Here is a 55,089-nt window from a genome sequence, read left to right on the forward strand (position 1 = left end):
GATCGCTTGACCCATCACTGCCACATCATCGAGACCGGCAACGAGTCCTACCGCTTCCGCCACAGCACGCACGAAGCTAAAGGGCGCATCAAGACCCGTGAGCAGACCAGGAAGGCAGCAGCCGCCCACGTTAGCGAGACCGCGGAGGAAAGGGCCTCGCCTGATGGCTCGGCCATACCGACCACGAGTTCAAAAAAGGGAGGACCTACCGAAGCATCCACCTTATAGTTATCCACAGCTGGCTTCTAATGAAACCAGCTTCAGCCCCTGGTCAATGTTCGACTGGCACTGCTGCTCACGTTTGCATTGGCACTAACACTCAGGGGCATCATCTACCTCGATGCGGAGATATCTCACGGTCAACTCTAGCTTGGAGCGATCCAGTAGCAATTGGACGGTACGCAAATTGCTAGTGTGCCGATCGATCAGCAACGCCTTGGTTCTACGCATCGAGTACGTCCCGTAGTCGGCGCGCTCCGGCCCGAGTTCACCGACTCAGGGGCCGAGGATCCGTGTGTAGTGCCGCGTACTGATGTGGTGACATACCCGGTCGCCTCACGCCGGACCGGCCATTTAAGTTCAGATCGCGGGCACCACCTATCGATAGGCAGGTTTCGGAGGTGGTTTTGCAATACGCGCCACTGACCCTCGATTGGCCGGTGGTGACCGAAGGAGTCGTCCAGGCTGCTCGCGGCGAACGACTGGAACCAGCCTAGACCTGACGGTCGCGCACCATTAACTTGAACGCCGGGGGAGGCTTCCTCCTGACGAACACATAGTTCGTTAGCGATGGAAAGAGCGACCGACGATGCACCATCCGAAGATACATGGAAGGGGCCTAATCCTCTCAAGCTGTCAGCCGTTGATCAGGCACCAAAAGTCAGCGAGCACTTACACCAACCAACTTGTCCTAAGCCGGTGTGCCATGCCTCTAAGCCTTCGGCATCCGAAACCTTGCCCGGAAGGGCGGGGCCACGTTATCGGAGTTTTTGCCCAAAAAAGTAGACATGGGCAGTACGGGTCGCTTTGGGGGAAACTGAAATTTCTCTTAAAAATCAAATAGTTGCGTGAACTTTAGGGTATCTGAATAATACAAAACTCAATGAGAAAAATACAAAACTCGAGTGGAATCGACACGAGTGGAATCGACACTGGCGATGGTGGACAGGCCACTTTGTTCACCCGCAGGGGAACTATGGGTTTAGCACTCAATCACATGGAGTGCTAATATCTTGGCTTAGAGGAAAGGATTCCTGGAATGAACATTCAGTCTGGAACCGCGACGATGACCCTGGCTCCCGCCAACCCCTGGGCGTTGGTGCCTGCGCTGGGCAACCTCGACGCCTACATTTCGGCCGTCAATCGCCTGCCCCTGCTCACACACGAAGAAGAGCAGACCTATGCGCGGCAGCTCAAGGACAACAACGATGTGGATGCCGCTGGCCGGCTGGTGATGTCGCACCTGCGCCTGGTGGTCTCGATTTCGCGCCAGTACCTGGGCTACGGCCTGCCCCATGGCGACCTGATCCAGGAAGGCAATGTGGGCCTGATGAAGGCCGTCAAGCGCTTTGACCCGGACCAGGGCGTGCGCCTGGTGAGCTACGCGATGCACTGGATCAAGGCCGAGATCCACGAATACATCCTGAAGAACTGGCGCATGGTGAAGGTGGCCACCACCAAGGCCCAGCGCAAGCTGTTCTTCAACCTGCGCTCGATGAAGCAGGGCTTCAAGGCCGATGCCGCCGCAGAAGACGCCGCCACGCACCGCGACACGCTGTCGGACCGCGAGATCGACTCGGTGGCCGCGCAACTCAATGTGAAGCGCGAGGAAGTGATCGAGATGGAAACCCGCATGTCGGGAGGTGATGTGCTGCTGGATCCGGCCCCATCGGACGACGGTGAGCAGGCGTTTGGCCCCATTGCCTACCTGGCCGACGGTTCGCACGAGCCCACGGCCATGATCGAGTCGCGCCAGCGTGATGCGCTGGCCACTGATGGCATTGCCACGGCCCTGGCCAGCCTGGACGATCGTAGCCGCCGCATCGTGGAAGAGCGCTGGCTCAAGGTCAACGACGACGGCACGGGCGGCATGACCCTGCATGAGCTGGCTGCAGTGTACGGAGTGAGCGCCGAGCGCATCCGCCAGATCGAGGTGGCGGCGATGAAGAAGATGAAAAAGGCACTGGCCGAGTACGCCTGAGCCTGCGGGTGGCGGGGTTAATATCCCCGGCTGCAGAAGTTGCCTCACGGGGCCCCAGTTCTGGGGCCCCGTGTCGTTTTGGCCCCTGAATATTCTTGTTGAGGAGACCCCTTCCCATGTTGTCGTCACGCCCTGTTGTGTCCCGCCGTGCTTCTACGCTGCTGATTGCGCTGGCAGCCGCCTCCCCCTGGGCCATGGCCCAGAACGCCGCCAAGCCCGGCGCCGCCGCAGCCGCCGCCCCCCTGGCCTGGCCCACCAAGCCGCTCAAGATCATCGTGGGCTTCCCCGCCGGGTCTTCGCCCGACCTCACGGCGCGCACCTTCACCGAGCCGCTGTCCAAGGCCCTGGGCCAGCCCGTGATTGTGGAAAACAAGGTGGGCGCAGGCGGCAACATTGCTGCCGATGCCGTGGCCAAGGCGCGCGACGACCACACCATCGGCCTGATGATCAACGGCAACATGACCATTGCCAAGCTGTTGAATCCAGCCGTGCCCTATGACCCGATCAAGGATCTGGCGCCACTGAGCCTGATCGGCACCTCGCCCTTGATCCTGACCGCGCCCGTGAGCCAGCCCGGGGTGCCCGCCAACAGCAATGCCCGCGACTTCTTCGTGGCGGCCCGCAATGGCGGCGACAAGTGGAGCTATGGCACGCCGGGTGTGGGCACGGTGGGCCACATTGGCACCGAGCTGCTCAAGTCGCGCAGCAACATCAACCCGGTGCATGTGCCCTACCCGGGCTACCCGCAGGTGGCCACCGCCATGCTGGGCGGGCAGTTGCAGATGGCGCTGCTGCCCCCGGCCCTGGCGCAGGCCCAGGTGCGTGCGGGCAAGCTGCGCGCGATTGGTGTGACGTCTTCCGGACGCAGCCCGCTGGCGCCCGATGTGCCCAGCCTGGCCGAAGCAGGCATCAGCAACTTCAACCTGGAAATCTGGAATGCCTTTGCAGCGCCTTCGACCCTGCCCAAGCCCATCCAGGCCAAGCTGGCGGTGCTGATCAGCGAGATTGCCCGCAGCGAAGAGGTGCGCGGCAAGCTGTTCCAGCAAGGCTGGCAGACGGTGGGCTCGTCGCCCGAGGGGCTGGCCAACCGCGTGAAGGCCGACACCAACCTGCTGGGCGGTGTGATCGCGATGCGCGGCATCAAGGCGGAGTGAATCTGCGCGGCGGAGACGTCGCACGCCTTTGCCACCAGCAAACTTCAACCCGGGTCTGGCCAACGTGCCTGCCCGGGTTTTTTACTGCCAGTACTGTCAAACCAGCATGCATGCGGGCTGGCGCACCCGCAGAAATCTCAGCCCCCTTCGGCAAGCAGGGTCTTGACGTCGGCGGCCAGGGCCTGGGCACCGCTGCCGTAGCGGTTGTACACGCGCAGGCGCCCGGCAGGGTCGTACACGTAGCTGCCCGCCGAGTGGTCCATGGTGTAGCTGGTGGGCGTCTTGCCATCGACCTTCTTGTAGTAGATCTTGAAGTCCTTGGCGATGGCCGCAAGCTGCTCGGGCGAGCCACGCAGCGCCAGAAAACTCGGGTCGAAGTTGGCCATGTAGGCCTTGAGCACTTCGGGCGTGTCGCGCTCCGGGTCCACCGTCACAAAGATGCCTTGCAGGCGGTCGCCGTCCTTGCCCAGGATCTGCTTGACCTCGGCCAGCTCCTGCATCGATGTCGGGCACACGTCGGGACACTGCGTGAAGCCGAAGAACACCACCACCACCTTGCCCGCAAAGTCCTGGATGTGGCGTGCCTGACCGTTGTGGTCGGTCAGCGGGAGATCCCGGGCGTAGTCGGCGCCGGTGATGTCCACACCACGAAATTCGGCCTTTTTCTTCTCAGAACAAGCACCAAAAAGGCCCGCCGCGCCTATGGATAAAGCACTGACAGCTATCGTTTTGAGAGCATTTCGTTTCAGCATGGGGTTCACAGCACGTAGTGGTCCACAAGCAGGGCGGCAAACAGCACGCTCAGGTGGATCAGGGAAAAACGGAAGGTCTTGCGCGCCAGCGCGTCGGAGTAGTTGCGCCACAGCGCAAAGCCGTAGCCACAAAAACCCGCAGACAGCAGCACGGCCGCTGCGAGGTAGATCCACGAACTCATGCCGTACACAAACGGCATCAGGCAGCCCGCAAACAGGATCAGGGTGTAGAGGAACACCTGCAGCCGGGTGAACTCGTTGCCATGGGTAACCGGCAGCATGGGCAGGCCGGACTTGCGGTAGTCCTCCACGCGGTACAGCGCCAGCGCCCAGAAATGCGGCGGCGTCCACAGGAAGATGATGAGGAACAGGATCAGCGCCTCGGGGCCTACGTCCCCCGTCATGGCGGCCCAGCCCAGCACCGGGGGCATGGCACCGGATGCGCCGCCGATCACGATGTTCTGCGGTGTGAGGGGCTTCAGGATCACGGTGTAGACCACCGCATAGCCCACGAACGTGGCAAAAGTGAGCCACATGGTCAGCGGGTTGATCCAGAAGTACAGCAGTGCCGACCCTGCGGCGCACAGCACGGCGGAGAACAGCAGCGTCTGCGCATTGGACAGCTCGCCCTTGGCCGTGGGGCGCCAGGCGGTGCGCTTCATCTTGGCGTCAATGCCCTGCTCCACGATGCAGTTGAAGGCTGCGGCAGCGCCAGCCACCAGCCACACCCCGGCGCTGGCCAGCGCCATGTGACCCAGCTGCGCGGCAGACGGCAGGCCGGGCACGGCCAGCACCATGCCGATCAGGGCGCAAAAAACGATGAGCTGCACCACTCGGGGCTTGGTCAGCGCATAGAACTGCTGCATGCGCGAGGGCAAGGCAACAGCATGGGGGGAGGCAACACTCATGCGGACACTCTCGATGCGCCAGGCGGCGCGGAAAACTCTCGGGAAACAGGCACGGCTGCACGGCTGGACACCAGGGCCCAGGTCAGCACCACAACCAGGGCCGCCGCGCCGCCGGTGTGCAGCACGGCGGCCACCAGCGGCCAGTCCAGGATCACGTTGGACAGGCCGGTGGCCAGTTGCAGCACCGACAAGCCCGCCAGCCAGCGCGTTTGCGCGCGCAGCGCGCCACTGCGGTGCAGGCGCCAGGCCAGCCATGCAAGCGCCGCCAGCACCACATAGGCCATGAGGCGGTGCACGTAATGGATGGCGGTAAGGCCCGCAAAACTGATGTGGCTGCCGTCCTGCAGCATGCCCAGCTTGCGCCAGACCTGGAAGCCCTGGGCAAAGTCCATCGCGGGCCACCAGCTGCCCTGGCAGGTGGGGAAGGTGGTGCATGCCAGCACGGCATAGTTGGTGCTGACCCAGCCGCCCAGCACCACCTGCAGCGCCAGCAACAACCCCGTCCAGGCCAGGCCCCGGCGCAGTGCGGGCGAGATCACGGTGGGCAGGCGGCCTTGTGCCGCGTGGGTGTGGCGCACCGCCTGCACACACAGCAGCGCCAGCAACACCAGTCCACCGATGAGGTGCAGCGTGACGATGGCGGGGAAGAGCTTCATCGTCACCGTGAGCGCGCCAAAGGCCCCTTGCAGGCACACCCACACCAGCGTGACCGTGGGCCACCAGGGGCTGAGCGGAGGCGCCTCGGCCACGCCGCGCTGGGCCCGGCGGTGCTGCACCCAGGACGACACCGTGAGCACAATGATGAGCACGCCCACGCCGGTGGCCAGGTAGCGGTGGATCATCTCCACCCAGGCCTTGCCATGCGTGACGGGGCCTGTGGGCATGGCCTCTTGCGCGGCCGCAATTTCTGCACGCGCGCCCATAGGGCTGGCGTTGCCGTAGCAGCCGGGCCAGTCGGGGCAGCCCAGGCCCGAATCGGTGAGACGGGTGAAGGCGCCAAACAGCACCAGGTCAAAGGTCAGAAACAAGGTCAGCACCGTGAGCGCCTGCAGGCGCCGCATGGGAGAGCTGCGACGGTTGCGCACCCACACCCAGGCCAGCGGCCCCAATGCAATCAGCAGGCCCAGGAGCATCAGCTCCAGCACCGGCGCCAGGTCGTACAGAGGCTGGATATCGCTCATGGCTGGCCCGGCCGCCCGGCGTCGTCCCAGGACGAGGAGGCGCGCAGCAGGCGCTCCAGGTCCCGCTTGGCCTTGGCGGCGCCGCTGGCATCCATGGCAGCAGGGAAGCGCATCATCCAGTTGCCCATGGGGTCCACCACATACAGGTGATCCGCCTGCTGCTGGCCCGCCGCCGGTGCGAGCCAGGCGTTGAGTGCAGCAGCATCCACGCGCAGCACCGTGGCTTTTTGCAGGGCGGGTGCCAGCGCGTCGGGGATGGCGGCGTTGTCGTTGACGAGCCAGACCCAGTCCAGGCGGTCTTTTTCCTTGCCCAGGCTTTCGCGCAGTTGCCGCTGCAGATACAGGTGGTTCTGGCAGACCGCATCACAGGCGCCACCGGCCACGCTCACCAGCAGCCACTGTCCCTTGAGCGAGGCCAGGGGCACCGGGGCACCATCCGGCGTAGCAACGGTGAGCGCAGGCAGGGTGCGCTGGGGATCGATCAGCTCTCCATAGTTGCGGCGGCCTTCAGGGCGGATCACGTAGTAGGTGAAGTACGAGGCGATCACCGGTGCCGCGCAGATCGCCAACACGCCCAGCATCTTCCAGCGACCATGGCGGGTGCGCTGCGCGCTGGCCACGGCATCTCCGGCCTCGGGCAAGGTGTGCACGGTCAGTCCGAGCGGGTGCTCGGCGTGGACTTCAGGGGGCAGGCTGGCTGCGCGGGCGAATGAACCGTCGGACGATTTGGAACCAGACATAAAGAAGTGCCATCAGGCCGCAGAGCCCGAACCATTGAAATGCGTAACCGTAGTGTTTATCGACGCCTGCGCCCACCACGGGCCAGTCGCGTTGCAGGCCGTCGCCCGCACCCACCGCCTCGCCCGTCTGCACCACGGTGAGCGGGGCGAGCGCCAGGCCGGTTTCGGTGCGAAACGCGGCCAGGTCGAGATTTTGCCGGATGCGGGAAGACCCCTCGGCGCCATGGCCGCCAGCACTGCTTTCGCCGCCGCCAAACTCATACAGCCGCGAGGGCGCGGCGGCCACGCGTCCCACCACGCGCACCACCACATCCTGCGGGGTTTGCACCTGGGGCAGCTGGGTGCGATCCTGAAAATTGCGCGGCACCCAGCCCCGCTGCACCAGCACCCCCCCCGAAGGTGTGCCCACCAACTGCAGCGGCGTCAGCACAAAAAACCCGGGGCGGCCATTCATCTGGCGGTTGTCGAGGTACACGGTGTGCTCGGGCAACCAGCGCCCCTCCAGCATCACCGCGCGGTGCACAAGGGTTTCGGCCTCTGCAGCTGCCATGGCGGGTTTCGACAGCAGCACACGGCCATCCATCGCCGGCATGCGGCCACGCGCGTCCAGCATGGCCTGCAGGGCCTCTTTCTGCGCTGCACGCGACAGCTGCCAGCGCCCCAGCGACGCGGTAACCAGCATGCCCGCCACTGCGGCCAGCGTGATGAGCCAGAAGCGCAGACCCAGGGGGCGGCGAACAGTGGTCACGGGATAATGTGCTCCATGAAATACCTCGTAGTGCTGGCGTTCATCGCCATTTTGGCCAGCCTCGCCTCGGCCTTGTTCTTCATGATGCGCAGAGGCCGGGGCAGCCAGGACGACAAGCGCAGAGGCAACCACATGGCCAAGGCACTGGCAGTGCGGGTGGGGTTGTCCATTGTGCTGTTTGTGTGCATTCTGATTGCCTGGCAGCTGGGCTACATACAGCCCACCGGCCTGCCCGCAACCCGCTGACAGAGCCTGTTCCAGCAAGGGTCCTCGCCAGCCACAGGGGCAAAGATCCAGCCTTCTTGCTGCCCTCCCCTCCAACAAAAAAAGCGCCGCGAGGCGCTTTTTTGTGGGTGCCGTGGGATGCTTACATCCAGTACACCAGGACGTACAGGCCGAGCCACACCACGTCCACAAAGTGCCAGTACCAGGCTGCACCTTCAAAGCCGAAATGCTTGTCGGCGGTGAAGTGGCCCTTTTGCAGGCGCAGCGTGATCACCAGCAGCATCAGCATGCCCAGGAACACGTGGAAGCCGTGGAAACCGGTCAGCATGAAGAAGGTGGAGCCGAACACACCCGAATTGAGCTTGAGGTTCAAGTCGGTGTACAGGTGGTAGTACTCGTAGCCTTGCACCAGCAAGAAGACAAAACCCAGCAGCACCGTGGCCCACATGAAAGCAATCGTCTTGCCGCGATGGTTTTCACGCAGTGCGTGGTGGGCAATGGTCAGTGTCACGCCCGAGGTCAGCAGCAGCGCGGTGTTGATGGTGGGCAGCCAGAAGGGGCCGACCGTCTGGAAGGGCTCGACGATGCCAGCTGGCGAGGCCGTCATACCGGCCGCCACGCTGGGCCACACCGCCTTGAAATCAGGCCAAAGCAGTGCGTTGTCGAGGCTGCCCAGTGCAGGCACCGAGTGTGCGCGCGCCCACCACAGAGCCGTGAAGAACGCGCCGAAGAACATCACTTCCGAGAAGATGAACCAGCTCATGCTCCAGCGGTACGAGAGGTCGATCTTGTGGCCGTACAGGCCCCCTTCGCTTTCGCGCACCGCGTCACCGAACCACTGGTACAGCGTGAACAGCCACCACACCAGGCCCAGGGCCAGGGAATACTTGCCCCAGTCATGGCCGTTGATCCACTGGCCTGCGCCGAGGATGACAAAGAACAGGCCTGCAGCCGCCATCACCGGGTGGCGCGACTCGGCAGGCACATAGTAGTACGGGGTTCCGCCGTGGGTTGATGCACTCATTTCAGCTCCTGAATCTCAGATCTTTGTTTTCAGTCTTGTTGTCGATACGGGTCCAACAACCCGTTCACACTACCCAATTCACCAAGGCCATCAGCCCCATCACCAGCAAAAAAACCGCGACCAGTCCCACCACAATGATGTGCAACGGGTTGAGTTTTTCGACATCCTGCTGGTACTCGCTGCCCTTGCGCAGGCCAACGAGCGACCAGGCCACCGCGCGCACCGTGCGCAGCAGCGAGCCCTTGCGCCCGAGCGGCTTCACGGCGGATGGATCGAGGGGCGCATTCATGAGCCCACCCCCGTCACCAACACGCTGGGGGTGGACAGGGCGCCACCCACTGCCGCAGTGGACTCTGGTGCGGCTGGCGTCTTGCCACCCACTTCGAAGAACGTGTAGGACAGCGTGATGGTGGTCACATCCTTGGACAGGCGCGGATCGATCACGAAGGCCACGGGCCACTCCTTCTTTTCACCGGGCTCCAGCACATACTGGTTGAAGCAGAAACACTCCAGCTTGTTGAAGTGGGCTGCCGCCTGGCGCGGGGCATAGCTCGGAATGGCCTGTGCGGCCATGCGGCGGTTCTGCACGTTCTGGAATTCGTACATCACCGTAGTCAGCTCGCCAGGGTGCACCTGCACCGAACGCTGGGCGGGCTTGAAGTCCCAGGGGCCGCGCGCGTTGGCGTCGAACTCCACGGTGATGGTGCGGCTCTTGTCTACCTGCGTATTCGCTGGCAGCTTCACGTCCTTGCCTGCCACGCCGTTGCCCGGCACCTGGCGCTCGGACAGCGACAGGATGTTGATGCCCGTCATCTCGCAGATGTGCTTGTAGATCGGGATCAGCACGTAGCCGAAGGCGAACATACCAGCCGCAATCACGACCAGCTTGCCGACCATCTTGGCGTTTTCGCGGCGCAGGCTCATGGCAGGTGGGGCCTCAGCTCAACGGGAGAGGAAGAACACCTTGGCCATGAACCCGACGAAGAACACCACCGCAATGGACGCCAGGATCAGCGCCATCCGCAGGTTGCTCTTTTTCTGCTCGGGTGTCATGGGCATGGTCCTCAACCGATCACACGGGTGGCCGTGGCGTCCAGCTTGGGTGGGTTCTCAAAGGTGTGGAAAGGCGCAGGGGATGGGACTTCCCATTCCAGGCCCTCGGCACCATCCCAAGGCTTGGCAGCGGCCTTTTCACCCTTGCCACGCATGGCGGGCACGATGACGGCCAGGAAGAAGTACACCTGCATCAGACCGAAGCCGAATGCGCCCACGGAAGCAATCGCATTGAAATCAGCGAACTGCATGGGGTAGTCGGCATAGCGGCGGGGCATGCCAGCCAGGCCCAGGAAGTGCATGGGGAAGAACGTGATGTTGAAGGTGATCAGCGAACCCCAGAAGTGGATCTGGCCACGGGCTTCGGAGTACATCACGCCCGTCCACTTGGGCAGCCAGTAGTACACGCCAGCGAACATGGAGAACAGCGAACCAGCCACCAGCACGTAGTGGAAGTGGGCCACCACGTAGTACGTGTCCTGCAGTTGGATGTCGATAGGGGCCATGGCCAGAATCAGGCCGGTGAAACCACCCATGGTGAACACGAAGATGAAGCCCACGGCAAACAGCATGGGTGTCTCAAACGTCATGGAGCCACGCCACATGGTGGCGATCCAGTTGAAGATCTTCACGGCCGTGGGCACGGAGATCAGCATGGTGGCGTACATGAAGAACAGCTGGCCGGTCACGGGCATGCCGGTCGTGAACATGTGGTGGGCCCACACGATGAACGACAGGATGGCGATGGACGAGGTGGCGTACACCATGGAGGCGTAGCCGAACAGCTTCTTGCGGGCGAACGCGGGCACGATCTGGCTGATGATGCCGAAGGCCGGCAAAATCATGATGTACACCTCGGGGTGGCCGAAGAACCAGAAGATGTGCTGGTACATCACGGGGTCGCCGCCGCCAGCGGGGTTGAAGAAGCTGGTGCCGAAGTGGCGATCCGTCAGCGTCATGGTGATCGCGCCAGCCAGCACGGGCATCACGGCAATCAGCAGGTAGGCAGTGATGAGCCAAGTCCAGGCGAACATGGGCATCTTCATCAGCGTCATGCCGGGGGCACGCATGTTGAGGATGGTCACGATGATGTTGATCGAGCCCATGATGGACGAGGCCCCCAGGATGTGCATCGCGAAGATGCCAGCGTCCATGGAGGGGCCCATCTGCAGCGTCAGCGGCGCATACAGCGTCCAGCCGGCGGCGGGGGCGCCACCGGGCATGAAGAACGATGCCACGAGCATGATGGCCGCAGGAATCATCAGCCAGAAGCTGAAGTTGTTCATGCGGGCAAAGGCCATGTCAGATGCGCCGATCTGCAGCGGGATCATCCAGTTCGCAAAGCCCACGAAGGCCGGCATGATGGCGCCGAACACCATGATCAGGCCATGCATGGTGGTGAGCTGGTTGAACAGCTCGGGGTTCACCAGTTGCAGACCGGGCTGGAACAGCTCGGCGCGGATCAGCAGCGCCAGAACGCCGCCCACCATGAGCATGGTGAAGGCGAACAGCAGGTACAGCGTGCCGATGTCTTTGTGGTTGGTGGCGTACACCCAGCGGCGCCAGCCGGTGGGGCCATGATGGCCATGGTCGTCGTGTGCATGGTCGCCCGCGTGACCGTGGTTGTCGAGAACTGCGCTCATGTTGGATTCCTCAATACGTTGGGCGATGATTACTTGCCGCGCTGGGCCACGATTTCAGCAGGCTGCACCAGCTGCCCGGTCTTGTTGGACCAGGAGTTTTTCGTGTAGGTCACCACAGAGGCAATATCGGTATCGCTGAGCTGTGCCCAGGCAGGCATGGCCCCATTGGCAGCGCCCTTGAGCAGGATCTGGATCTGCTTGGCGTGGTCGGCGTCCAGCACCACGGCCGAGGCGTCCAGGGCCTTGATGGGGCCTGCGCCCTTGCCATTGGCCTGGTGGCAGGCGGCGCAGTTCGCGGCATACACCTTCTCGCCACGCTTCATGATGTCGTCCATCGTCCAGACCTTGGTCGGGTCGTCCAGCTTGGCGGCGGCCTTCTTCTTCTGGTCGGCCACCCAGGCGGTGTAGTCTTCGGCAGACACGACCTTCACGTGGATAGGCATGTAGGCGTGTTCCTTGCCGCACAGCTCGGCGCACTGGCCGTAGTAGTCACCGATCTTCTCGGCGCGGAACCAGGTGTCACGCACAAAGCCGGGGATCGCATCCTGCTTGATACCGAAGGCAGGCACCATGAAAGCGTGGATCACGTCATTGGCGGTGGTGATGATGCGGATCTTCTTGCCCACAGGCACCACCATCGGGTTGTCCACCTTGAGCAGGTAGTCGGCGGGCGCGTCTGCCACCTTGCCGCTGTCAGACATCACGCGGTGGCTGCTGTCCAGCGTGGAGATGAACGCCAGGCCTTCGCCTTCGCCGGTGATGTAGTCATAGCCCCACTTCCACTGGTAACCCGTGGTTTTGATGGTGAGGTCGGCGTTGGTGGTGTCCTTCTGCGCCACCAGCACCTTGGTGGCGGGCAGGGCCATCAGGATCACGATGATGAAGGGGATGATGGTCCAGACCACTTCGACGGTGACGGACTCATGGAAGTTGGCCGACTTGGCGCCCTTGGAGCGGCGGTGCTTCCAGATCGAGTAGAACATCACGGAGAACACTGCAACAAAGATCACCGTGCAGATGATCAGCATCATCCAGTGCAGAAAATGCTGCTCTTCAGCAATTTTGGTCACTGGGGGATGCAGGTTCAGCTGGTTGACTGCAGGGCCACCAGGCAGGTCCTGGACGGCATGGGCTGCGGAGCCCACCCATGCACCGGCAATCAGCAGCAGAGAAGCCAGCTTGTTGGAAATGCTCTTCATAGTTCTCACTTACTTCTAAGCCTCAATTTAACCAATCCCTTGCACAAGCCTGCGTGGGGTCAGGCGGCGCGCAAGGCCATGCGGATCTCCGATGCCAGGGCCGGTCGAAGTTCGGGGCGCACGAAGCGCCCCACCTCAACGGATCGACCCTGCGCAGACAGCATGATGAGCGAGTGATCTCCGGTCTTGGGCTCTACACGAACCCGGCTCCGGTCAAACTCTGCGCGCTCCAGCCGGCCTGCCGTCTCCCGTTCCACCACAAGGCGCGAGCCTTGCAGCGAAATCCTCTCGCCATCCGCCGCATGGCGACCGTACATGGCGAATGCAATTCCTACAGCCAAGATTTCGAGCCACGCAAAGGGCATCACCAGGTAGGCGCCGAGCATCCAGAAGCACGTTGCGATCCCCAGGGACACCAGGCACAAGGACAGATACATCCACCCCAACTGTGCCGGCGTGACCGAGCAATTCCGGGCCAAGCGCCAGTCAATGCGCTGACCCGACACCGTGGCAAAACGTAAAACCAAGCCCGTCACAGGTCGTGCCCACAAGGCTGCTGGCGCACCGTTTGTGGAGCCTCAGGCACCACAGGCGCAGCCCGCAAATTTGCGCGGGAAGATGCCCGAAATCTCAATAACCCTGAATTGTAGCGTGCCTTGTTCCAAGTCATTGACACGGAGTTACAGGTTAGTTTTCTTTGCCGCCCTTGCGCAACATCAAGCGCATGTCCTGCAGCGAAACCGTGCTGCTGGAGTCCATGCGCACCCTTGGTGCGGGCTTGAAAGCGTGGCCATAAATGATTTCAAAAGTCAGTGCCAACTGACCTCCCTGCTGCGGATCAGCAAGCCGCTCGGCCAGCACGGCATAGAGCTTGTCGCGCCAGCGCCGTCCGCGCAATGAGGGAAAGCGATCAGGGTGCAGATTGCAGCCCAGCTCACGCAGCTCCTGCACCAGCCGCTCGGGCGTGGCAAAGGTGAGCGTGATGCGCTCCATGTCCATCACCGGCTCGGCAAAACCGGCGTGCACCAGCATGTCGCCCCAATCGTGCATGTCGGTAAACGCATGGCCCGCCGGAGGCCAGCCCAGGGCCGCATACACCCCGTGCAGCTCCCGCAAGGTGTCGGGCCCCAGGCACGAGAACATCAGGTAGCCATCCACCGCCAGCGCGCGGTGCCACTGCGCGATCAGGGCCTGCGGGTCTGCGGCCGTGTGCAATGCCATGTTGGCCCAGAGCATCTGCACACTGGCATCGCCGGGCCGGCCCCACTGCGGGCTGGCGGCGCTCCAGCGCGAAAGGCTCCACCAGGGCTTGGCCAACGCCTGCCGCACCACCGGCTCGCAGTGCGCGGCAGACTCAAACACTTGGCAACGGGCCTCGGGATACCGGGCACTCACCAGCGCATGGGCCTGCAGGCCGCCGCGCAAGGCATCCCAATGGCACCAGGACGCAGGCGCCTGGCGAATCCATTGCAGGCGGTCCTCCATGCGGCAGGCCACCTCTTCATGGAGCCACGGGGACAAGGCAGGTGCAGCGGCCTGCCAGCGGGCAGCAGCAATGGGATCGATGGTGGGGGGGCGCTCGGAGGACATGGCAGTTCACAGGGACGCGCGAGTATATTGATTCATGCTTTTTCAAGGACTGTCAGGGCTTTCACGCCACTTGCGGGGCCTGGCCGACCGCGTGCCCAGTCAGTGCGCCGCTTGCCATGCCTGGCCGTCGCAGCGCATCTGCAACGCCTGCGTGGCCCGGTTCGCCCAACCCGCCAGCCGCTGCCAGCGCTGCGCATTGCGGGTGCCCACAGGGGTGGCCGTGTGCGGCACCTGCCTGCAGCACCCGCCAGCCTTTGATGCCTGCCTGGCCGCCGTGGACTATGCCTACCCCTGGTCTGCCGCGCTGGCGGACTTCAAGTTCCGGGCGGACCCCGGCTGGGCCCGCACGCTGGCCACCCTGCTGCGCAGCGCGCCGTGGGTGGAGCCCGCAGTCGATGCGGCAGATTGGGTGCTGCCCGTACCGCTGTCTACCGAACGCCTGCGCGAACGCGGTTTCAACCAGTCGGCCCTGCTAGCGCAGCACCTGGCGGGCGCCAAGGCCGATGTGCACAGCCTGCTGCGCCTGCATGCCACCGAGGCCCAAAGTGGCCTGCCACGCGCCCAGCGGCTGCGCAACCTGAAAGGTGCATTTGCCGTGGAACCCGCACGTGCCGCCGCCCTGCGAGGGCAGCGCGTGGTGCTGCTGGACGACGTGATGACCACGGGCGCCACCGTGCATGCCGCCACGCTGGCCCTGCGCGAGGCCGGGGTGGCGCATGTGGCGGCGGTGGTATTGGCACGCACCGCACTGGAATAGACAGGCCGCCGCACGCGCTGCGCGTTGCCCCAGCGCCTGCCAGGCGGGATACTTTTGATTACGAGCGGTTGCTCAACTCACATCCGGGGCGAAGACAATAGCGGGCATGTTCCACATCGTCCTCGTCGAGCCCGAAATCCCGCCCAACACCGGCAACATCATTCGCCTGGCGGCCAACACGGGTTGCACGCTGCACCTGATCGAGCCCCTGGGGTTCTCGATGGAGGACCGGCTGATGCGCCGCGCGGGGCTGGACTACCACGAATACACCCGGGTGCTGCGCCACAGCGGCTGGACGGCCTTTTTGCGCGACGCGCAACCCGACCCCACGCGCATGTTCGCCATGACCACACACGCCTCGCAGCCGGTGTTTTCCACCTGCTTCCTGCCGGGCGACTGGTTGGTGTTTGGTGCCGAAACCCGGGGGCTGCCCGCCGAATTGCGTGAGAGCTTTCCCCCCGCCCAGCGCCTGCGCCTGCCCATGGTGGCAGGCCAGCGCAGCCTCAACCTGTCGAACGCCGTGGCGGTGACGGTGTTCGAGGCCTGGCGCCAGAACAGTTTTGCCATGCCCGACGGCCAGATCACCGTCGAGCCCGAGGGCACGATCATCAGCGGGTTCGCGCAGCTCAACTGAGCGAGCCGCGCTTTTCCGCCATCGCCAGCGGCACCTGTTCAGTCAAGAAGTCCAGAAACACCCGCGTGCGCGCTGGCAGCATGCGGCCCGAAGGCAGCGCTGCATAAATGGTGTAGCGCGAAAAAATCCAGTCCGGCAGGATATGCACCAGCTCACCCCGGGCCAGGTGCTCCTCGGCCAGCAAGCGCGAGGTGACAGCCACACCCGCCCCGTCCACGGCGGCGCGCATCAGCAGCTCGGTGCTCACCGACTGCAGCACGGCAGGCGCTTCCACCTCCTCGTCGGGCACATCGGCCCGCAGCGACTGCAGGCGCAGCTTGCGGCCCGGGCCCATCTGCGCACGCACGGGCGCGCTGGAGTCCCGCAGATAGTCGTGGTTCACCAGGTCCTGCGGCTCACGCGGAATGCCCCGGCGCTTCAAGTAGTCGGGCGACGCCACCACGATGGCCTCGCCCTGCACCAGCGAGCGCGCGACGATGTTGGCGTCAAAGTCCTCGCCCGCCACCATGATGGTCACATCGAACTCGTCCACGCGGCTGGAGGCATAGGCGTCCATGCTGATGTCCAGCATGAGCTTGGGGTGGCGGGCATGCCACAGCGCCACCATGGGCGCGAGGAAGTTGGTGGCCAGCACAGGCGCCGCCACGATGCGGATGGTGCCGCGCAGGTCGCGCGTGCTCGCGGCAGCCGCCGCCTCGGCGTCGTCGATCTCGTGCAGGATGGCGCGCACCCGCTGCAGGTACGACTCCCCCGCATCGGTGAGCGCCAGCTTGCGGGTGGTGCGCTGCAGCAGCCGCGTGCCCAGGTGCTGCTCCAGCTCGGCCACCATGCGGGTGACCACTGGGGGCGACATGTCCATGGCACGGGCGGCGGCGGCAAAGCCGCCCTCTTCCACCACGCGCTCGAAAATTTTCATGGCTTGCAGGCGGTCCATGGCTCAGACCTCCTGCCCAAAAACACGAGCATCTAACGAGAACACAGTCCGTGGAACACGCGGGATCCAGGCCAGCGACCGCCGCGCAAGGGCCGCCCACGCTGCGCAGCGGCGCTTCACTTGCGTGCGCTGGCGGTGTCTCCCCTCCCGAATGGCGCAGCCATCCGAGAGAAGGGGGAAGCGGCGCAGCCGCTCAGGGGGTTGTCCTGCTACGCCGGGGCGCCGAAGTTGCGCGCCAAAGACTCGGCCACGCACACCGGCTTGTCGCTGCCCTCGCGCTCCACGGTCACCAGCCAGGTCATCTGCATGCCATCGGGTGCCACGGGCTCTGCAGCCTGCAAGGTGAGGCGTGCGCGCAGGCGGCCGCCCACCGGCACCGGTGCCGTGAAGCGCACCTTGTTCAGCCCGTAGTTCACGCCCATGCGCGCCCCCTCGATGGTCAGGCCCGCCTCGAAGAACTGCGGAATCAGCGACAGCGTGAGAAACCCGTGCGCAATCGGCGCGCCAAACGGCCCGGCCTTGGCCCGCTCGGGGTCCACATGGATCCACTGGTGGTCGCCCGTGGCCTGGGCAAACAGGTTGACCTGTTCCTGCGTAATGGTGATCCAGTCGGTCACGGCGACCTCCTGGCCCACGCAGGCGCTGACTTCGGAATAAGAGCGGAAGATTTTCATCGTCGCAATGTAGCCCCGCGCCTAGGCGCGCCTTGTCTGCCGGGTGACAGGTGTTTTCCCGGGGGGCTGGTGGTGGGTTGCGCTTCACGCTGTCCTTCAAGAATTGAGCCATGCACAGATGCCCTGCCATTGCTCCAGATCACGCGCCACGCGGCCAGGGGCCACATCAAACAGCGTGAGGCCGTGGGCCGCCAGGTGCACATAGTTCTGCGTGTCGCGCAGGTAGCCCAGCACGGGAAATCCGAGGCTGTCCACAAAGTGGTGCAACTGCTCGGCCGCCTTGGTGCGCGCATCCACGCGCATGCCCACGATGCCTATCTGCACGCCCTCGGCGCGGCGGTGCTCGGCCAGTTGATCCAGAAAACTGCGTGTGGCGAAGATGTCGAACACGCTGGGCTGCAGCGGCACGATGATCTTGTCGGCCAGCTTGAGCACATCGTTCAGGCGCCAGCCGTGCAGCCCGGCGGGCGTGTCGAGCACCGCATGCGTCGTGCCCTTGGGCGGGCGGCTGATCACGTCCGAGCTGGTCTCCCAGCTGCCAATCGCGCGCGCGGCCGGAGGGCGCAGGCCCAGCCAGAGCCGGGCGGATTCCTGCCGGTCGGTGTCGCCCAGGATCACGGGATGCCCCTGGCTGGCAAAGTAGCCCGCGATGTTGGTGGACAGCGTGGACTTGCCCACGCCGCCCTTCGGGTTGGCGACAACAACTACTGGCATGACAAGCTCCTTGGAATCTGCAGGTCCATGAAAAATACAAGCCAAATCAGCCCTCTGCGCCTGATAGGCAAGCGCCTAAAGCTATCAAATCAAGAGCATAAAGACATCGCCGCACGCTAGCAACACGCCCTCAGGCGTGCTGGCCACCGCGCTTGACGAAGAACAGCCCCGCCCCCACCGCCATCAGCAAGCCGCCAAACACGCGGTTCTGCGCCCGCACGGCGCGGGCGCTGCGCATCAGGCGGCGCAGCGCGCTCGCCCCAAAAGCGTAGCCGTGCATCACCACCACGTCCACCGTCACCGTGGTGGCGGCCATCACCAGCAGCTGCGTCCACAACGGGCGCGTGTCGGTCATGAACTGGGGCAACACAGCCACCATGAAGATGATGCCCTTGGGGTTGGTGGCGTTGGTCAGGAAGCCGGTGAGGCAGCGCTTTTGCCAGGTGCCAGCGGCCTCGTGCGCATCGCCCTGCGCGATGGGCGCATCGCCCGCGCGCCATTGGTTGAAACCCACGTAGATCAGATAGCAGGCACCCAGCACCTTGACCACGCTGAACGCCACCTCGGACGCCAGCAGCAGCGAGCCCACGCCCGCCCCGGCAATCAGCAGGATCAGCAACAGGCCCAGTTGCAGGCCCAGAATGGTGGCGCCGGTCTTGCGCACGCCAAACGACAGGCCATGGCTCATCGACAACACGGCCCCCGAACCCGGCGACACCGCTATCAGGCACGATGCCGCAAAAAAAGCCAGCCAAGTCTGCAAGTCCATGAGTCAACAAGCCCGTGTGCGAAGAAGGGCCCGCATCTTAACAACGCCACCACAGGTCAACCATGGTTTTTTGCATAAAAATGGCCTCTTCTGCGCGACCCTATTGCCTCACAAGCTATCAAAAGTGAAGCGCAAGAATCCCATCCCCCTCGCACCCGCCCCAAGGGATCCTCTACACGAATCGAGCGGCAAGTGGGCGCTGCGGATCGGGATGGGCTGCAAGGCGCAAAACGCAGCAATAGCCGTAGCTATTGCGAGTATTTGCAACGCCGCAGACCGCCCGAGACCGCAGATGCACACGGCGCGGTGATTTGTGCAGAGGATCCCAACCGCTGCGGCAATGCCAGAATCCTGACAACCCCACGCCCGCCCGCACCCTGCGGCGCCTGCCCCACGCCACCGCCTGCATTGCCCTCTGCCTATCTATGGAACACGCCCCCACCTGGCTCACCTACGGTTTCCTGTACCTCACCGCCGCCGTGCTGGCCGTGCCCATTGCCAAGGCGATGGGCCTCGGCGCCATCATTGGCTACCTGGCAGCGGGCATCGCCATCGGGCCCTGGGGCCTGGGGCTGGTGAGCAACGTGCAGGACATCCTGCACTTTGCCGAATTCGGCGTGGTGCTGATGCTCTTTCTGGTCGGGCTGGAGCTGCAACCCAGCCGCCTGTGGGCCCTGCGCCGCCCCATTTTTGGCACCGGCACCGCCCAGGTGCTGGGCTGCGCCGCCGTGCTGTTTGCGCTGGGCGCGCTGGCCGGCCTGCCCTGGCGCGTGAGTCTGGTGGGTGCGCTGGGACTGGCGCTGTCGTCCACCGCCATTGCGTTGCAGTCGCTGGCCGAACGCAATCTCATGCGCACCCAGAGCGGGCAGGCGGGCTTCTCCATCCTGCTGTTCCAGGATGTGGCGGCCATCCCCATTCTGGCCCTGCTGCCCGTGCTGGGCGCAGCCGCGGGTGAAGGTGCTGGCCACACACCGGGCGAGATGGTGCTGGAGGTGCTCAAAATCGTCGGCGTGATCGCGGCCATCATCCTGGGCGGGCGCCTGCTGCTGCGCCCCGTGCTGCGCTGGATCGCCAAGAGCAAAACCCCCGAAATCTTCACCGCCGCCGCGCTGCTGCTGGTGGTGGGCATTGCCTACCTGATGGTGCTGGTGGGCCTGTCAATGGCGCTGGGCGCCTTCCTCGCCGGCGTGCTGCTGGCCGACAGCGAATACCGGCGCGAGCTGGAGGCCGACATCGAGCCCTTCAAGGGCCTGCTGCTCGGGCTGTTCTTCATCGCCGTGGGCATGAGCATTGACTTCGGTGTCATCTTGCGCTCGCCCGGCCTCATGGCCGCCATCCTGGTCGGCTTTCTGGCGGCCAAGGCGGTGGTCATCTACGCACTGGCCAAGGTGGTCGAGATTCCCTACCAGGAGCGCCCCGTCTTCACCCTGCTGCTGGCGCAGGGCGGCGAGTTCGCGTTTGTGGTGTTCCAGGCCGCCGCCGGCGCCAACGTGTTCCCGGCCGAGACTGCCTCGCTGCTCATCGGTGCCGTGGCGCTGTCGATGCTCATCAGCCCCCTTCTGCTGGTGGTGCTGGACCGCGTGCTGCTGCGCCGCTATGCCCAGCTCAAGACCGCCAAGCCCCAGGCCGAGGAAATCTCCGAGCCGCAGGAGGCGCCCATCATCATCGCGGGCTTCGGCCGCTACGGGCAGATCGTCTCGCGCGTGCTGCTGGCCCAGGGCATCCCCACCACCGTGCTCGACCACAGTGTGGACATGCTGGAAGTGGCCCGCACCTTTGGCTACCGCGTGTTCTACGGCGACGCCACACGGCTCGACCTGCTGCGCATCGCCGGAGCCGAACACGCGCGCATCCTGGTGGTGGCCGTGGACGATGCCGAGCAGTCCCTGCAGATCGCCAAGCTGGCGCGTGAGCACTTCCCGCACCTGCAAATCGTGGCCCGCGCCCGCGATGTGACGCATTGGAACAAGCTGCGCGACCTGGGCGTGACCCTGGTGCAGCGCGAACTGTTCGAGTCCAGCCTGCAAAGCGCCCACACCGTGCTGGAGCTGATGGGCCTGCCCCCCGCGCAAGCCACCGCCATCACCCAGCGCTTTCGCACCCACAACATCGCACTGGCCGACCGCATGTACCCGCACCACAAGGACCGCGCCAAGTTCATCGCCGTGGCGCGAGAAGGCCGCGACCAGTTTGCGGAGCAGATGGCGCGGGAGCGGCAGGAGAGTGCGGCGCTGAACGCCACGGGGGCGGAGTACCCGGGGTATGGCGGGGTGGGGGGTGCCGAAGACGGGGATGGGGCTGCCCCTATCCAAAAATTGGATAAAAAATAGGCTTTCCCCGCTCGACCACTATGCCTTTTTAGCTATTCATTTGATAGCAAAATGATTTCATGCGGTGTGGAGGACTTCAGACAGCGCATCTGCAGGGGTGGCCAGTTCTACAAAGTGGCGCGCAAACCGCTTTCGCGCCAGTGACAAATGGCTTTTGCGCCACTTATGTGGCGCGATTTCTTCTCGCAACATACAAACTAACGCATCGGTACTGGCCGACGGGCATCCAGCACACCACGCCTACGCCACCATCAGCGAGGCACACAACCAGCACAGCGCAAACCACACCAAGGCAACAGGCAGGGCGCACACGATGCGCAGCCACGAAAACCCTTTGTCCATATCCGCCCGCCGCTGTGCCATAGCCTGGAGCCAGGCCGATCCCGCTTCACCCAGCAGATACAGCGGCGGCCCCACGGTAAGCAGAAGTGCCCATCGCGCTCGGGAGCGCGGTAAGTCCGGCCACATTTGCACCAGCAGCAAACCGCACACCACCAGCCAGGCCAGCGCAATCGGCACGAGCCAGCGGGCCCAGGCGGCCGGAGGCGTTCGCTCGCCGCTCATCGGGGCAAGCTCCTGGCTCGCTGGGCGGTCCATGCCCTACCCAGCTCACCCAGGGCTATCGGGCAGTGTGTTTTTGAAAGTGTTTCCACGGTTTTCCATTCAAAAGGATCTCCGCCACCAGCCAGGCAGCCAGCGATGCGCTCACCAGACTGCCCATGCTGGCGTTGAAGCCCACCGCTACAGCCGCCCACCACCCCAGCAAAGCGCACAGTGCCACCAGCAACACACACCAGGCGCACAACGACGCTGCAGACCGTGGCGGATGGTCCGCCAACCAGCCCGCCACATACGGAGCCGCCAGCAGGACCAGGGCAACAGCCATACACAGCACCAAGAGGGCGTACGGGTGTGCAATTTTCATTGGGTGGGCTCCTATCAGGCGTTGAGCGGACCGGCTGGCAAGGCCGCGCTCCGGCTTTCCAAGCGGCATGACGCCACGGTGGGTTGGTGCGCCATCAGCGCAATGAAATTTAAGCCGATTGCACCGCATGCGGCCCGTTGTTGGCAACTTCCCTATCGATGCCTGTCCCGCAACGCCGTGCTGGCCGTCCGGTCGCAGCACTAGGCACTGCGGCTCCTCACACGCCAGTCACACCATTGCAAATTTCAAACGATAACCATTCGCATTACAATTCACAACATCCCGCCAGCCAACGTCCCCTGTCACGTGAGCCAGCGCCCCCAGCGTTTGTTGTCCGCTCAATTTCATCGGGACCCCCATGCCTTCTCAGCCCCTGCGCTCCGCGCACGCCGCGCGCTTGCCATCCGTCCGCGCGGCCCGCCTCTTCACCCTGACCCCGCTGGCTCTGTGCCTCGCCCAAGCTGCCATCGCACAACAGGCCAGCACACCGGCAGCAGACGCAGCAACGGCCGCCCCCCAGCTCCAGGAAGTCCGCATCAACGCCAGCACCGAAAAAGACATGGGCTTTGCGCCCGTGGAGGCACAGACCGCCAGCAAGGCGCCCATGCGGCGGTTGGAAACCCCACAGTCCGTCAGCGTGGTCACGCGCGAGCAGATGGAATCCCGGCAGATCACCAACGTGCAGCAAGCGCTGCAGACCGTGGCGGGCGTGAGCCCGGTCAACTTTGGGCGCCGGGGGTTTGACGATCTGAACATCCGAGGCTTTCGCTCCACCGAATCGATCCTGGTCGATGGCCTGGTGCAGAGCCCGGGCATGTGGGCCAAGCTGCAGCCCTATGGCTACGAGCGGTTTGAGGTGCTCAAGGGCTCGGCCTCGGTGCTCTATGGCCAGGTGCAGCCAGGCGGCATCGTCAATGCGGTGAGCAAGCGGCCCAAGAAGGAGGCGATCAACGAGGTGGGCGTGGAGGTGGGCAGTTTTGACCAGCGCACGCTGCAGGCCGACATCAACCGGCCGCTGTCCGAATCGGGCAAGACGGCGCTACGCATCAATGCGCATGTTTCCAACGTGGACGACCCCTCGCAGTTCGTTTACCGCAAGGACCGCTGGTTTGCGCCGTCGCTCTCCATCGACCTGGGCCCGCAGACCGACCTGGTGCTGTTTGCCACCTACAGCCAGAGCCAGTGGATGCGCCAGCAGGGCATCACGCCCTACGGCACGCTGCTGCCCAACCGCAACGGCACGCTGCCCGTCACGATGTTCACGGGCGACCCAAGTTTTGGCGGGTATGACGTAGAGAGCAAAACCGTGGGCTACACGCTGGAGCACAAGATGTCGGAGGCCATGACCTTCCGCCAGAACGTGCGCTACGAGACCGAGAAGGGCACGGGCAACTTTGTCTCCAACCAGGCGCTGCAGGCCAACCAGCGCCTGCAGAACCGCCAGGCCTCGCGCCAGTACATGGACTACGACCTGCTGGCCACCGACACCTCGCTGCTGTCGCGCTTTGAAGCGCTCGGCGTGAAGCACCAGTTGGTAACCGGCCTCGATGCGCGCAGTGGCACCAGCCTGCTCGCCAGCCGCACCTGCCGCATTGGCGCGCTGGACCTGTTTGCACCCGTGTATGGCATGCAGGCCACCTGCCCCGAGGCGCTGACGCAGGATGCGCCCGCCAAACTCACCGTGGCCGGGCTGTATGCGCAGGACCAGATCAAGTTTGGCCAGGGCTGGACGGCGTTGGTAGGCCTGCGCCGCGACTGGTCCACCACCGATACGAACAACCGCGTGGCCAACACGCAGACGCGCCAGAAGGACAACGCCACCACACTGTCGGCCGGGCTGGTGTACGAGTTCAAGCCCGGCTGGGCCGCGTATGGCAGCTATGGCGAGTCGTTCCTGCCCCAGTCGGGCCTGACGTTTGCAGGATCGAACTTTGTGCCCGAAACCGGCAAGCAGTGGGAGGCGGGCGTGAAGTACGAGTCCCCCAACGGCCAGATCACCGGCGCGCTCGCGGTCTTCGACTTGGTGCGCCAGAACGTAACCACGGCCGACCCGGTGAACACGGGCTTCAGCGTGCAGACCGGCGAGCAGCGCGCACGCGGGCTGGAGCTGGAGCTGGGAGCGGACCTGAAGAACGGCTGGAAGCTGACCAGCGCCTACACCTACACACAGACCAAGGTCACGCGCGACAACAACGCCGCCATCGTGGGCCTGCCACTCAACCTCACGCCGCGCCACACGCTCACGGCCTGGGCCACCTACAAGCTGCCACAGTACCCGCGCGTGACGCTGGGCGTGGGCGGGCGCTATGTGAGCGAGCAGATCGGCTCATACCCGTTCACGCTGCCGTCGTACTTTGTGGCCGATGCGTCCATCAGCTACGTGGGTGAGAACTACCGCGTGACCGCGGGCGTGAAGAACGTGTTCAACAAGGCGTACTACGACGGCGCGATCAACGCCAACGTGGTGTCGCCCTCGCTGCCACGCAACTTCAGCCTGGGCGTGACGTACTTCTTCTGACGCAGCGCTCCACCCCCGCCGCCCGCAAGCCATGACCAGCCAGCGCACGCTCAACCGCCTGTTCACCCTGCACTCCTGGGCGGGCATCGTCACGGGGCTGCTGATGTTCATCGTGTGCTTCTCGGGCGCGGTGGTGGTTTTCAAGAACGAGATCGACCTCTGGGCCAACCCTTCACTGGCAAAGCTGCCACGCTCTGAAAAGCCGGCCTCGCTCGACGCGGTGCTCACGCAGCTGCAGACCCGCTACCCTGGCGCGACGGTGGAGACCATCGCGCTGCCGGATGCCGTCAACCCGAGCTACTTCGCGTTTGTGCGCGAGCGCGGCGCGCCTGCCAACACGCGCACCAAGGTGGCCTTGCGCTCCGACACCGGCACGGTGGTGGGCCCGGTGGACAGCCAGCTCGGCCAGTACCTGCGCATGCTGCATGTGTTCCTGTTCTTTGGGCCGCGCTGGATCGTGGGGTTCCTCGGCGTGGCGATGCTGGTACTGATCGCCACCGGCATCGTCATCCACCGCAAGATCCTGGCCGAGCTGTTCACGCAACGCTGGGGTCGCAGCTTCCGCGTGGTGATGTCAGACCTGCACAAGTCTGCGGGCATCTGGGGGCTGGGCTTTCACATCCTGATCGCCACCACCGGCGCGTGGATGGGCCTGGCGCCGCTGTTCGAGCAGGGCTACAAGTTCGCCACCACCCCCGCCACGTTGACAGCCGACAAGCCCGCGCGCAAGGCCGAGGCCAGCGAGCCCGTGCCCATGCAGTCGCTGGATGCGATGCATGCCACTGCCCAGAAGGCCGTGCCGGGGCTGGAGGCGCGCTACGTATCGCTGCGCCGCTGGGGCACCAGCACAGCGGAAGCCAGCTTCACCGGCAACCTGCAGGGCCACCTGGCCAGCACCCCGCGGGTGGACATCCATGCTGCCACGGGCGTGCCGAAGAAGGTGCACGACCCGCGCACGGCGGGCTTCTGGTCGCTGGTCAACAGCCTGATGGAGCCGCTGCACTTTGGCGACTTTGGCGGGCTGGCGCTCAAGTGGCTGTATTTCTTTCTGGGCATGACGCCCGCGTTCCTGTCCATCTCGGGCACGCTGATCTGGCTGGATGCGCGCCAGCAGCGCAGGCGTGAGGCCGAGGCTGCGCAGGGTGCTGCGGGCGGCATCGCGGCTGCGGGCTGACACCAATGCCAAGCGTCCCCCTTTATAGCTTTCCAGCTTCGCTCCCCATGCAACGTTTATTTCTGGCCCTGCATGCCACCACGCCCGCCGCGCTGATCGTGGCGGTGTTTGTGCACTTGTGGGGGCCTTCGGGCCTGCCCTCGCTGGCGCAGCGGCCCGTGTGGGCGGTGTGGGCCCTCATCGGCGTGTGGCTGCTGCTGTCGGCCCTGGCTGCATGGGCGCTGCGCACGCTGGCGCTGTGGCGCGTGGCGCTGGGCGGCGCGGGCGGGTTGCTGACCCTGGCGGGCACCACGGGCCTCGTGCTGGGCAGCGCGCTGGCGCCTGCCATGTTCGCCAGCCTGGTTGCTGTGGGCCTGGCCTGCGCAGGCATCGCGGCCTTTATCGGGCCCCAGCGGGTGCAGGCGCCCCGGCGCAAGGTGGTGCGCCATGCAGCGGCCACCGCAGGCACCAAAACACATCCCGCCACGAACCGCCGCCGCTGGCATCCGCGCGGCTGGGGCCGTGGTGTGGTGCTGGCCCACGGGCCGTTCTGGCTGAGCGGTGTGCTGGCGGTGGAATCCTTCCGCCTGGCGCACATCGTCGCGACCGAGCCCGCGCGCTCGTCGGGCATGCTGGGCCTGCTGCTCGCGATGCTGGTGGCCCTGCCCGCCGCCACCCTGCGCCACTGGGCGCCCCGCACCTCGGCCGCGCTGTGGCTGCTGGCCGCGCTGGCCTTTGGCGGCCTGGCGGCCAAGGCGGGTCTGTGGCAGTGGGCCGCCGCTGCGGTGCTGTGCATGGCCGCTGCAGGCGCGCCGCTGCTGCGGTGGCAGCACCTGCTGCGTGCCCTGCGGCGGCAACCGGCGCAGCCCCGCAGCCACCACCCTTCGGAGGCCGCATGACCGAGGAACTCATCGGCGCCAGTGCCGCACTGGCATCGCTGGTCGGCCTGAGCCATTGGGCGCGGTCCGTGCCCACCCGCGCCTGGGGCGACGGCACCCCGGACCGCATCCGGGCCTGGGCCATCGCGCTGGGCACGATGGTGCTGCAGGGCGTGGCGGCGGTCACTGCCGCCGGGCCCACTGCGGGGGTGGCCCTGGTCATCGCCGCCTGGATGGCCCTGGGCTGGCTGCTGGTGTTGGCCATGAATCTGTGGCCGCAGGCCGCGCTGCGCTGGGCGCTGCGCCTGGGGGCACTGGGGGGCGCGGGTTGTGTGGTGGCGCTGGGGTGGCTGCTGGTGCGGGGGTAAGCCGGGGGCGCCTTTCTGCGGGTGTACCCAACCTGAGACATGAGAAAAAACAGGCCTTTGCGCCTGATCAGCATACTTTTATAGCTATATTTTTTATAGCAATCGCACACACAACGACTCACCCGGCGCCGCCCGCGCTCCACGGCACAATCGCGCCCATGGACCAGTTGCTCGATGCCCACTGGGTGCACACCCTGCGCTTTCTGTTGGAAGTGGCCGCCACCGTGGCCTTTGCGCTGTCCGGCGTGATCGCCGCCGCGCGCAAGCGGCTCGACGTGGTGGGCGTGTGTGTGGTGGCCTTTGTGGCCGCCTTTGGCGGCGGCACGCTGCGCGACCTGCTGCTGGACCAGCGTCCCTTCTTCTGGGTCCGCCACACGGGTTTTGTCTGGGGCATCCTGGCCCTGTGTGTGGGCGCCATGCTGTTCATGCGCCAGCGCCACTTCAAGCCCACCGAACGCGCCATGCTGCTGCCCGACGCCATCGGCCTGGGCCTGTTTGCCGCCGTGGGTGTGGACATTGCCACCGCCATCGGCATGCCTGCCATCATCAGCGTGATGATGGGCGTGACCACCGGCGTATTTGGCGGCGTGCTGCGCGATGTGCTGTGCAACGAGGTGCCGCAGGCCTTCAGCGACCACCGCCCCTACGCCCTGTGCGCGTTTGCCGGTGGCTGGGCCGACGTGGCCCTGCGCCAGGTCCAGGCGCCCGACTGGGCACCGCTGGTGGTCTGCGTGCTGCTCACGGCCGGGCTGCGCGGACTGGCGCTGTGGCGCAACTGGGAGCTGCCTGCGTGGCGGGTGTGACGGGGGCATCGGGCTCCTGCTGCGCAGGGCTGGCGCGCCTGTGACAGCATCGGGTGCCCGGGGCCCGCACACTGGCTTCCGTCCGACTGCAGGAGACATACCACAATGACCACCGCACCCACTCCCGCCCACCTGCGTGCCACGGCCCTTATCGACAGCGACGCACCTTCCATCCAGGCCTTTGCCGCAGAACACGCGCACGGCGCCACCGACCGCGAACGCGCTGTGGCCCTGTACCTGGCCGTGCGCGACGGATTTCGCTACGACCCCTACCGCATCGACCTCTCGCCCCACGGCATGGCGGCCAGCAGCGTGCTGGCCCAGGGCTACGGCTGGTGCGTGCCCAAGGCCGCGCTGCTGACAGCGGTGTGCCGCGCAGCGGGCATCCCGGCGCGCATGGGTTTTGCCGATGTGCGCAACCACCTCAGCACCGAGCGCATGCGCGAGACGATGAAGACCGACCTGTTCATCTGGCACGGCTACACCGACATCTGGCTCGATGGCGCCTGGCGCAAAGCCACGCCCGCCTTCAACATCGAGCTGTGCGAGCGCTTTGGGCTGCTGCCGCTGGAGTTCGACGGCGAGAACGATTCCATCTACCACCCGTTCGACAAATCCGGCGCGCGCCACATGGAATATGTGCACCAGCGCGGCGCGTTTGACGACATGCCGCTGGCGCAGATCGTGGCGGACTTCCGCACGGTGTACAGCGGCTGGCTGCCCGAGGACGGCGCCACCCACAGCAGCTTGCAGGGCGCCAGCTTTGCGCAGGATGTGGAGAAGGAGGCACGCGCATGAGCAGCCATGCCGAGATCCCGCAGGGCTTTGCGCCGCTGCAGTCCGGCGGCCCGTTCATCCAGCACAACGGCCCGCTCTACTTGCGCCACGAAGGCAGCGTGGTGCAGTTCGGCTTTCGCGTGGAGCGCCGCCATGTGAACCCCATGAACAACCTGCACGGCGGCATGATGGCCAGCTTTTGCGACATGCTGCTGCCGCTGTCGGTGCACCGCAAAAGCGATCAGGTGGCCGACCGTTTTCTGCCCACCATCAGCCTGCAGATCGACTACCTGGCCCCCGCCCCGCTGGGCGCCTGGGTGCAGGGCGAGGCAGAGCCGCTGCGCGTCACGCGCTCGCTGGTGTTTGCGCAAGGCCTGGTCACCGCCGATGGCGTGCCGTGTGCGCGGGTGAGCGGGGTGTTCAAGATCGGGCCTGAGGTGCCACCAGCTACGATGGAGTAGCCTTCCTGGCTTGCAATAATTGGGTGATGGACAACATCACGATCGCGCTTCTGATAGCTGCAGCTTGCGTCTTTGTCGCGACCTCAATGTGGCGCCGCAACAGGAGCGAGAAGTGGAATGCATCGCACAGGTGCTACCAATGTGGCGCGTCGCTGCGCGGGGGTTCAAAGACCGTTCGCCTCCGGATGTCGGAGACGGGCCCGGCCGAGGTAGTCGACTTTTGCCATCGCTGCGCGCGGCATAGGGTCCTGTGGGGTTGGCTTGTGACCATCCTTGTGGCTCTCATTATTGCGCTGGGATGGTACGTGGCCTCTCACTGAAAACGTCCGGCACCCGACACGTGCATGCGGTCGAGCCTACTCCCCCAACACCCCCACCACAAACTCCACAAACCGCGCCAGCTTGGGCAGCTGCCGCCGGTCGGGCGCATACACCAGGTGCACCGGGCGCGGCACAGGCAGGCAGTGCTGCATCACCGGCACCAGCGCTCCGCTGGCCAGATCATCGGCCAGTAGCACCTCGGGCTGCATGATGAGCCCCAGGCCGCGCAGCGCCGCCTGGCGCAGGCCGTCGCCCTGGTTGCACACAAAGCGCGCGTTCTCGGGCCAGAAGAAATCCTCGTTGCCGTCGCGCAGCGTCCATTCCACGCGGCGCTGCCACACCGAGTGGCTCAGGCACTGGTGCCGGGCCAGGTCGGCCGCGCACTCGGGCGTGCCGTGGCGCTGCAGGTAGGCAGGGGCTGCGGCAATCACCATGCGGTAGGGGCGCAGCGGGCGCGCCACCAGGCCTTCATTCACCACCTTGCCAATGCGCACGGCCAGGTCAAAGCCTTCGCCCGCCAGGTCCACCACGCTGTCGGTGAGCTGCAGGTCCACACGCACCTGGTCGTGGCGTTTCAGAAAGTCGGCCACCAGCGGTGCGATCACATGATTGCCCAGCGTGAAGGGTGCGCTCACCCGCAGCAGGCCCTGCGGCACGGCGCGGCTGCGCTCCACGGCCGATTCGGCCCATCGCACCTGCTCCAGCACGCGTTTGCTGTCTTCGTAGAACGCAGCGCCCACCTCGGTCAGGCTGTTCTGGCGCGTGCTGCGCTGGAACAGGCGCGCGCCCAGGTGGGCTTCGAGCTGCTGGATGTGCTTGCCCACCATCACCGCCGATATCTGCAACTGGCGCGCTGCGGCGGCAAAGCTGCCCGCCTCGACCACGGCCACCATGACTTCCATGTTGCGCAGCTTGTCCATGGACATTCCTAATCAATAGTTAGTTCAAGCATAACTTACAAGCACTTTATGCATTGATTGATTAGCAAAAGAATCGGGTTGTCAGTTCCTCATCAACCCTTTTTGACACCCAAGGAAATCACCATGTCCAAGATTCTTCTCATCGGCGCCAGCGGCACCATCGGCCAGGCCGTGCTGGCCAACCTGGGCGCACGCCACGACGTGATCACCGTGGGCCGCAGCAGCGGCATGTACCGCGCGGACTTCTCGCAGCCGGGTGCGGTCGCCCAACTGTTCGAGGCCGTGGGCAAGGTGGATGCCATCGTGAGCACGGCGGGCAACCTGCACTTTGGCCCACTGGCGGAAATGACGGCCGCGCAGTTCAACATCGGCCTGCAAGACAAGCTGCTGGGCCAAGTTCAGCTGGCACTGGTGGGCCAGAAATACCTGAACGATGGCGGCTCCATCACGCTCACGGCGGGCATCCTGTCGGTCGAGCCCATCCGCAACGGCGCCAGCGCCACGGCGGTGAACGCGGCCATCGAAGGCTTTGTGGCCGCCGCAGCCATCGAGCTGCCGCGCAGCCTGCGCATCAACGCCATCAGCCCCACGGTGCTGGCCGAGTCGATGGGCAGCTACGGGCCGTTCTTCCCGGGGTTCGAGCCAGTGCCCGCTGCGCGCGTGGCGCTGGCCTACCAGCGCAGCGTGGAAGGTGCGCAGACGGGGCGTGTGTACCGGGTGCAGTAAGCCCGGCTGCCTGGTATAAAACAAAAATAGCTGCTACCGCCTGTAGTACATGCGGTAGCAGCTATCAATTTGGTAGCTACGAAGAATCTCGGCTTTGCTTAGTCCAGGCTCGCCCCAGATTCCTTCACGACCTTGCCCCACTTCACCGACTCGGCCTGGATGAAGGCAGCAAACTGCTCGGGCGTTTCGCTGTACGTCTCGGCGCCTTGCTCGTTGATCTTCTTCTTCACCTCGGCCTGGTTCAGCACCTTGACCAATGCAGTGTTGAGCTTGGCCAGCACCGGCGCAGACGTGCCCGCGGGCGCAAACATGCCGAACCACGAGGTGGCTTCATAGCCGGGCACGCCGGCTTCGGCGATGGTCGGCACGTTGGGCAGCTCGGGCGAGCGCTTGGCGGTGGTCACGGCAATGGGCACCAGCTTGCCGCTGCGCACATGCTGGATGGCCGAGGGCATGTTGTCGAACATGATGCCGATCTGGTTGCCCAGCAGGTCGGTGACGGCCGGGGCGCTGCCCTTGTAGGGCACATGCACCATGTCCACCTTGGCGAGGCTCTTGAACAGCTCGCCCGACAGGTGGATGGAGCTGCCGTTGCCCGACGAGCCAAAGTTGACCTTGCCGGGGTTGGCCTTGGCATAGGCGATCAGTTCCTTCACCGTCTTGTAGGGCTGTGCCGGGTTGGCCACCAGCAGGTTGGGCACATTGGCCACGCGCGTCAGCGGCGCAAAGTCCTTGATGGGGTCGAACGGCATCTTCTTGTACAGGCTGGCGTTGATGGCGTGGGTGCCCACCGTGCCCATGAACAGGGTGTAGCCATCTGCCGGTGCTTTGGCCGCCATGGCGCCGCCGATGTTGCCGCCCGCGCCCGCGCGGTTGTCCACGATGACCGACTGGCCCAGCTCGGTGGTCAGTGCCTGGCCGATGATGCGGGCCAGGATGTCGGTGGTGCCGCCTGCGGCGAAGGGCACGACGATGGTGACTGGCTTGCTCGGGTAGGCCTGCGCCAGTGCAGCGCTGCTGCCCAGCAGGCCGATGCCAGCGAGGGCGGTGACTGCAGCGGCCGACAGCGCCAAGCGGCGGGTGGTGTGAATGGAACGGGTCATGGTTTGTCTCCTTCAAGAAGGTGGATGAAAGGGGTCTCACGGACGCGACATCCGGCCGCGCCGTGGCCTCAACCGGGCGCCGAGGCCTCCGGGCGAGAACAGGGGTGCGCCCCTTGCAGGGCGGCAGGGAAGATCAGTTCAGGTTGCTAAACAGGCGCCACTCCCAGCGTGGTGCCGCCGCACACGTACAACACCTGCCCGGTCACGAAACCGTTGTCGGGCGAGAGGAAGAACAGCGCCGCGCGCGCCACGTCGTCGGGCGTGCCCATGCGGCCCACGGCAATGCTGTTCAGGATGCGCTGCGTCTGCGGCGCGCCGTCGGGGTTGCTCTGGCGGAAGAGTTCGGTGGCGATGGGGCCGGGGCCAATCGCGTTGACCGTGATGCCGTCGCGCCCCAGCTCCATGGCCAGCGTGCGTGTCATGCCGATCATTCCGGCCTTGGTGGCGGAGTAGACGATGCGCTCGCCCTTGCCCAGCGCGGCGCGCGACGACATGTTGACGATGCGGCCCTGCCCGCTGGCGCGCAACGTGGGCAAAAAGGCTTGCACCAGCAGCATGGGCGCACGAAGGTGCAGGCCCACCACGTCATCCAGCTGCGCGGTGGTGGCGGTGTCGATGGTGCCGGGGCGCGTGGCACCCGCGTTGTTCACCAGGGCGGTGACGTTGTGCTTGGCCGCGATCTCGACCGCACGTTCGCGGGTCGATGCCTCGTCGGTCAGGTCGCCCTGGTACGAGGTGAGTTGCGGGTGGCTCCAGCTGGGCAGCACGTAGTCCAGATTGACCACGGCGTGGCCCTGGGCCAGCACGGCTTCGGCAATCGCGCGGCCGATGCCGTTGCTGGCACCGGTGATGACGGTGACCGGTGTGGGGTTGCGCTCAATCAAGGTCACACGCGCTCCAGAATCACGGCAATGCCCTGGCCCACGCCGATGCACATGGTGCACAGCGCGTACTTCCCGGCGTGTTCGTGCAGGCGGTTGACGGCGGTGGTGACCAGGCGCGCGCCGCTGGCGCCCAGCGGGTGGCCCAGCGCAATGGCGCCGCCCCAGGCGTTCACGCGCGCGTCGTCGTCCTTCAAGCCCAGGGCGCGCAGCACGGCCAGGCCTTGTGCGGCAAAGGCTTCGTTCAGTTCGATCACGTCCATGTGGTCGATGGTCAGGCCCGTCTGCGCCAGCACCTTCAGGGTGGCAGGCGTGGGGCCAAAACCCATGATGCGCGGCGCCACACCGGCCACGGCCATGCCCACCACGCGGGCGCGGGGCTTGAGGCCATATTTGGCGGCGTTGGCTTCATCGGCCAGCAGCAGCGCACAGGCGCCGTCATTCACGCCCGATGCGTTGCCCGCCGTCACCGTGCCATCAGGCCGCACCACGCCCTTGAGCTTGGCCAGCGCTTCCAGGCTGGTCTCGCGGGGGTGTTCGTCCTGGCTCACGATGATGGCGTCGCCCTTCTTTTGCGGGATGTGCACCGGCACGATCTCGCGCGCCAGATGGCCAGCCTTGATGGCGGCCACGGCGTTGAGCTGGCTGCGCAGGGCCATCTGGTCCTGGGCTTCGCGCTCAATCTTGAAGTCGGTGGCCACGTTCTCGGCGGTTTCGGGCATGGAGTCCACACCGTACTTTTCCTTCATCAGCTTGTTGACAAAGCGCCAGCCGATGGTCGTGTCGTACACCGCGTTGTTGCGGCTGAAGGCCGACTCTGCCTTGGGCATGACAAAGGGGGCGCGGCTCATGCTCTCCACACCGCCCGCGATCATCAGGCCGGCCTCGCCCGCCTTGATGGCGCGCGCTGCGGTGCCCACGGCGTCGAGCCCCGAGCCGCACAGGCGGTTGATGGTGGCGCCGGGCACGTCGATGGGCAGGCCCGCCAGCAGGCTGCTCATGTGGGCCACGTTGCGGTTGTCTTCACCGGCCTGGTTGGCGCAGCCGTAGAGCACGTCGGTCACCGCCGCCCAGTCCACACCAGGGTTGCGCTCCATCAGCGCCTTGATGGGGATGGCGCCCAGGTCGTCGGTGCGCACGCTGGAGAGCGCGCCGCCGTAGCGGCCGAAGGGGGTGCGGATGGCGTCGCAGATGAAGGCTTGGCGTTGTGGGCTCATGGTTTTGTCTCCTCGTTGCTTGGGGGGTTGTATTCGGTCAGGCGGTTGCACGGATGGGAAGGCCCACCAGTTGCTCCAGCTCGGCCAGCGACAGGCCGGGCACGGTGTCGATGAGCTGCAGTCCGGTGGGTGTACAGGCCAGTGTGCACAGATCGGTGTAGATGCGCTTCACGCACGCGACACCGGTGAGCGGGTAGGTGCATTGCGTGACGATCTTGCTCGCGCCCTGCTTGGTCAGCAGGTCCATCATCACCCAGGTCTGCTTGGCGCCGATGGCCAGGTCCATGGCCCCGCCCACGGCGGGGATGGCGCCGGGCTCGCCCGTGCTCCAGTTGGCCAGGTCACCCGTGGCGCTGACCTGGAAGGCGCCCAGCACGCAGATGTCGAGGTGTCCGCCGCGCATCATCGCGAAGCTATCGGCGTGGTGGAAGTACGCACCGCCAGGCAGCAACGTCACGGGCTGCTTGCCCGCGTTGATCAGATCGTAGTCCTCCAGCCCCGCAGCGGGCGCAGGGCCCATGCCCAGAATGCCGTTTTCGCTTTGCAGGATGACCTCGCGGCCCTCGGGGATGTGGTTGGCCACCAGGGTCGGCTGGCCGATGCCCAGGTTGACGTACGCGCCGTCGTGGATGTCTTGCGCCACGCGTTTCGCCAGTTCGTCTTTACTACGCTTTTGATAGCTACTCACGCTTACTCCTCAGGCGGTAGGTGCCAATTTCATGCTGATTTTTTGAATCCACCCGCCTGCGTGGCCGTGCGCGCGATCTTCACGACATGGCTCACGTAGATGCCGGGCGTGACGATGGCTTCGGGGTCCAGCGCGCCCAGCTCCACCACCTCGTGCACGGTGGCAATCGTGGTCTTGGCGGCGGTGGCCATCACGGGGCCAAAGTTGCGCGCCGACATGCGGTAGGTCAGGTTGCCCCAGCGGTCGCCCTTCTCGGCCTTGATCAGGGCCACGTCGCCGTGGATGGGGTACTCCAGCACGTAGTGTTTGCCATTGATCTCGCGCGTCTCCTTGCCCGCCGCCAATTCGGTGCCATAGGCCGTGGGGCAGAAGAAAGCGCCGATGCCCGCGCCCGCAGCGCGCAGGCGCTCGGCCAGATTGCCCTGGGGCACCAGTTCCAGCTCCAGCTTGCCACTGCGATACAGGCCGTCGAACACGTAGCTATCGACCTGGCGCGGAAAACTGCAAATGATCTTGCGCACCTGCCCGGCCTTGAGCAGCGCGGCCAGGCCCTGATCGGCATTGCCTGCGTTGTTGTTGACCACCGTGAGGTCACGCGCCCCCTGGGCGATGAGGCCATCGATCAGCTCGCCCGGAATGCCGGCCGTGCCGAACCCACCTATCAACACCGTGGCACCATCCTTTACCCCCGCAAGGGCCTGGGCCACCGAGTCCGCCAGTTTGTTGATCATTGCAACGCTTTCTTGGTTTCTCTGTTGTCTCTTTGAAATTTGTTCGCATAAAGAACAAATGTTCGCTTAAAGAATTATAGTTGGCATACGTATGAATTCCCAAACCCCTGAAGCCAAAGACCCCAAACCGAGCGACAGCTACGTGCAGTCGTTCGCGCGCGGGCTGGAGGTGATCCGCTCGTTCAGCGCGGCCACGCCGCAGCAAACCCTGAGTGAAGTCGCCGCGCAGACAGGCCTGACCCGCGCCGGTGCGCGCCGCATCCTGCTCACGCTGCAGACGCTGGGTTATGTGGAGACGGACGGCAAGCTGTTTCGCCTGAGCCCGCGCATCCTGGACTTGGGGTTTGCCTACCTGTCCTCGCTGCCCATCTGGAACCTGGCCGAGCCGGTGATGGAGGACCTGGTGGAAGAGGTGCGCGAGTCGTCATCGGCCGCCGTGCTCGACGGCCTGGACATCGTCTATGTGCTGCGCGTGCCCACCCACAAGATCATGCGAACCACGCTGGGCGTGGGCTCGCGTCTGCCCGCGTGCTGGACGTCCATGGGCCGCATGCTGCTGGCCGGGTTGCCGGACGCCGAACTGCAGGCCCGGCTGCAGGGCCACCCCCTGCAGCGTTTTACCGAACACACCACCACCGATGTCGATGCACTGCTGGCCCACATCCGCCAGGCGCGGCAGCAGGGCTGGTGCCTAGTGAACCAGGAGTTGGAAGAAGGTTTGATCTCGATCGCCGCACCACTGACCAACCGCACCGGGCAGACGGTGGCGGCGCTCAACATCAGCGGCCAAGCCAACCGCACAAGTGCGGCGGTGATGCAGGAGACGCTGCTGCCTGCGCTGCTGAGCGCGGCACGGACCATCTCGCGGATGATGGGTGCGCCACGCGGCTGAGATCCGGCGACGGGTGTATCGCGCACTCAGCGCAACGAGCAGCCGGGGCTGAAACCCCGGTGGCCCTTGCCGTGCGTGGGTGCAAGGCGCGGGGCATCAACACCAACCGCTCGCTGCGCTGAATGGGCTGAGGCACAACGGGCCCGCGCCCCAAGACACAGGCCCAGCGAAACGCCTCAGCGCTTGCGAAAGCCGAGCACCAGCACCACGCCGCCGATCACCATGGCGCCCAGGCTCATCCACTGCGGGATGTTGACGGACTCCTTCTCCTTGACGGTCAGCTCCAGCGGGCCCAGCTTGGCCTGGGTGCTCTCCTTGGTGAAACTGAAGCCCCCGGTCAGAAAACCGGCCAGGCCCAGCACCAGCAACAGCACACCAACGATTCGCATTGCATTCATGGCATTTCTCCCCATGCCGGGTTTGAAGGACTGCGACAAAGCGGACCCGGCTCCGTGTCTTTGCGCCCAGCCAATGTAGGAGCCGCCCCGCCCAGGGCGCGTAGGACGCGGCCGCAGCACGGCGTAGCGCACAGGCGCGACCCTGCAGCCCTCAAGGCAAAAAGGCGCGTGCTACCCTCACGCCCCATGTTCAGCCCCTCCCAAGCCGATGTGCGCCGCTTTCTGTGCGGTGTGCACGCCAAGACCCAGAGCGGCGCCCCCATGGAGGCCATCGAGACGCTGGCCAGCCTGTGGATCGCCGAGCACCCCGAATACCACGCCGACCTGTCGGATGCCGATGCCGCTGTGGCGCGCAACTACGACGAGACGCCCGGCCAGACCAATCCGTTTTTGCACCTGTCGATGCACCTGTCGATCAGCGAGCAGTGCAGCATCGACCAGCCGCGCGGCATCCGCCAGGCGGTAGAGCTGCTGACGGCGCGGCTCGATTCGCTGCACGATGCCCACCATGCGGCCATGGACTGCCTGGGCGAGATGCTGTGGGAGAGCCAGCGCGCAGGCCGCCCGCCCGATGGCGAGGCCTACATCGCCTGCGTGCAGCGGCGCGCCACGCGGGACTGAGCCCCGCACGGGTCATGGCGGTCACAACAACCTGAACGCCAGCACCGCCACCAGCGTGGGTGGCAACGCGCCCAGCAGCAGGCCCAGCGGGTTGATAACGCCCTGCGAGAACTTCTCCTTCAGGATCGATGCCCCGGCAGGATTCGGCGCGTTGGCAATCACAGTCAGGCCGCCGCCCGTCACGGCGCCCGCCACCAGGGCCACCTTGAACTCGTCGCTGAGGCCCTCGACCAGCGAGCCCAGGTAAGTCAGCGCTGCGTTGTCGGTGAAGGCGGTGAGTGCTGCTGCACCAAAGAACACGACATTGGCGTCCATCTTCATGAGCACGGGCTGGAGCCACCATTGCTGCAAGCCGCCAAGCACCACCAGCCCGGCCAGGAAGAACGCCACCAGCAGTGCCTCGCGCAGGATCAGCGGACTTTGGTGGCGCTGGTAAGCCGTGGTGAACCCCATGAAAAACAGGAACAGGCCCAGGAACACGGCGGGATGGTGGGCAAACACCACCACCAGCACCAGGAACAAAAGGTGCACCAACGTCACGGTCCATGGCACCGGGGACTCGGAGGCAGGCATCTTGCGGCCCATGTGCCCGACTTGGTTGCGGAAAATCAGCATCGCGATGCCCGCGTTGATCAGCACGGCCACTGCCGCCTTCCAGCCAAAGTGGGACACCATGAACCAGATGTCCCAGTTCCACTTGGCAGCCACCATGAGCACCGGCGGCGCCGCAAAAGGCGTGAGGGTTCCACCGATCGAGATGTTCACAAACAGCACGCCCAGTGTCGAATACTTGAGGCGGCTGGAGAGAGGCTGCGAGAACAGCGTATCGCGCAGCATCAGCGCCGCCAGCGTCATCGCTGCGGGTTCGGTGATGAACGAGCCAAGCAGGGGCACCACCGCCAGCACCACAAAGTACATGGCCATGCCGCGCTGCACGGGCAGCAGGGCCGCCAGCGCGCGCACCACAGCCCCGGCCAGCTCCAGGATGGGGCGGGTGGCAGCGATCACCATGATCGCAAACACGAACAAGGGCTCCGTGAAATCGCGCGAGTCCAGGTAGGCCGTGGCCTCCTGTTTTCCGCTGATGGAAAACATGAACAGCATGAGCACCATGGCCCAGAAGCCGAAGACAACCTCCACCTCACCCAGCAAATGCCAGATGCCCGCATGCCGCGGCTGCGTGTGCGCCAGATGCTCGAAGAACTTGGTGGAGAAGGTGTGGAGGATGGCCAGTCCGAACAGGACGGCGCCGATCACTTGGATCAGGGTCGGAGAGGAGTTCATGGGTCGCAGAAAAGCCGCGCGGCGGCCCGACCAGCGCATGAACCTGCCGAACCCCATGATTGCGACACCCGCGCCTATTCTACAAAGGCCCACCAAAACCCCTTGTAGGCGCTGGGCGCGTTCAGGCTCGCCCGCGACTTTGGCAAGGGCCCGCTCACCGGTGAGGGGCGCCTGCGCCCGCACCCGCAGCCCCATGAAAAAAGCCCGCCAAGGCGGGCTTTGGGGTGCGTGGACCAATTGGCCGTATCAGCGGAAACGCGACTGGGGCACCACGTGCAGGTCGCCATCGACGCTGCTGATGTAGTTGGCCAGGGCCTTCAGCTCGGCATTGGTGAACTGCTTGGCCACGCCACCCATGATGGCGTTGTTGCGGCCCACATTGGCGTTCTTCTCGACCTTGTAGGACTTGAGGGCTACAAAGAGGTAGTCGGCGTGCTGGCCCGCGATCTTGGGGTAGGAAGGATCGATGGGCTTGGCGAAGTTGTCGCCGTGGCAGGAGACACAAGCGCCTTTCTTGAGCAACTCGGCCACTTGCACGCTGGGCTCGCGGCCGGGCTTGGCGGGCAGCTCGGCACCGGTCTTGCCGTGTTGTTCGTAGTAGGCCGACACATCGGCGATGTCCTTCTCGGACAGGGATTCGGCGATGCCGCGCATGGTGGGGTGCTTGCGCTCGCCCTTCTGATAGGCCACCAGGGCGGCGGTGATGAACTTGGCGCTTTGGCCCGAGATCATGGGCACCTTGTGGATCTCGGGAAAGCTGGCCTGGTAGCCAACGATGCCGTGGCAGCCAATGCACATGGCAATCTTTTGCTTGCCAGCTTCCACGTCGCCTTTGGCTTCCTGGGCATGGGAGACGGCGGTCACGGAAGCGACAGCCAGGGCAAATAGCGTGGTCAGCGTTTTGTTCATTTTGCGCGCACAATCTCGTGGAAGTTCAGCTCTGGGCTCTGATCAGCCGTTGATTATAGCCAGCGCCCTGTCAAGCCCATTCATCAACGATCCGGTGTTTTCCCCCATGAAATTCCAAGGCTCCCAGAACTACGTCGCCACCCAAGACCTGATGCTCGCCGTGAATGCTGCCATCACGCTGCAACGGCCGCTGCTGATCAAGGGCGAGCCCGGCACGGGCAAGACGATGCTGGCCGAGGAAGTGGCCCAGGCGCTCGATATGCCGCTGTTGCAGTGGCACATCAAGTCCACCACCAAGGCCCAGCAGGGCCTGTATGAATACGACGCCGTGAGCCGCCTGCGCGACAGCCAGCTCAACGATGGCGACAGCGCCGAGCGCGTGAAGAACATCCGCAACTACATCGTGCAAGGCGTGCTGTGGCAGGCCTTCACGGCCGACCGTCCCGTGGCGCTGCTGATCGACGAAATCGACAAGGCCGACATCGAGTTCCCGAACGACCTGCTGCGCGAGATCGACCGCATGGAGTTCTACTGCTACGAGACGCGCGAACTCATCAAGGCCAAGCACCGCCCGCTGGTGTTCATCACCTCCAACAACGAAAAGGAGCTGCCCGACGCCTTCCTGCGCCGCTGCTTCTTCCACTTCATCAAGTTCCCCGAAGCCGACACCATGCGGCAGATCATCAACGTGCACTTCCCCACGCTCAAGAGCGAGCTGCTCAGCGTGGCGATGAAAACGTTCTATGACGTGCGCAATCTGCCCGGTCTGAAAAAGAAGCCTTCGACCAGCGAACTGATCGACTGGCTCAAGCTGCTGGTGGCCGAAGACATCCCGCTCACGGCACTGCAAAGTGCTGACAACAAGGTGGCCGTGCCCCCGCTGGTGGGCGCGCTGCTCAAGAACGAACAGGACGTGAGCCTGTTTGAAAAGCTGGTGTTCATGAACCAGCGAAATCGTTGATTCTTCGGACTGGCCGCACCATGAGCGCCCCCAACACTCCGTCTCTCGCAGACGGCATCTCTGACGCCGTCGGTTTTGTCGGCGGCGCACTGGCTGGCTTCTGGCTGGGCCAGTGGCTTGGCATGGACATCTTTGCCCCAGGCTATGGCACCCCGGCCCTGCTGGGCATTGCCCTGGTCGGGTTGGGCGGTGGCCTGGGCCTGCATGCCGCCAAACGCTGGCAGGCCAGCCGCCGCAGCAAGCCCGCCAAGGACTGAGGCAGCGTCCGGAGCAACAGCCATGGCTTTTGTAGAACCCATCACCCTGCGCGACCGGGGTGTGCGCCTGGAGCCCCTGGCCCTTTCGCACGAGGAAGGCCTGCGACTGGCCGCCGCCGACGGCGAGCTATGGAAGCTGCGCGTGACCTCGGTGCCCGAGCCCCAGGACACCCGCGCCTACATCGAAACCGCCCTGGCCACACGTGACCGCTTTGCATTCGCCGTGGTCGATGAGGCCACCAACGCCGTGCTGGGCAGCACCAGCTACCACGACATCCTGCCCGCCGCGCGCCGGGTGGAGATTGGCTACACCTGGTACCGCCAGAGCGTGCAGCGCAGCCATGTCAACACTACCTGCAAGCTATTGATGATGGGCCACGCCTTCGACACCCTGGGCTGCAATGTGGTGGGCTGGCGCACCGACAACTACAACTTCGCATCCCAAAAGGCCATCGAGCGCCTGGGCGCCAAAAAGGACGGTGTGATCCGTGGCCACGCGCTGCGCCGCGACGGCACCATCCGTGACACGGTGATGTACAGCATGCGCGCGGGCGAGTGGCCTGAGGCGCGCACCCAATTGCTATACCTTTTGGAGCGCAACACGCCCGCCTGACGAGCGCAAGGAGCCAAAAACATGCTGATCGACTTCTTCTACACCCTGCGCTCGGCCAAGCTGCCCGTGTCGGTCAAGGAATACCTCACCCTGCTCGAAGCCCTGCAGGCCGGTGTGGTGGGCCCCAAGTCGGACGACGCGTGGAGCCTGGACGATTTCTACAACCTCTCGCGCCTCACGCTGGTCAAGGACGAGAAACACTACGACAAGTTCGACCGGGCCTTCGGCGCCTACTTCAAGGGCGTGGAGATGGTGGCCGATTTCACCAAGGAAATCCCGGCCGATTGGCTGCGCAAGATCCTGGAAAACGAGCTCACGCCCGAGCAAAAGGCCGCCATCGAGAAGATGGGCTGGGACGAGCTCATGGAGACGCTGAAGAAGCGCCTCGAAGAACAAAAGGAGCGCCACGAGGGCGGCAGCAAATGGATCGGCACGGGCGGCACCAGCCCGTTTGGCCACGGCGGCTACAACCCGCAAGGCGTGCGCATTGGCGGCGCGGGCAAGAACAAGAGCGCGGTGAAGGTGTGGGAACAGCGCGCCTACAAGGACTACGACGACCAGCAGGAGCTGGGCACGCGCAACATCAAGGTGGCGCTGCGCCGCCTGCGCAAGTTTGCGCGCGAGGGGCATGAGCTGGAGCTGGACCTGCCTGACACCATCCGCAGCACGGCCGCCAACGCGGGCTACCTGGACATCAAGATGGTGCCCGAGCGCCACAACAACGTGAAGGTGCTGCTGCTGATGGACGTGGGCGGCACCATGGACGAACACATCCAGCGCGTGGAAGAACTCTTCAGCGCGGTGAAGTCGGAGTTCAAGCACCTGGAGTTCTACTACTTCCACAACTGCGTGTACGACTTCATGTGGAAGAACAACCGCCGCCGCTTCGCCGAGAAGTTCCCCACCTGGGACATCATCCGCAAGTACAACCGCGACTACAAGCTGATCTTTGTGGGCGACGCGACCATGAGCCCGTACGAGATCCTGCAGCCCGGCGGCAGTGTGGAATACAACAACGAGGAAGCGGGCGCCGAGTGGATCCAGCGCCTGACCCACGCGTTTCCCAAACACGCATGGATCAACCCCGAGCCCCAGGGCGTGTGGCAGTACCGCCAGAGCATCAGCATCATCCAGCAGCTGCTGGGCAATCGCATGTACCCGCTGTCACTCAAGGGGCTGGAAGAAACCATGCGGCTGCTGTCAAAGTAAGCACAGCGGTTGACGGCACAAAGAGCCCATTGCGCGCCGCTGTCTGACACGGGCGGGACGCTTTTCAGTGCATAGTGGCGGCGGGCTGGTTTTAAACAGCGAGCCCCCACCGTCCAACCCCATCCTTTGTAGCCGTGCCCTTTCGCGTCCTGCGCTCCTGCGCCAATCCCCCAACGCCGGCCCCATGGTCGGCGTTGCTGCTTATCGGCGCGCTGTGCCTGAGCGGGTGCAGCCTGCTGCCACGCAGTGAGAAAAGCGACGACCACCAGGAGGCCTCCACCGCAGCCATTGCCGAATCCGCCACACCCGCGTTCGACCTGCAGGTGCGCGCACCGGCCACTGTGCAAGACACCCTGGAACGCCACCTGGAGCTGCAGCGCTTTCGCCACCTGCCCGACCTGCATGCCAACGAGCTGCAGCGCCTGCTGGGCGCCGCCGACGCCAATGCCCGCGAGCTGCTGGGCACGATGGGCTACTTTGCCCCCACCATCACCGTGGAGCTGACCGAAACCCCCGACAGCCCCAACGCCCCCCGCGCCGTGGTCGTCACCGTGGAACCCGGGCCGCAGACCCAGGTGGCCCGCGCAGAAGTGCTCTTCAGCCCCGGCCGCACGGCAGCCGCCGAAGCCACAGGCAATCAGCCCCCGGACGCCAGCACCCGCCAGCAGCAGCGCGTGCAGCGCAATTGGTCACTGACACCCGGCCAGCCCTTCACCCAGTCTGCCTGGGACGCGGCCAAGAACGATGGCCTGCGCCAGCTGCAGGCGCGCCGCCACCCCACCGCCCGCATTGACAAAAGCCGGGCCGAGATCGACGCCGACAAACACGAAGCCCATCTCAGCGTGACCTACGAACCCGGCCCCGCCTACCGCTTCGGGCCGCTGCGCGTGGAGGGCAGCCAGCGCTACGACCCCGATGGCGCACGGCGCCTGGCCCGCCTGCCCACTGGGGCCGTGTACGACGAGGCCGAAATGCTGGACGCCCAGCTGCGGCTGGCCAGCAGCGGTTACTACGACGCCGTGTTCCTCACGCTCGACACCGAGGGCACCGACCCGCAGGCTGCGCCCGTGGCGGCCCAGGTGCGCGAGGCCAAGGTGCAAAAGCTGGTGTTCGGGCCAGGGTTCTCGACGGACAGCGGCGCGCGCCTGTCGCTGGAACATATCCACAACCAGATGCCCGGCCTGGGCTGGCGCGCCGTGAGCAAGCTGGCAGTGGACCGCGAGACCCAGCAGGCCAGCAGCGAATGGACCGACCTGCCGGACGACCGGGGCTGGCGCTGGTTTGCGGGCGGCGAGCTGCAGCGCGAATCCACCGGCGACTACGACGTGAACAGCAGCCGCCTGCGCGCAGGCCGCAGCAAAAGCACCCGGCACATCGACCGCAACTACTTTGTGCAATACGACTACGCCAACAGCCAGGGGCTGGCCGCCAACGTGCAGTCGCCGTCTGACACCAGCACGGCCCTCAGCGTGAACTACGGCTGGACGGGCCGCTACTTCAACAGCCTCACCGCCCCCACGCGCGGCCATGGAATCGCCGTGGAGCTGGGCCTGGGCACCACGCTGCGGCCTGAGCGCGACCCGTTTGTGCGTACCCTGGTGCGCTGGCAATCCTTCGTGCCCGCCGGGCGGGTGACCGACGATGCAGGCACAGGCCGCAACGCCCGGCTGGCCCTGCGGGCCGAGGCCGGGGTCGTGCTCGCCCGCGATGGCGCGCAGATCCCTGTGACGCAGCTGTTCATCACCGGCGGAGACACCACGGTGCGCGGCTACGGCTACCGCAGCATTGGAGCGCGCACCGACAACGGCCAGCTCTATGGTGGCCGCTACCTGGCCGTGGGCAGCGTGGAATGGCAACGCCCCATCGTCTACAAGGGCCAGATGACCGACTGGGAGAGCACGCTGTTCGTCGATGCCGGCGCCGTGGCCGACAAAGTGGGCGACCTGAGCCCCCGCGTGGGCGTGGGGGCTGGCGTGCGTTGGCGCAGCCCCGTGGGGCCCCTGCAGGCCGACCTGGCCTATGGCGTCAAAACCCAGGAACTGCGGCTGCACCTGCGGCTGGGGTTCAGCTTCTGATGGCGATGAGCAGCACCCCGCCCCATCCCGCACGGCGCGCCCGTGCGTCCGACTTCAGCGCCGGGTCTTCATCGGCCCAGCGCCCCCGCCCACCGCGCCCACCCGGTGCCTACCGCGCGCTGCGGGCCCTGGGCTGGCTGCTGGTAGCGCTGGTGGCCCTGCTGCTCACGGCCAGCGCGCTCCTGTGGTGGTGGGCGGGCAGCGGCACGTCGCTGGCCACCTCGCTGGCCCGCGCCGCGCAGTACCTGCCCGCCGAGCAGCAGCTGGAAAGCCGCGAAGTCACCGGCTCGCTGCGCAGCGGTGGGCGCATCGGCTGGCTGCGCTGGAGCAGCCCCAGCCTGTCCGTCGAAGTGACCGACCTGCGCCTGGGCTGGCAACTGGCGCCCTTGTTGCAGCGCAGGCTGGAGCTGGGCGACGTGCAGGCCACACGGGTGCAGATCACGCCACTGGGCGGCCCGCAAAGTGCCGAGCCCCCCACGCCCCCCACCGAGCTAGTGCTGCCCTTGCACATCGGCGTGGCGTTTCGCGTGGACCAGTTGCAGTGGGCAGGCGCCCCAGCGGTGGAAGCCCGGGGCCTGGCGGGCGACTACCACTTTGATGGGCGCGAGCACCGCCTGAATATCGGCGGCGTGGAGCTGGCCCAGGGCCAGTACAACGCGCGGCTGACGCTGCAGGCCCAGGCGCCCCTGGCGCTGAACGCCACCGTGGACGGCACGGTGCGCACCACCGTGCCTGGTGGCACTTCCGCCATCCAGCTGGGCGCACACGCCACGCTGCAGGGCACGCTGGCCACGGCGGCGGCGCAGCTGCAACTGCAGGCGCGCATCCAACCCACTCCCTCGCAAGAGACCCAGGCCACACCGCCACCGCCCGCCACCGCCGCCCCCATGCAGGCCGAGGTGCAGGCCACGCTGGCCCCATGGGCCTCACAGCCCCTGCAATCGGCCCAGGCCACGCTGCGCGCCGTCAACCTCGCAGCCCTCTGGCCCCAGGCCCCGGCCACGCAGCTGCATGGCACCGTGCAGGCGGGCCCCACCCCAGGCGCGGCCACCGGCAGCACCGGCTGGGCCCTGCAGGCGCAACTGCGCAACGCACTGGCAGGCCCGTGGGACCACACCCGCCTGCCCATCACCACGCTGCAGGCCGACGCGATGTACGACGGCACCCGCTGGACGGTGCCCGGCGCCACGGTGAATGCGGGCACCGGCGCAGTCACCCTGCACGGCAGCTACACCCCCGCCACCGGCGCGCTGGAGGGCCAGGCCGAACTGCGCAACCTGCGCCCCGACGCCCTGCACACCGCCTGGGCGGCCGCCCCGCTGGCAGGCCGCGTGGCAGCGCAGATGCAGGGCGAGGTGGTGCGTTTTACGGCAGACATCCGGGCCACCGGCTCTGGCGTTGTGGCATCGGGCAAATCAACCACCCAGCGCGCCCCGCTGCTGCGCATCAACACGCTCGCCGCCCAGGGCAGCTGGCACCCGCCTTCGCCCGCCAAGCCCAGTGGCAGCTTGCAGCTGGAGCGCCTGCTGCTGGACGCGTTGCAAGCCCGCGTCGAAGCCACCCAGCTGCGTGTGGCCCCCGGCGATCTGTCGGGCCAGGGCCAGGTCACGTTGGCCGTGCCGGGCGCCATAGCACGCGCACAAGGCAGCATCGCCCCACAGACCGGTGCGGGCGACCTGCACATGCAATGGACCGATGTGGGCCAGACCCAGCGCTGGCTGGCCAGCCTGCCGCTGGTGGGCACTCCACTGCAACAGGCCCTACAAGGCGCCACCGCCCAGGGCGCCGCACAACTGACCGCCCGTTGGAAAGGCGGCTGGCAAACGCTGGCCCGGCAGCTGGAATCCGCCAGCGGCACCAGCACGGGCAACAAACCACCAGCGGACAAGGCCCCCTTCGAGCTGCAGGCCGCGCTCTCCACCCCGCAGCTGGACCTGTCCCTGCCTCCGGGCCAGGGCACAGGCGGCGCCACCGCCGTGCAGCTGCGCGCTGTCAAGGCCGACCTCTCTGGCACCCTGGCGCAGGCCACGCTGGTGCTGGACGGCGAAGCGCGCCTGAACGCATCCCAGCCCCGGCAGATGCAGCGGCTGGTCCTGCACACCCGCGCCACCGGTGGGCTGGGCACCCCCGCGCAAGGCGCACCAAGCGCTCAGGTGCAGATCAGCGCACTGCGGCTGGTGGCGCAAGATGCCGCCCGCCCCGGCCCCTGGACGCTGCAACTGGCCGAGCCCCTGTCCCTCACCACGCGCGCCCCTTCTAGCCCCAGTGCGTCGTCGCCAGCGGCGGGCTACACCGTGCAGGCCTCGGCAGGCCAGGCCCGCCTGACCGGCCCCCTGCCCGGCACCGCCACGCTGCGGTGGCAACCCCTGCGCATGGCCACCGGTGCCAACCCGCTGCAACTGCAAACCCAAGGCACGCTGCAGGGTCTGCCCATGGCCTGGGTCGATGCCCTGGGCCTCGGCGACAACCCCTCTGCCGCAGGCCGCCCGACACAGCCGCTGCTGGCCCGCATGGGCCTGGCCACCAGCATCGTGCTGGACGGGCAATGGAATGTGGACACCACCCAGGGCCCGCTGCGCGCCAGTGCCAGCCTGCGCCGCGCCAGTGGCGACCTGCGCATCCTGGCGGGTGATGCCACCGCCATCACCGCCGTGCAAAGCAGCGGACAGGGCACGGGCGCTGGCGCCACCACCGTGATCGCCACGGAGGCTTCGGCCCGCCCTGCAGGATCAGCCAATGCACCAGGCACCGCCGCCGGTGTGCGCCAGGCCGAGGTCACCATGGAGATCGACGGCGAAGCCCTGCGCGCCCAACTGGCCTGGGCCAGCGAGCGGGCTGGCGAGGTGCAGGCCAGCGTCAGCACCCGCCTCACGCCCAGTGCTCCACCAGGGTCCGCCCCTGCCTGGGCGCCCGATGCGCCCCTGGCTGGCACGCTGCGCGCGCGCCTGCCCGACGTGGGGGTGTGGTCGGCCCTGGCGCCACCCGGCTGGCGCGTGCGCGGCACGCTGGATGCCAGCGCCACCCTGTCGGGCACGCGCAATGCGCCGCGTTGGGCCGGCACGCTGGGCGCCGACGACATGGCCGTGCGCTCGGTGGTCGATGGCGTGGACCTCCAAGCTGGCCGCCTGCGCGCCACGCTGCAAGGCAACCAGTTGCAGATCACCGAGTTCCGCCTGCAGGGCGGGCGCGGCAGCGGCGCGCGCATTGCAGGCTTCAGCGGCAACCGCACCGCTGCGCCACAAGACGGCGGCACGCTCACCGCCACCGGCAGCGTGGGCTGGGGCGACAGCGCTGCGGCAACCACCGGCCTGTCGGGCATCACCATGGCCCTGCAGGCCGAGGCCAAGGCCCTGCAGGTGCTGGTGCGCGCCGACCGGCAGGTCAGCGTGTCGGGCCAGCTGCAGGCGCAGTTGCAGCAGGGCCAGATCAGCCTGCGCGGCAAGCTCACCACCGACCGCGCCACCATCATCCTGCCCGACGAAACCGCGCCCACCCTGGGCGCCGACGTGGTCGTGCGCTCGGCCGCCAAAGACCGCGAAGACCAGGCCCGGGCCCAGGCCGCCGCCAAAGCCAGCCAGGTGGCGGCGCAGGCCGAAACCGCCAAACCACCCGACATTGCCATCACGCTCAACCTAGGGCGCGACTTTGCGCTCAGCGGCCATGGCATCACCACCCGGCTGACGGGTGAGGTGGACATCCGCAGCAGCGCCATGCCCGGCGCCCCGCCGCGCGTGACCGGCGAAGTGCGCACCGACGAAGGCCGCTACCGCGCCTGGGGCCAGATGCTGGACGTGGAGACGGGCCTGATCCGCTTCAACGGCCCCTACAACAACCCCTCCCTCGACATCCTGGCGCTGCGCCCCAACATCAGCGTGCGCGCGGGCGTGCAGGTCACGGGCAGCGCTCAGGCGCCCCGCGTCAAGCTCTATTCCGACCCCGACCTGCCCGACGCCGAAAAACTCTCGTGGGTGGTGCTGGGCCGCAACGCCACCGCAGGCGGTGCCGAAGCCGCCGTGCTGCAACAGGCGGCCCTGGCCCTGCTCGGCCGCAAGGGCGGCAACACCGGCTCCGCCAACATCGCCAGCCGCGTGGGCCTGGACGAAATCGGTTTTCGCGGCGCCACCCCGGGCGACGACGCCAGCACTGCGGCCCTGACCTTCGGCAAACGCCTGTCCAAGGATTTGTATGTGACGTACGAGCGCAGCCTGTCTGGCACGCTGGGCACGCTCTACATCTTCTACGACCTCTCCCGCCGCCTCACGCTGCGCGGGCAGACAGGCGAGAAAAGCGCGGTGGACATCATCTATACGGTGAAGTACGACTGAGGGCCGGGCGGGCAAAGGGAACCGCGCACGCCACTACAATGCGCGGCTGTCTTGCTCCTCGTAGTTCAATGGATAGAACGAGTGCCTCCTAAGCGCTAGATACAGGTTCGATTCCTGTCGAGGGGACCAAAGTCTTGATAAAAAACGGCCCTACCGCGCGACCATAAAGCGCTTATAGCTATTAAATTGATAGCAAACCACGCGCACATATCCTGCGGTACGTGCTGATGGCCATCCCTGGCGCCCCGTTTCGCCGCACTTGCATTTGGTCACAAATGATGATGTTGACATGATATGTCTGCATCCCTATTCTCCTGATCCATGCAGGCACACGGACCTTCCTCCGGCCGCCTGCCCCACCCGCAGGATGAAGGAGACGCCGTGGCCACTTTGCTGGAACAACTCAACAACCTGGACGTTCTGACCTCGGCGCTCATGGGCGGTGTGGCTGTGCAGTTGCAGCCCATTGCGGGTGATGTGCCCGTGGTGCAGGTGAGCATCGAAGGGCGCGACGAGCTGCCCATCTTCGTGACCTGCTCGGACATGCAGATGATCTGCCTGTGCTACCTGTGGACCGACGCCGATGTGCGGCCCGAGCGGCGTGCCGAGCTGATGGAAGCGCTGCTCGATTTGAACCCCTCCGTGCCCTTGTCGGCCTTCGGCCGCGTGGATGGCCGCTTCGTACTGGTGGGCGCCCTGAGCCGCGCGGCCCGCGCCGAAGACGTGGCGCACGAAGTGGCGGTGCTCAGCGACAACGCGTTGGATGCGCTCGATGCGCTGGCGGAATTCCTGCGCTGAGCAGCCCGCTCATTCCGCCGCCCCACCTTTCTTCCCCAAAGCTCTTTCGACATTGACAGGAGAACACCATGTCGGTCATCAAGAAACTCGTCACCCTGCTGCGCGGCAGCGCCCGTGAACTGGGCCAGAGCGTGGTCGATGGCAACGCCACGCGCATCTATGAGCAAGAAATCATCGACGCCAAAAACAGCATCACCGAGGCCAAGACCGAGCTGACCGGCGTGATGGCCAAGCAGATGCAGACGGCGCGCGACATCGAGCGCATCAAGGCCGACCTGCTGCGCCATGAAGACCTGGCTGTGCAGGCGCTGAACAAGGCCGAGGAAGGCCTGGCGCTGGAAGTGGCCGAACGGGTGGCGGGGCTGGAAACCGAGCTGAACGCGCAGACCCAGGCCCATGCCAGCTACGCCATGCAGGTGTCGCGCCTCAAGGACTTGATCCGCGCGGCCGAGACCCGTGTGCGCGAGCACGAGCGCGAGATCGGCATCGCCAAGACCACCGAGAGCGTATACCGTGCCACGCAGAGCATCTCCGAGAGCATCGGCGCCACCGGCTCGCAGCTGACCAGCGCCCGCGACTCGCTGGAGCGCATCAAGAAGCGCCACGAAGACCTGGCCGACCGCATGGCCGCCGCCGAGCAGCTGGACCAGGAGTTTGGCCACCGCGCGCTGGAGCGCAAACTGGCCGACGCAGGCATTGGCGACAGCGACAAGGTGCGCGCTGCGCAGGTGATGGAGCGATTGAAGGCGCGACAGGCGGCAGCGGCCGCTGCCACCGGAACAACCACCACCACGCCCCCCGCCGCACCATGAGCCCCGCAGCACCGCGCAAGCCGGTGCGTTGGCAGGGCTCCGAGCCCGCCCTGCGCGCCGTGCAGGTCGCCTTTGATGTGGAAGAGGCGGTGATGGAAGCCATCCGGGTCGCGGCCTTCCACGCCAATGTGTCCACCTCCACCCAGATCCGCAGTGTGCTGAAACTGCCCGTGGCCGCGCGCCCCAAGCGCCCGCGCCTGACCGTGACGCTGGACACGGGTGACTACACGCTGCTCGCCGGGCGCTATGGCCTGGCACCCGACGACCGCCTGGGCATCAAAGAGGCCGCCACGCGCGAGCTGATCGCTTTTGTGGAGCAGGTGCCCGCCGCCCCCTCGCAGGCAGCGCGGCCCGGCAAGCCCGCCAAGGGGAGCGACATCAAAACCGCGGAACAGCCCCCCCAGCCACGCAAGGGCAAAGGAAAAAGCGAGCCCTGAACCGGGCGCGGCTTTCATCAAACAGTCCTCGACACAGACACAACATACGAGGAACAGGAGGGAATTTCATGTTTGCCAATCTCATCGCGGCGGCCACCAGTTTTCCGACCGCCATCTACACCGTGCTGCTGGGCGTGGTGCTGGTGTATTGGCTGCTGGCCATCGTGGGCATGGTGGATTTCGAATCCAGCGGCATTGACCTGGACATCGAAGCCCACGCAGACGCCAGCGCCGACGACCTGGGCGCCATCGCCAGCTACGTGGTGGCCTTCGGCCTGAGCGGCGTTCCGTTCTCCATCGTGGTGAGCCTGCTGGTGCTGGTGGGCTGGACGCTGTCGTGCCTTGCCGCCGTCACGCTGCAGGCGTGGATCCCTACCGACATCCTGCGCTGGGTGGCGGGTCTGGCCATCCTCGCCGTGTCTGCCGCGCTGTCGCTGGTGATCACGGCGCGCATCGTGCGGCCGCTGCGGGGCCTGTTTGTGCACCACACGGCGCAAAGCAATGCCTCGCTGGTGGGCCAGACCTGCAAGGTGCTGACCGGCGTGGTGGACGAGCGCCAAGGCCGGGCCGAAGTGGCCCAGCGCGGCGCCAGCATCAATGTCCGCGTGTGGTCACCCAGCCCCAACACACTCAAGCGCGGCGACACCGCCCTGATCACCGAATACGACGCGGGCGCCCACCGGTACCTGGTGATGCCCCTCCCACCCGAGTGACCGAGCCCATTCCTGGCACCTGGGCAGCGCAAGACGCCGGTTGCCCTGTTTTCCGTTTTTCACTGTTCTCTTCAGTTCCACCCTTTCAGCAGAAAGTGTTCTCATGCAGCAATCCTTCATGGTCATCCTGATTGCCGTTGGCGTTCTTGTCTTCCTGATCCTGGCGATGTTCGCCATGTTCGCGAAGTTCTACCGCAAGGTGGAGCAAGGCCACGCGCTCATCATCAACACCCTGCGCTCCGAACCCGAAGTCACCTTCACCGGCCGCATGGTCTACCCCATCATTCACAAAGCCGAGCTGATGGACATCTCGGTCAAGACCATCGAGATCGACCGCTCGGGGGACCAGGGGCTGATCTGCGCGGACAACATCCGCGCCGACATCAAGGTGAAGTTCTTCGTGCGCGTGAACAAGACGGCCGAAGACGTGCTGCGCGTGGCCCAGGGCATTGGCTGCGCACGCGCCTCCAACCATGAGATTCTGGAAGACCTGTTCTCGGCCAAGTTCTCCGAGGCGCTCAAGACGGTGGGCAAGTCGCTGGACTTTGTGGATCTGTACCAGGCGCGCGACCGCTTCCGCGACAAGATCATCGAGCAGATTGGCGATGACCTGTCGGGCTATGTGCTGGAAGACGCTGCCATCGACTACCTGGAACAAACCCCGCTGTCCAAGCTCGATGCCAACAACATCCTCGACGCGCAAGGTATCAAGAAGATCACCCAGCTCACGGCCGTAGAACACGTGGTGACCAACGAGCTGCGCCGCAACGAGGAAATGCAGATCAAGAAGAAAAATGTGGAGACACAGGAAGCCCTGCTGGAGCTGGAACGCCAGCAGGCCGACGCCACCGCGCGCCAGGCCCGAGAAGTGGCCACCGTGAAGGCCCGCGAAGAAGCCGAAACCTCCAAGATCCAGGCCGAGGAGCGCACCCGCTCCGAAATGGCGCGCCTGCAGTCTGAGCAGCAACTGGCCGTGCAGCAGGAAAACGTGCTGCGCGAAAAGGAAGTGGCCGAGAACAACCGCAAACGCGCCGTGGTGATCGAACAAGAACGCGTAACCCGTGCGCAAGAGCTGGAAGTGGTGGCGCGCGAGAAGGAAGTGACGCTGCAGCGCATTGAAAAAGACAAGGCCGTGGAAGTGCAAAAGAAGGCCATCGCCGACGTGGTGCGCGAGCGCATCGTGGTCGAACGCACGGTGGCCGAGCAGGAAGAAGCCATCAAGGAAGTGCGGGAAGTGGCAGAGGCCGACCGCACGCGCAAGTCCATCGTGATTGGCGCCGAGGCCGCTGCAGAAGAAAAAGTCATCATGGAAGTGAAGACCGCCGAGGCGCAGGAACGCAAGGCCCGCCACAAGGCCGCCGAAGACCTGGTGCTGGCCGATGCCCGCCTGAAGGTTGCCGAACGCGATGCCGAAGCCAAAAAGCGCGATGCCGAAGGCATTGAAGCCCTGACCGCAGCGCCCGGCTTGGCCGAAGCCAAGGTGCAGATGGCCAGCGCCAGCGCCAAGCTGGCCACCATGGAGGCCGAAGCCAGCGGCAAGGAAAAAGTGGGCCGTGCCGAGGCCCAGGTAATCGAGGCCCAGGCCCAGGCCGAAGCCGTGGGCCTGCGCGCCCGCATGGAGGCCGAAGCTGCCGGCAAGGAAAAAGTTGGCCAGGCCGAAGCCCTGGTGCGCACCGTGGACGCCGAAGCCCTGGCCAAGATGGGCGATGCCGAGGCGCACAACATCGACGTGAAGTTCAACGCCGAAGCACGCGGCCTGAAGGAAAAGTTCGAGGCCATGAAGGCCATGAGTCCCGAGACTCGCGAGCACGAGGAATATCGCATGCGCCTGGAGCGCGCACACACCGAAACCCTCAAGGGCATCGAGGCGCAAACCGCCATCGCCAAGGAACAGGCCGAGGTGCTGGGCGTAGCGCTGCAAAACGCCAAGATCGACATCGTGGGCGGCCAGGGTGACTATTTCGACAGCTTTGTGCGCGCCCTGTCGGTGGGCAAGGGCATCGACGCCACGGTGGGCAAGAGCCAGACGCTACAGGTCGCCTTCAAGGACCAGTTAAGCGGCGAGCGGGATGTCGTGGACGACCTCAAACAGATCCTCGGCGCTGCGGGCGGATCAGCCAGCGAGCTGCAGAACCTGAGCGTTTCGGCCCTGCTGACCCGCATTGCCACTCAGGGCACCGATGGCCAAAAGCAGGCGCTGCAGCAGCTGGTGCAGAGCTTGCGCAAATAAAAACCATAGCTGCTTGCGCTTTTTTTGTAAGGAATTCAGGTTGTTATCGAGCCGAAACCGAACAAGAAAAAGCGCCAGCCGCTCCTGATTTTGAAGCACCCTCACCGCCCCAGATTGCACAGACCTTGCGAAAAGGCTGCTGCATGGTTTCTGTGGGTGAGCGAGGGTAGCGCCTTCTGCCGCCTGAGGCGCCCAGTCCGTCAAGTTAACTGAAACGGCTCATGACCGATCACGCCCCCCCTACAGACCCCAGGAACGCCATCGACACCAGCGTGGCCGAAAGTAGCAGCTACGAGCTGCTGAAAAAGCGCCTGGAAGCCCAGGGCGACCAGCTGCTGTCCAAGGCCCAGGCGCTCAATGCGGCACGCATTGAACAGTTCGGCCAGCGTGACCAGCAGCTGCTGATGCGGCTGCGTGCGCGCACCGAGCACAATTGCGTGGCGCGCGACCTGGCCTACATCGGCGGCAACCGGCTGCTGTTTGGCTACAACGTGTTCATGGGGCTGAAGCGCGAGACGCGGGTTGAGGATGTGTTTGCGCTGTACGAGATGGCGCACCACGATGCCAACGGCGCGCCCGAGAGCGATGAGCTGGTGCAGGTGCCCATCGCAGGCAGTTTTCTGGACGACCCACGCTTTGTGGCCGACTTCAACGAGCTGTACACCTACTACAAGCAGGCCACGCTGCAGCTCTTGCGGCCCACGCCCGAGTTTCTGCTGGCCGCGTTCCAGATCGGACAGCAGGCGCAGGACATCCGCGTGTTCCGCTGGCGGCGCGAGAGCGATGGTTTGCTCAAATACGTGGACAACCGGGGCGAGCGCGACCTGACGCCCCCGCCCAGCCACGACTTCAGCTG

At 65.6% G+C, this 55,089-nt stretch carries 56 protein-coding genes and 1 tRNA gene (1 of these 57 only partly in view); 30 read left to right on the forward strand and 27 right to left on the reverse strand.

Annotation, left to right across the window (positions count from 1 at the left end; translation table 11 throughout):
- From AC07Z7_RS07360 to AC07Z7_RS07370, 3 genes are all read left to right on the forward strand, one after another.
- On the forward strand, nt 1-228 hold a 228-nt coding region (locus tag AC07Z7_RS07360; protein WP_494765844.1), incomplete at its 5' end, for an ATP-binding protein.
- 1,030 nt (nt 229-1,258) lie between these two features.
- Nucleotides 1,259-2,200: an RNA polymerase sigma factor RpoH gene (gene rpoH, locus AC07Z7_RS07365; protein ID WP_252659133.1), complete on the forward strand. Its 942-nt coding sequence runs from the start codon at nt 1,259-1,261 to the stop codon at nt 2,198-2,200.
- A 116-nt stretch (nt 2,201-2,316) separates the two neighbouring features.
- On the forward strand, nt 2,317-3,354 hold the full coding sequence (locus AC07Z7_RS07370; protein WP_494765845.1) for a Bug family tripartite tricarboxylate transporter substrate binding protein: 1,038 nt from the start codon (nt 2,317-2,319) through the stop codon (nt 3,352-3,354).
- Nucleotides 3,355-3,491: 137 nt separating this feature from the next.
- Here AC07Z7_RS07370 and AC07Z7_RS07375 read toward each other — a convergent pair whose 3' ends face one another.
- The 5 genes from AC07Z7_RS07375 to AC07Z7_RS07395 are packed head-to-tail and all read right to left on the reverse strand — an operon-like array spanning nt 3,492 to nt 7,683.
- Complete coding sequence (locus tag AC07Z7_RS07375) at nt 3,492-4,106, reverse strand: SCO family protein (RefSeq protein WP_252659131.1); 615 nt, start codon at nt 4,104-4,106, stop codon at nt 3,492-3,494.
- A gap of 5 nt (nt 4,107-4,111) precedes the next feature.
- Entirely contained in the window at nt 4,112-5,014 is a 903-nt protein-coding gene (cyoE, locus tag AC07Z7_RS07380; RefSeq protein ID WP_494765846.1) for a heme o synthase, read from the reverse strand.
- Nucleotides 5,011-6,195 carry a COX15/CtaA family protein gene (locus AC07Z7_RS07385; RefSeq protein WP_494765847.1) on the reverse strand — a complete coding sequence of 395 codons (1,185 nt, stop codon included), beginning with the start codon at nt 6,193-6,195 and terminating at the stop codon, nt 5,011-5,013. The genes cyoE and AC07Z7_RS07385 overlap by 4 nt, the downstream gene beginning before the upstream one ends.
- Nucleotides 6,192-6,935, reverse strand: a complete 744-nt coding sequence (locus tag AC07Z7_RS07390) for an SCO family protein (protein WP_440113459.1) — start codon at nt 6,933-6,935, stop codon at nt 6,192-6,194. The genes AC07Z7_RS07385 and AC07Z7_RS07390 overlap by 4 nt, the downstream gene beginning before the upstream one ends.
- Nucleotides 6,877-7,683: an SURF1 family protein gene (locus AC07Z7_RS07395; protein ID WP_494765848.1), complete on the reverse strand. Its 807-nt coding sequence runs from the start codon at nt 7,681-7,683 to the stop codon at nt 6,877-6,879. The genes AC07Z7_RS07390 and AC07Z7_RS07395 overlap by 59 nt, the downstream gene beginning before the upstream one ends.
- Before the next feature lie 15 nt (nt 7,684-7,698).
- On the opposite strand from AC07Z7_RS07395, the gene AC07Z7_RS07400 reads away from it, so the two are divergent.
- Entirely contained in the window at nt 7,699-7,929 is a 231-nt protein-coding gene (locus tag AC07Z7_RS07400) for a twin transmembrane helix small protein (RefSeq protein WP_494765849.1), read from the forward strand.
- Between the two features lie 121 nt (nt 7,930-8,050).
- Here the strand turns inward: AC07Z7_RS07400 and AC07Z7_RS07405 are convergent, their stop codons facing one another.
- The 8 genes from AC07Z7_RS07405 to AC07Z7_RS07440 form a co-directional block, all read right to left on the reverse strand.
- Entirely contained in the window at nt 8,051-8,932 is an 882-nt protein-coding gene (locus tag AC07Z7_RS07405; protein WP_094291351.1) for a cytochrome c oxidase subunit 3, read from the reverse strand.
- Nucleotides 8,933-8,996: 64 nt separating this feature from the next.
- On the reverse strand, nt 8,997-9,221 hold the full coding sequence (locus AC07Z7_RS07410) for a DUF2970 domain-containing protein (protein ID WP_494765850.1): 225 nt from the start codon (nt 9,219-9,221) through the stop codon (nt 8,997-8,999).
- Nucleotides 9,218-9,856, reverse strand: coding sequence for a cytochrome c oxidase assembly protein (locus tag AC07Z7_RS07415; protein ID WP_494765851.1), 639 nt, complete (start codon nt 9,854-9,856; stop codon nt 9,218-9,220). Before AC07Z7_RS07415 ends, AC07Z7_RS07410 begins: the two co-directional genes overlap by 4 nt.
- An 18-nt stretch (nt 9,857-9,874) precedes the next feature.
- Complete coding sequence (locus AC07Z7_RS07420; protein WP_212742253.1) at nt 9,875-9,985, reverse strand: cytochrome oxidase small assembly protein; 111 nt, start codon at nt 9,983-9,985, stop codon at nt 9,875-9,877.
- Between the two features lie 11 nt (nt 9,986-9,996).
- Complete coding sequence (gene ctaD / locus AC07Z7_RS07425; protein WP_494765852.1) at nt 9,997-11,628, reverse strand: cytochrome c oxidase subunit I; 1,632 nt, start codon at nt 11,626-11,628, stop codon at nt 9,997-9,999.
- 29 nt (nt 11,629-11,657) lie between these two features.
- A complete protein-coding gene (coxB, locus tag AC07Z7_RS07430; RefSeq protein WP_252659125.1) occupies nt 11,658-12,827 on the reverse strand; it encodes a cytochrome c oxidase subunit II in 1,170 nt (389 codons plus the stop codon).
- 59 nt (nt 12,828-12,886) lie between these two features.
- Entirely contained in the window at nt 12,887-13,363 is a 477-nt protein-coding gene (locus AC07Z7_RS07435) for a DUF2244 domain-containing protein (protein ID WP_063458872.1), read from the reverse strand.
- 151 nt (nt 13,364-13,514) lie between these two features.
- Nucleotides 13,515-14,417, reverse strand: a complete 903-nt coding sequence (locus AC07Z7_RS07440; protein ID WP_494765853.1) for a biotin synthase — start codon at nt 14,415-14,417, stop codon at nt 13,515-13,517.
- Nucleotides 14,418-14,451: 34 nt separating this feature from the next.
- Here AC07Z7_RS07440 and AC07Z7_RS07445 point away from each other — a divergent pair, with 34 nt between their 5' ends.
- Nucleotides 14,452-15,174 (forward strand): ComF family protein, encoded by a 723-nt coding sequence (locus AC07Z7_RS07445; RefSeq protein ID WP_494765854.1) that lies wholly within the window; start codon nt 14,452-14,454, stop codon nt 15,172-15,174.
- A 106-nt stretch (nt 15,175-15,280) separates the two neighbouring features.
- On the forward strand, nt 15,281-15,808 hold the full coding sequence (locus AC07Z7_RS07450) for a tRNA (cytidine(34)-2'-O)-methyltransferase (RefSeq protein ID WP_252659122.1): 528 nt from the start codon (nt 15,281-15,283) through the stop codon (nt 15,806-15,808).
- Here AC07Z7_RS07450 and AC07Z7_RS07455 read toward each other — a convergent pair.
- From AC07Z7_RS07455 to AC07Z7_RS07470, 4 genes are all read right to left on the reverse strand, one after another.
- On the reverse strand, nt 15,801-16,742 hold the full coding sequence (locus tag AC07Z7_RS07455; protein ID WP_252659121.1) for a LysR family transcriptional regulator: 942 nt from the start codon (nt 16,740-16,742) through the stop codon (nt 15,801-15,803). The two genes, AC07Z7_RS07450 and AC07Z7_RS07455, sit on opposite strands and share 8 nt — an antisense overlap.
- Nucleotides 16,743-16,951: 209 nt before the next feature.
- Nucleotides 16,952-17,416: a MaoC family dehydratase gene (locus AC07Z7_RS07460; protein WP_494765855.1), complete on the reverse strand. Its 465-nt coding sequence runs from the start codon at nt 17,414-17,416 to the stop codon at nt 16,952-16,954.
- Between the two features lie 96 nt (nt 17,417-17,512).
- Nucleotides 17,513-18,130: a nucleotide-binding protein gene (locus AC07Z7_RS07465; protein ID WP_494765856.1), complete on the reverse strand. Its 618-nt coding sequence runs from the start codon at nt 18,128-18,130 to the stop codon at nt 17,513-17,515.
- Nucleotides 18,131-18,260: 130 nt separating this feature from the next.
- Entirely contained in the window at nt 18,261-18,899 is a 639-nt protein-coding gene (locus AC07Z7_RS07470; protein ID WP_094291362.1) for a LysE family translocator, read from the reverse strand.
- 425 nt (nt 18,900-19,324) lie between these two features.
- Between AC07Z7_RS07470 and kefC the strand changes: the two genes are divergently transcribed.
- A complete protein-coding gene (gene kefC, locus AC07Z7_RS07475) occupies nt 19,325-21,229 on the forward strand; it encodes a glutathione-regulated potassium-efflux system protein KefC (RefSeq protein ID WP_494765857.1) in 1,905 nt (634 codons plus the stop codon).
- 240 nt (nt 21,230-21,469) lie between these two features.
- On the opposite strand, the gene AC07Z7_RS07480 is transcribed toward kefC, so the two are convergent.
- Nucleotides 21,470-21,826, reverse strand: coding sequence for a hypothetical protein (locus AC07Z7_RS07480; protein ID WP_494765858.1), 357 nt, complete (start codon nt 21,824-21,826; stop codon nt 21,470-21,472).
- 686 nt (nt 21,827-22,512) lie between these two features.
- Here AC07Z7_RS07480 and AC07Z7_RS07485 point away from each other — a divergent pair.
- The 7 genes from AC07Z7_RS07485 (at nt 22,513) to AC07Z7_RS07515 (ending at nt 29,112) form a co-directional block, all read left to right on the forward strand.
- The gene (locus AC07Z7_RS07485) at nt 22,513-24,672 is read left to right on the forward strand and encodes a TonB-dependent siderophore receptor (RefSeq protein ID WP_494765859.1); all 2,160 of its coding nucleotides are present in this window, start codon (nt 22,513-22,515) and stop codon (nt 24,670-24,672) included.
- A 31-nt stretch (nt 24,673-24,703) separates the two neighbouring features.
- Nucleotides 24,704-25,846, forward strand: coding sequence for a PepSY-associated TM helix domain-containing protein (locus tag AC07Z7_RS07490; RefSeq protein ID WP_494765860.1), 1,143 nt, complete (start codon nt 24,704-24,706; stop codon nt 25,844-25,846).
- 47 nt (nt 25,847-25,893) lie between these two features.
- Nucleotides 25,894-26,724 (forward strand): hypothetical protein, encoded by an 831-nt coding sequence (locus tag AC07Z7_RS07495; RefSeq protein ID WP_494765861.1) that lies wholly within the window; start codon nt 25,894-25,896, stop codon nt 26,722-26,724.
- Nucleotides 26,721-27,071, forward strand: coding sequence for a hypothetical protein (locus AC07Z7_RS07500; RefSeq protein WP_494765862.1), 351 nt, complete (start codon nt 26,721-26,723; stop codon nt 27,069-27,071). The genes AC07Z7_RS07495 and AC07Z7_RS07500 overlap by 4 nt, the downstream gene beginning before the upstream one ends.
- Before the next feature lie 158 nt (nt 27,072-27,229).
- Nucleotides 27,230-27,874 (forward strand): trimeric intracellular cation channel family protein, encoded by a 645-nt coding sequence (locus AC07Z7_RS07505; protein WP_494765863.1) that lies wholly within the window; start codon nt 27,230-27,232, stop codon nt 27,872-27,874.
- Between the two features lie 105 nt (nt 27,875-27,979).
- A complete protein-coding gene (locus tag AC07Z7_RS07510; RefSeq protein WP_494765864.1) occupies nt 27,980-28,672 on the forward strand; it encodes a transglutaminase-like domain-containing protein in 693 nt (230 codons plus the stop codon).
- The gene (locus AC07Z7_RS07515) at nt 28,669-29,112 is read left to right on the forward strand and encodes a PaaI family thioesterase (RefSeq protein WP_494765865.1); all 444 of its coding nucleotides are present in this window, start codon (nt 28,669-28,671) and stop codon (nt 29,110-29,112) included. Before AC07Z7_RS07510 ends, AC07Z7_RS07515 begins: the two co-directional genes overlap by 4 nt.
- Before the next feature lie 356 nt (nt 29,113-29,468).
- On the opposite strand, the gene AC07Z7_RS07520 is transcribed toward AC07Z7_RS07515, so the two are convergent.
- The gene (locus AC07Z7_RS07520) at nt 29,469-30,353 is read right to left on the reverse strand and encodes a LysR family transcriptional regulator (protein ID WP_494765866.1); all 885 of its coding nucleotides are present in this window, start codon (nt 30,351-30,353) and stop codon (nt 29,469-29,471) included.
- A 123-nt stretch (nt 30,354-30,476) separates the two neighbouring features.
- On the opposite strand from AC07Z7_RS07520, the gene AC07Z7_RS07525 reads away from it, so the two are divergent.
- Nucleotides 30,477-31,079: a short chain dehydrogenase gene (locus tag AC07Z7_RS07525; protein WP_494765867.1), complete on the forward strand. Its 603-nt coding sequence runs from the start codon at nt 30,477-30,479 to the stop codon at nt 31,077-31,079.
- A 98-nt stretch (nt 31,080-31,177) separates the two neighbouring features.
- Here the strand turns inward: AC07Z7_RS07525 and AC07Z7_RS07530 are convergent, their stop codons facing one another.
- From AC07Z7_RS07530 to AC07Z7_RS07550, 5 genes are all read right to left on the reverse strand, one after another.
- Nucleotides 31,178-32,182, reverse strand: coding sequence for a Bug family tripartite tricarboxylate transporter substrate binding protein (locus AC07Z7_RS07530; RefSeq protein ID WP_494765868.1), 1,005 nt, complete (start codon nt 32,180-32,182; stop codon nt 31,178-31,180).
- A 146-nt stretch (nt 32,183-32,328) separates the two neighbouring features.
- Complete coding sequence (locus tag AC07Z7_RS07535) at nt 32,329-33,072, reverse strand: SDR family NAD(P)-dependent oxidoreductase (protein WP_494765869.1); 744 nt, start codon at nt 33,070-33,072, stop codon at nt 32,329-32,331.
- Nucleotides 33,069-34,280, reverse strand: coding sequence for a 3-oxoadipyl-CoA thiolase (gene pcaF, locus AC07Z7_RS07540; RefSeq protein WP_494765870.1), 1,212 nt, complete (start codon nt 34,278-34,280; stop codon nt 33,069-33,071). The genes AC07Z7_RS07535 and pcaF overlap by 4 nt, the downstream gene beginning before the upstream one ends.
- 37 nt (nt 34,281-34,317) lie before the next feature.
- Nucleotides 34,318-34,968 (reverse strand): 3-oxoacid CoA-transferase subunit B, encoded by a 651-nt coding sequence (locus tag AC07Z7_RS07545; protein ID WP_494765871.1) that lies wholly within the window; start codon nt 34,966-34,968, stop codon nt 34,318-34,320.
- Between the two features lie 29 nt (nt 34,969-34,997).
- Nucleotides 34,998-35,699 carry a 3-oxoacid CoA-transferase subunit A gene (locus tag AC07Z7_RS07550; protein ID WP_422847656.1) on the reverse strand — a complete coding sequence of 234 codons (702 nt, stop codon included), beginning with the start codon at nt 35,697-35,699 and terminating at the stop codon, nt 34,998-35,000.
- A 91-nt stretch (nt 35,700-35,790) separates the two neighbouring features.
- On the opposite strand from AC07Z7_RS07550, the gene AC07Z7_RS07555 reads away from it, so the two are divergent.
- Nucleotides 35,791-36,591, forward strand: a complete 801-nt coding sequence (locus AC07Z7_RS07555) for an IclR family transcriptional regulator domain-containing protein (protein WP_494765872.1) — start codon at nt 35,791-35,793, stop codon at nt 36,589-36,591.
- 176 nt (nt 36,592-36,767) lie between these two features.
- On the opposite strand, the gene AC07Z7_RS07560 is transcribed toward AC07Z7_RS07555, so the two are convergent.
- On the reverse strand, nt 36,768-36,989 hold the full coding sequence (locus tag AC07Z7_RS07560; RefSeq protein WP_199865904.1) for a hypothetical protein: 222 nt from the start codon (nt 36,987-36,989) through the stop codon (nt 36,768-36,770).
- A 186-nt stretch (nt 36,990-37,175) separates the two neighbouring features.
- Between AC07Z7_RS07560 and AC07Z7_RS07565 the strand changes: the two genes are divergently transcribed.
- Nucleotides 37,176-37,610, forward strand: coding sequence for a DUF1841 family protein (locus AC07Z7_RS07565; RefSeq protein WP_063458898.1), 435 nt, complete (start codon nt 37,176-37,178; stop codon nt 37,608-37,610).
- A 21-nt stretch (nt 37,611-37,631) separates the two neighbouring features.
- Here the strand turns inward: AC07Z7_RS07565 and AC07Z7_RS07570 are convergent, their stop codons facing one another.
- Nucleotides 37,632-38,894, reverse strand: a complete 1,263-nt coding sequence (locus AC07Z7_RS07570; protein ID WP_494765873.1) for a putative Na+/H+ antiporter — start codon at nt 38,892-38,894, stop codon at nt 37,632-37,634.
- 246 nt (nt 38,895-39,140) lie between these two features.
- A complete protein-coding gene (locus tag AC07Z7_RS07575; RefSeq protein WP_094291379.1) occupies nt 39,141-39,803 on the reverse strand; it encodes a c-type cytochrome in 663 nt (220 codons plus the stop codon).
- A gap of 106 nt (nt 39,804-39,909) precedes the next feature.
- On the opposite strand from AC07Z7_RS07575, the gene AC07Z7_RS07580 reads away from it, so the two are divergent.
- The 13 genes from AC07Z7_RS07580 to AC07Z7_RS07640 all read left to right on the forward strand — a co-directional run.
- Nucleotides 39,910-40,764, forward strand: coding sequence for an AAA family ATPase (locus AC07Z7_RS07580; protein WP_063458900.1), 855 nt, complete (start codon nt 39,910-39,912; stop codon nt 40,762-40,764).
- A gap of 20 nt (nt 40,765-40,784) precedes the next feature.
- A complete protein-coding gene (locus AC07Z7_RS07585) occupies nt 40,785-41,021 on the forward strand; it encodes a hypothetical protein (RefSeq protein WP_094291380.1) in 237 nt (78 codons plus the stop codon).
- Between the two features lie 22 nt (nt 41,022-41,043).
- Nucleotides 41,044-41,634, forward strand: coding sequence for a GNAT family N-acetyltransferase (locus tag AC07Z7_RS07590; protein ID WP_494765874.1), 591 nt, complete (start codon nt 41,044-41,046; stop codon nt 41,632-41,634).
- Between the two features lie 21 nt (nt 41,635-41,655).
- Nucleotides 41,656-42,843: a vWA domain-containing protein gene (locus tag AC07Z7_RS07595; RefSeq protein WP_094291382.1), complete on the forward strand. Its 1,188-nt coding sequence runs from the start codon at nt 41,656-41,658 to the stop codon at nt 42,841-42,843.
- 134 nt (nt 42,844-42,977) lie between these two features.
- Nucleotides 42,978-44,918: an autotransporter assembly complex protein TamA gene (locus AC07Z7_RS07600; RefSeq protein WP_494765875.1), complete on the forward strand. Its 1,941-nt coding sequence runs from the start codon at nt 42,978-42,980 to the stop codon at nt 44,916-44,918.
- Nucleotides 44,919-44,923: 5 nt separating this feature from the next.
- The gene (locus AC07Z7_RS07605) at nt 44,924-49,243 is read left to right on the forward strand and encodes a translocation/assembly module TamB domain-containing protein (protein ID WP_494765876.1); all 4,320 of its coding nucleotides are present in this window, start codon (nt 44,924-44,926) and stop codon (nt 49,241-49,243) included.
- 54 nt (nt 49,244-49,297) lie between these two features.
- Nucleotides 49,298-49,372 (forward strand) — tRNA-Arg (locus AC07Z7_RS07610).
- Between the two features lie 192 nt (nt 49,373-49,564).
- Nucleotides 49,565-50,041, forward strand: coding sequence for a YjfI family protein (locus AC07Z7_RS07615; protein WP_494765877.1), 477 nt, complete (start codon nt 49,565-49,567; stop codon nt 50,039-50,041).
- A 68-nt stretch (nt 50,042-50,109) separates the two neighbouring features.
- The gene (locus AC07Z7_RS07620) at nt 50,110-50,853 is read left to right on the forward strand and encodes a PspA/IM30 family protein (protein ID WP_252659096.1); all 744 of its coding nucleotides are present in this window, start codon (nt 50,110-50,112) and stop codon (nt 50,851-50,853) included.
- The gene (locus AC07Z7_RS07625; RefSeq protein WP_494765878.1) at nt 50,850-51,290 is read left to right on the forward strand and encodes a hypothetical protein; all 441 of its coding nucleotides are present in this window, start codon (nt 50,850-50,852) and stop codon (nt 51,288-51,290) included. Before AC07Z7_RS07620 ends, AC07Z7_RS07625 begins: the two co-directional genes overlap by 4 nt.
- 68 nt (nt 51,291-51,358) lie before the next feature.
- Nucleotides 51,359-52,003: an OB-fold-containig protein gene (locus tag AC07Z7_RS07630; RefSeq protein ID WP_252659094.1), complete on the forward strand. Its 645-nt coding sequence runs from the start codon at nt 51,359-51,361 to the stop codon at nt 52,001-52,003.
- Between the two features lie 103 nt (nt 52,004-52,106).
- Nucleotides 52,107-54,233, forward strand: a complete 2,127-nt coding sequence (locus tag AC07Z7_RS07635) for a flotillin family protein (protein ID WP_233559216.1) — start codon at nt 52,107-52,109, stop codon at nt 54,231-54,233.
- 221 nt (nt 54,234-54,454) lie between these two features.
- Nucleotides 54,455-55,089, forward strand: partial view of a DNA repair ATPase gene (locus AC07Z7_RS07640; protein WP_494765879.1) — the start only. It continues 4,957 nt past the right edge of the window; 635 of the gene's 5,592 nt are visible here — the first part of the coding sequence; its start codon is at nt 54,455-54,457; its stop codon lies off the right edge, out of view.

The organism is Acidovorax sp. GW101-11A03 (assembly GCF_059424825.1).

Excerpts from the sequence above, each read along its gene's own strand:
- rpoH (WP_252659133.1), top strand. The coding sequence starts at position 1,259 with ATGAACATTCAGTCTGGAACCGCGACGATGACCCTGGCTCCCGCCAAC.
- AC07Z7_RS07370 (WP_494765845.1), top strand. The coding sequence starts at position 2,317 with ATGTTGTCGTCACGCCCTGTTGTGTCCCGCCGTGCTTCTACGCTGCTG.
- AC07Z7_RS07375 (WP_252659131.1), bottom strand. The coding sequence starts at position 4,106 with ATGCTGAAACGAAATGCTCTCAAAACGATAGCTGTCAGTGCTTTATCC.
- cyoE (WP_494765846.1), bottom strand. The coding sequence starts at position 5,014 with ATGAGTGTTGCCTCCCCCCATGCTGTTGCCTTGCCCTCGCGCATGCAG.
- AC07Z7_RS07385 (WP_494765847.1), bottom strand. The coding sequence starts at position 6,195 with ATGAGCGATATCCAGCCTCTGTACGACCTGGCGCCGGTGCTGGAGCTG.
- AC07Z7_RS07390 (WP_440113459.1), bottom strand. The coding sequence starts at position 6,935 with ATGTCTGGTTCCAAATCGTCCGACGGTTCATTCGCCCGCGCAGCCAGC.
- AC07Z7_RS07400 (WP_494765849.1), top strand. The coding sequence starts at position 7,699 with ATGAAATACCTCGTAGTGCTGGCGTTCATCGCCATTTTGGCCAGCCTC.
- AC07Z7_RS07405 (WP_094291351.1), bottom strand. The coding sequence starts at position 8,932 with ATGAGTGCATCAACCCACGGCGGAACCCCGTACTACTATGTGCCTGCC.
- AC07Z7_RS07410 (WP_494765850.1), bottom strand. The coding sequence starts at position 9,221 with ATGAATGCGCCCCTCGATCCATCCGCCGTGAAGCCGCTCGGGCGCAAG.
- AC07Z7_RS07415 (WP_494765851.1), bottom strand. The coding sequence starts at position 9,856 with ATGAGCCTGCGCCGCGAAAACGCCAAGATGGTCGGCAAGCTGGTCGTG.
- AC07Z7_RS07420 (WP_212742253.1), bottom strand. The coding sequence starts at position 9,985 with ATGACACCCGAGCAGAAAAAGAGCAACCTGCGGATGGCGCTGATCCTG.
- ctaD (WP_494765852.1), bottom strand. The coding sequence starts at position 11,628 with ATGAGCGCAGTTCTCGACAACCACGGTCACGCGGGCGACCATGCACAC.
- coxB (WP_252659125.1), bottom strand. The coding sequence starts at position 12,827 with ATGAAGAGCATTTCCAACAAGCTGGCTTCTCTGCTGCTGATTGCCGGT.
- AC07Z7_RS07440 (WP_494765853.1), bottom strand. The coding sequence starts at position 14,417 with ATGTCCTCCGAGCGCCCCCCCACCATCGATCCCATTGCTGCTGCCCGC.
- AC07Z7_RS07445 (WP_494765854.1), top strand. The coding sequence starts at position 14,452 with ATGCTTTTTCAAGGACTGTCAGGGCTTTCACGCCACTTGCGGGGCCTG.
- AC07Z7_RS07450 (WP_252659122.1), top strand. The coding sequence starts at position 15,281 with ATGTTCCACATCGTCCTCGTCGAGCCCGAAATCCCGCCCAACACCGGC.
- AC07Z7_RS07455 (WP_252659121.1), bottom strand. The coding sequence starts at position 16,742 with ATGGACCGCCTGCAAGCCATGAAAATTTTCGAGCGCGTGGTGGAAGAG.
- AC07Z7_RS07460 (WP_494765855.1), bottom strand. The coding sequence starts at position 17,416 with ATGAAAATCTTCCGCTCTTATTCCGAAGTCAGCGCCTGCGTGGGCCAG.
- AC07Z7_RS07465 (WP_494765856.1), bottom strand. The coding sequence starts at position 18,130 with ATGCCAGTAGTTGTTGTCGCCAACCCGAAGGGCGGCGTGGGCAAGTCC.
- AC07Z7_RS07470 (WP_094291362.1), bottom strand. The coding sequence starts at position 18,899 with ATGGACTTGCAGACTTGGCTGGCTTTTTTTGCGGCATCGTGCCTGATA.
- kefC (WP_494765857.1), top strand. The coding sequence starts at position 19,325 with ATGGAACACGCCCCCACCTGGCTCACCTACGGTTTCCTGTACCTCACC.
- AC07Z7_RS07480 (WP_494765858.1), bottom strand. The coding sequence starts at position 21,826 with ATGGACCGCCCAGCGAGCCAGGAGCTTGCCCCGATGAGCGGCGAGCGA.
- AC07Z7_RS07485 (WP_494765859.1), top strand. The coding sequence starts at position 22,513 with ATGCCTTCTCAGCCCCTGCGCTCCGCGCACGCCGCGCGCTTGCCATCC.
- AC07Z7_RS07490 (WP_494765860.1), top strand. The coding sequence starts at position 24,704 with ATGACCAGCCAGCGCACGCTCAACCGCCTGTTCACCCTGCACTCCTGG.
- AC07Z7_RS07495 (WP_494765861.1), top strand. The coding sequence starts at position 25,894 with ATGCAACGTTTATTTCTGGCCCTGCATGCCACCACGCCCGCCGCGCTG.
- AC07Z7_RS07500 (WP_494765862.1), top strand. The coding sequence starts at position 26,721 with ATGACCGAGGAACTCATCGGCGCCAGTGCCGCACTGGCATCGCTGGTC.
- AC07Z7_RS07505 (WP_494765863.1), top strand. The coding sequence starts at position 27,230 with ATGGACCAGTTGCTCGATGCCCACTGGGTGCACACCCTGCGCTTTCTG.
- AC07Z7_RS07510 (WP_494765864.1), top strand. The coding sequence starts at position 27,980 with ATGACCACCGCACCCACTCCCGCCCACCTGCGTGCCACGGCCCTTATC.
- AC07Z7_RS07515 (WP_494765865.1), top strand. The coding sequence starts at position 28,669 with ATGAGCAGCCATGCCGAGATCCCGCAGGGCTTTGCGCCGCTGCAGTCC.
- AC07Z7_RS07520 (WP_494765866.1), bottom strand. The coding sequence starts at position 30,353 with ATGGACAAGCTGCGCAACATGGAAGTCATGGTGGCCGTGGTCGAGGCG.
- AC07Z7_RS07525 (WP_494765867.1), top strand. The coding sequence starts at position 30,477 with ATGTCCAAGATTCTTCTCATCGGCGCCAGCGGCACCATCGGCCAGGCC.
- AC07Z7_RS07530 (WP_494765868.1), bottom strand. The coding sequence starts at position 32,182 with ATGACCCGTTCCATTCACACCACCCGCCGCTTGGCGCTGTCGGCCGCT.
- pcaF (WP_494765870.1), bottom strand. The coding sequence starts at position 34,280 with ATGAGCCCACAACGCCAAGCCTTCATCTGCGACGCCATCCGCACCCCC.
- AC07Z7_RS07550 (WP_422847656.1), bottom strand. The coding sequence starts at position 35,699 with ATGATCAACAAACTGGCGGACTCGGTGGCCCAGGCCCTTGCGGGGGTA.
- AC07Z7_RS07555 (WP_494765872.1), top strand. The coding sequence starts at position 35,791 with ATGAATTCCCAAACCCCTGAAGCCAAAGACCCCAAACCGAGCGACAGC.
- AC07Z7_RS07560 (WP_199865904.1), bottom strand. The coding sequence starts at position 36,989 with ATGAATGCAATGCGAATCGTTGGTGTGCTGTTGCTGGTGCTGGGCCTG.
- AC07Z7_RS07565 (WP_063458898.1), top strand. The coding sequence starts at position 37,176 with ATGTTCAGCCCCTCCCAAGCCGATGTGCGCCGCTTTCTGTGCGGTGTG.
- AC07Z7_RS07570 (WP_494765873.1), bottom strand. The coding sequence starts at position 38,894 with ATGAACTCCTCTCCGACCCTGATCCAAGTGATCGGCGCCGTCCTGTTC.
- AC07Z7_RS07575 (WP_094291379.1), bottom strand. The coding sequence starts at position 39,803 with ATGAACAAAACGCTGACCACGCTATTTGCCCTGGCTGTCGCTTCCGTG.
- AC07Z7_RS07580 (WP_063458900.1), top strand. The coding sequence starts at position 39,910 with ATGAAATTCCAAGGCTCCCAGAACTACGTCGCCACCCAAGACCTGATG.
- AC07Z7_RS07585 (WP_094291380.1), top strand. The coding sequence starts at position 40,785 with ATGAGCGCCCCCAACACTCCGTCTCTCGCAGACGGCATCTCTGACGCC.
- AC07Z7_RS07590 (WP_494765874.1), top strand. The coding sequence starts at position 41,044 with ATGGCTTTTGTAGAACCCATCACCCTGCGCGACCGGGGTGTGCGCCTG.
- AC07Z7_RS07595 (WP_094291382.1), top strand. The coding sequence starts at position 41,656 with ATGCTGATCGACTTCTTCTACACCCTGCGCTCGGCCAAGCTGCCCGTG.
- AC07Z7_RS07605 (WP_494765876.1), top strand. The coding sequence starts at position 44,924 with ATGAGCAGCACCCCGCCCCATCCCGCACGGCGCGCCCGTGCGTCCGAC.
- AC07Z7_RS07615 (WP_494765877.1), top strand. The coding sequence starts at position 49,565 with ATGCAGGCACACGGACCTTCCTCCGGCCGCCTGCCCCACCCGCAGGAT.
- AC07Z7_RS07620 (WP_252659096.1), top strand. The coding sequence starts at position 50,110 with ATGTCGGTCATCAAGAAACTCGTCACCCTGCTGCGCGGCAGCGCCCGT.
- AC07Z7_RS07625 (WP_494765878.1), top strand. The coding sequence starts at position 50,850 with ATGAGCCCCGCAGCACCGCGCAAGCCGGTGCGTTGGCAGGGCTCCGAG.
- AC07Z7_RS07630 (WP_252659094.1), top strand. The coding sequence starts at position 51,359 with ATGTTTGCCAATCTCATCGCGGCGGCCACCAGTTTTCCGACCGCCATC.
- AC07Z7_RS07635 (WP_233559216.1), top strand. The coding sequence starts at position 52,107 with ATGCAGCAATCCTTCATGGTCATCCTGATTGCCGTTGGCGTTCTTGTC.